Consider the following 56057-nt stretch of genomic DNA (forward strand, 5'->3'; position numbering starts at 1 on the left):
CATGTCGACAACGTCCTGCGCGCTGTCGGTCTTCGGCAGGCGCACGATGTCCGCGCCGCCGCGCACCACCGCCTGCAGGTCCGCCAGGCCGTAGGCGGAGTCGAGCGCATTGACGCGCACGATGGTTTCCACCTCCTGGTACAGCGGGTGCTGCAGCGCGTGGTACACCAGCCGGCGCGCCGCGTCTTTTTCACGCAGGATCACCGAGTCTTCCAGATCGAACATCAGCGCATCGGCCTGGTAGATAAAGGCGTTGCTGACCATCGCCGCATTGGCGCCGGGGACGAACAGCATGCTGCGGCGCAGCCGGGTTTTATTCAGCGTTTTCATCTTTCGCCTCCCACGGCAGTTGGCCACCCTCGCAGGCGCGCATCAGCGCGGTTTCCAGCCGGGCGCGCAGCACGCAGTCCAGCGCCCCCTTGTCGTCGACGATCACCTGCACCGGCTCCACCTCATAACGCTGCAGCACCTCCAGCAGGGTGTGGCGGATCGCCGCGCCGAACTGTTTTTCCACGCTGCTGGCGATCAACAGATCGTGCTGCGGCCCCTCGGCGGGCGCGATGCGCACCATGACATCGCTGGATTCCAGCGTGCCGGCCATTGCTTCTCGGATAATTTTCATCATTCACCTGATTGTGCGGACTCAAAAGGATGCGGGGCCGCCTTGGCCCGGCGCTGCGTTTGCAGATCCTGCAGGTAGTACAGGGTGTCCGGCGGCACCAGCGGCGCGGCGGCGTGGAAGTCCCCCGCCGCCAGCAGCTTGCGCACCCAGGAGGCGGAGATCGCCGTGCCCTGATATTGCAAACGCTCGATTTCCACCAGCGCGATCGGCGGGCTGGGCAGCGCCGGCGTTTCCAGCCAGTAGCGCATGTCGCGGTTGTATTTCGCGGTCACCGCGCAGAACGGCTCGTTGCCGACGAAGCGGTGGGTAATGCCCAGCGCAGGCGCCAGATACTGGCGGAAGATCTTCAGATCGATTTCGGTGTAACAGTCGTCGGCCACGCCCTGATCCTTGATGAAGTAACAGGGGAAGGTGGCGCGCGAGATCACGTACTGCGAGCCTTCGTGTACCGTAAGGTTGGGGATATCGGCGGTGCCGGCCAGCACCAGCCGGCGCCGGTCTTCATAGCTGAAGCGCGAGGTGTTTTCCTTCACTAAAAACAGGTGCAGCCAGTCGCAGCGTTTGGCCGCCTGACGCACCAGATACTGATGCCCGCGAGTGAAGGGGTTGGCGTTCATCACGATGCTGCCGATGGTGTCGCCCGGCCGGCGCTGGCTCGCCAGCTGGGCGGCGTAGCGCTTCAGGCGGCACGGGCTGTTTTCCATCAGCACCACGATGCCCGGCACGGTGGCGATCGGGTAGAAACCGCACTGGCGGAACAGCGGCTCGTTCTGCACCTTGGTGTAGATAAACAGCTGGGTGTGGTGGCGCTCGTAGGCCAGGTTCACCAGCTCGGTCGCCAGCGCCAGCGCCAACCCTTCGCCGCGCATCAGCGGACTGATGGCGACGCATTTGATAATATTGTCGGCGATGCCGCCGCAGGCGACCAATTTGTCGTGCTGGGTAACGGTAATAAATATTTCAACCGTGGTGTCGATATTCAGATCGTTACTGCGCAAGAAGGCGCTTATTTCCGAAATCGCTTTATGATCCGATCGCTTTATCCGATTAAATACGGCATCGCCTAACATAACACGCTCTCTGGGTTAACTGACAAACAACAAGTTAAATACAAAAAGGCATTTTAATTAACATCAACAAGGATAATTAAAACCTTAAAAACCATGGAGATAAACACCGTCTCGCGTTCGATAAATCAATGGTAAACAGAAAAAAAACGCCGATTATTGACCTATTTCACAAACCGATTCCGGTTAATAAGTTATTTAATGTTCTTTATTTGCTTAATTAATCTTATGGTGTTTATTATTGAGATAATCTTTATTTGGCGCCGCAATTTACTTACATTCATTTAGCATCTTGATTGCAATAGTAGGTTTCATTATGGAATGGCTGAACATCCTGATCGTTGAAGACGAAACGCCGCTGGCGGAAATGCACGCGGAGTTTATCCGCCAGAACGGCGGCTGCCGCCAGATTTGGCTGGCCGGCACCCTGGCGCAGGCGCGCGCCATGACCGAGCGCTTCAAGCCGGACCTGATCCTGCTGGACAACTTTCTGCCCGACGGCCAGGGCATCACCCTGCTGCGCGAACTGACGCTGAGCGGGTATCGCGGCGGCATCGTGTTCATCACCGCCGCCAGCGACATGGCCACCGTGGCCGAGGCGTTGCGTTACGGCGTGTTCGACTACCTGATCAAACCGCTGGCCTATGACCGGTTGAGCCAGACCCTGCAGCGCTTCAGCCAGCGCCGCGAAGCGCTGAAGGACAAAGCGCGCCTCAACCAGCGCCGCATCGACGAGATGTTCAACACCTACGCCCGCGGCGAACAGCAGGCGGCGCTGCCCGCCGGCATCGACGAGCTGACGCTGGGTAAGGTCCGCGCGCTGTTTGCCGAACCCGCCGCGCGCCACACCGCTGAAAGCGTTGCGCAAAAAATGGGGCTCAGCCGCACCACCGCGCGCCGTTACCTGGAGTTTTGCACCGCCGCACAGCAGCTGCGCGCCGAGATCATTTACGGCAAGGTCGGCCGCCCACAGCGGATCTACCGCGCCGGCGAACCGCATTAACGGTTATTTGATCGCCCTTGCAAGGTTGCGTGTAACCGCTTTACTTTTTATGCGCCGGTCAGCATCTTGGTGAGCATCACCTAGCCGACTGGACGATCGCCGATGCCCGCTGCGCCCCTTGCTTCCCTGACCGAGATCCTCGCCCGCCGTGACTGGCAAAACCCGGCCTGCACCCACTCCCGCCGACTGGACGCTCACCCGCCGTTCGCCAGCTGGCGCACGGTGGAAGACGCGCGCGACGATGCCCCCAGCGCCAGCCGCCGGTCGCTGAACGGCGAGTGGCGCTTCAGCTATTTCCCGCGCCCAGAGGCGGCGCCGGAAGGCTGGCTGCAGCAGGATCTGCCGGACGTCGCCCCGCTGGCGGTGCCGGGCAACTGGCAGCTCGCCGGCTACGATGCGCCGATTTACACCAACGTGCGCTACCCGTTCCCGGTCGATCCGCCGCGCGTGCCGGCAGACAACCCCACCGGCTGCTACTCGCGCACCTTCAGCGTCGATCCGGCCTGGCTGGCCGCCGGCCAGACGCGCGTCATCTTCGACGGCGTTAACTCGGCATTCTATTTGTGGTGCAACGGCCACTGGGTCGGCTATTCGCAGGACAGCCGCCTGCCGGCAGAGTTCGATCTCAGCCCGTGGCTGCAGCCGGGAGAAAACCGGCTGGCGGTGATGGTGCTGCGCTGGTGCGACGGCAGCTATCTGGAAGATCAGGACATGTGGCGCATGAGCGGCATCTTCCGCGACGTCAGCCTGCTGCACAAACCCGCCGCGCACCTGAGCGATGTGCACATCACCACACCGCTGCATGACCGCTTTACCCGCGGCGAACTGGTGGTGACGGCGCGCGCCAACCGGCCCGGCCCGCTGCAGGTGCAGGTTCAGCTGTGGCGCGATGGCGCTCGGGTGGCCGAACGCACCCAGCCGCTCGGCAGCGAGATCGTGGACGAGCGCGGCGCCTATGACGATCGGGTCACGCTGCGCCTGCCGGTGGAACGCCCGGCGCTGTGGAGCGCCGAAACGCCCGCGCTGTATCGCGCCACTGTCGCCCTGCTCTCGCCCGAGGGGGAGATTATCGAGGTGGAGGCCTATGACGTCGGCTTCCGCCAGGTAGAAATCAGCGGCGGGTTGCTGAAGCTCAACGGGCAGCCGCTGCTGATCCGCGGCGTTAACCGCCACGAGCATCATCCGCGCCACGGCCAGGTGATGGACGAGGCGACGATGCGCCACGACATCCTGCTGATGAAGCAGCACAACTTCAACGCGGTGCGCTGCTCGCATTACCCCAACCACCCGCTGTGGTACCGGCTGTGCGACCGTTACGGGCTGTACGTAGTGGACGAAGCCAATATCGAGACCCACGGCATGCAGCCGATGAACCGCTTGGCTGACGATCCGCTGTGGCTGCCGGCGATGAGCGAGCGCGTCACCCGCATGGTGCGGCGCGATCGCAACCACCCTTGCATCATTATCTGGTCGCTGGGCAACGAGTCCGGCCACGGCGTGAACCACGACGCGCTGTACCGCTGGGTGAAAAGCCAGGATCCGACCCGCCCGGTGCAATATGAAGGCGGCGGCGCCGACACCGCCGCTACCGACATCATCTGCCCGATGTATGCCCGAGTGGATCAGGATCAGCCGTTCCCGGCGGTGCCCAAATGGGCGCTCGGCAAGTGGATCGGCCTGCCGGAGGAACAGCGGCCGCTGATCCTGTGCGAATACGCCCATGCGATGGGCAACAGCTTCGGCGGCTTTGAGCGTTACTGGCGCGCGTTCCACCACTATCCGCGCCTGCAGGGCGGCTTTGTCTGGGACTGGGTCGATCAGGCGTTGATCAAACGCGACGAGCGCGGCGAAGAGTTCTGGGCCTACGGCGGCGACTTCGGCGACACCCCCAACGATCGCCAATTCTGCCTGAACGGGCTGGTGTTCGCGGATCGCACCCCTCACCCGGCGCTGTTCGAAGCGCAGCGGGCGCAGCAGCTGTTCCGCTTCGCCTTCGACGCCGCCTCGCTGACGCTGACCGTCACCAGCGATTACCTGTTCCGCCACACCGACAACGAGCAGCTCAACTGGCGGCTGGAGCTGGACGGCGTGGAGCGCGCCAGCGGCAGCTTCGATCTGGCGTTGCCGCCGCAGGGCAGCACTCGCTTCACCCTGCTCGATCGCCTGCCGATGCTGCATCAGCCCGGCGAGCTGTGGCTGAACGTGGAGGTGGTGCAACCGCAGGCCACCGACTGGTCCGAAGCGCACCACCGCTGCGCCTGGGATCAGTGGCGGGTGCCGCGCGCGCTGCATCCCGCCCCGCCGCCGCCGCAGGGCGTGCCGCCCACGCTGATTGAAGACGATCAGGGGCTGACGCTCACCCACGGCGACCAGCGCTGGCGCTTCGAGCGCAGCAGCGGCCACCTGACGCAGTGGTGGCAGAATGAGCAGCCGCAGCTGCTGACGCCGCTGCGCGACGGCTTTGCGCGCGCGCCGATCGATAACGACATCGGCGTCAGCGAGGCGGACCATATCGATCCCAACGCCTGGGTCGAACGCTGGAAGCTGGCGGGCCTGTACCGGCTGGAGGAACGCTGCACGCGGCTGCAGGCCGATGCGCTGCAAAACGGCGTGCAGGTGGTGAGCGAACACCAGTTCGGCGTGGACGGGCAAATTTTGCTGATCGGCCGCAAACAGTGGCTGTTCGATGCGCTGGGCGCGGTGAACGTGAGCGTGGAAGTCGAGGTGGCCGATACTCTGCCGCCGCCGGCGCGCATCGGCCTGCACTGCCAACTGGCGACGGTGCAGCCGCAGGCGGAATGGCTGGGCCTGGGCCCGCACGAGAACTACCCGGATCGCCGCCTGGCCGCGCAGCACGGGCGCTGGCGCCTGCCGCTGGCAGATCTGCACACGCCGTATATTTTCCCCGGCGAGAACGGCCTGCGCTGCGACACCCGCAGCCTGCGCTACGGCGGCTGGCGCATCGACGGCCGCTTCCACTTCTCGCTAAGCCGCTACGGCCTGCCACAGCTGATGGCCTGCAGCCACCAGCATCTGCTGCAGCCGGAAGCGGGCACCTGGCTGCATCTGGACGGCTTCCACATGGGAGTGGGTGGCGACGACTCCTGGAGCCCGAGCGTGCACCGGGATGACCTGCTCACCGCCGGCGTTTACCGCTATCAGCTGCGCCTGCAGCGGGCGCCCGAGGGCTAAATCTGCCAAAAAACTCAACGGGTTGCGTATTCTGTAAGCAAACAGTCACAGAATGTGTAATCCGCCTTTGACATGCCGACGGCGCCTCGCTATTATTCGCCCCGTTCAAACGATTCCTCTGTAGTTCAGTCGGTAGAACGGCGGACTGTTAATCCGTATGTCACTGGTTCGAGTCCAGTCAGAGGAGCCATATTTAGAGAAGCCCGCTCAGGGAAACCTGAGCGGGCTTTTTGCTGTTGGGCGGCTATGCTCGAGTATCCCCGACACTCTCTACCCGAAACCGGTCAGCCATCCGTTGAACGGGTAAGTTTCTCCCATTGTTCAATTTCCTGACCTAACGCCTCGAGCTTTTGCCGCACCAAACTTAATGCGTCACTGCCTAACAACAGATGCGTGGGTGGGTTCCGGCTCTCGATCACTGCCAGCATGGCGTGAGCCGCCTTCACGGGATCGCCGAGTTGCTTGCCGCTTTTTTCCTGACGCGCCTGACGAACAGGTTCAAATAACGCGTCATAGTCCGGGAGACGGCGAGGGCTGCGCACCATTGAACGCCCGGCCCAGTCCGTTCGAAACGAGCCCGGCGCCACGGCGGTCACGTGTAGGTTGAACGGGGCAAGCTCCTTGCTTAACGTTTCTGATATCCCTTCCAGTGCAAATTTGCTGCCGCAGTAATAGCTGATACCGGGCAAGGTAATGAAGCTGCCCATTGAGGTGATATTAATAATGTGGCCGCGACGGCGCTGACGCATGCCCGGCAGCACGGCTTTGATCATCGCCACCGCGCCAAACACATTGACGTCAAACTGGCGGCGCAGCTCTGCAAGCGGGGACTCTTCCAGAATGCCTTCGTGGCCGTAACCGGCATTGTTCACCAGCACATCTATCGGACCGACGGCGGACTCAATCTCTCCAACCACCTCATCAATACGCTCAACGTCCGTGACATCAAGCAGATAGCCAAAAGCCCGCTGCGTATCGAGCGCGCCGAAAGCCTGCAGCGCTTCGCTGTTGCGCACCGTCCCTACAACCCGATGCCCTACGGCGAGGGCTTCGCGCGCCAGCGCCTGGCCAAAGCCACTGCTGACGCCGGTGATTAAAATCGTTTTTGCAGATGCCATAAAAAGAACTCCCATGAACCATGAAGGTTGCATGGTATTCTCTGCTCTGCCGCATTTTTAGGCCGTATCTTCTCTTTTTCTTGCCTGATTTTATGAGGTGGTGGGATGTCCGACATGATTGCCCTGATGAATAGACTTGCGGTGCAAGAGGGATACAATCTCACTGCCCTACCTGATGTGCGAATTTTGCGTTCCGATCGCCCGCTTGCCAGAACGCCGGTGCTTTACGATCCGGGGATCGTGATTGTCTGCCAGGGCAGCAAACGCGGTTATTTCGGTCAACAAACCTATTTATATGATGAGCAGCACTACCTGGCGGTTTCGGTGCCGGTGCCGTTTGTGATGGAAACCGACGCGTCGGCAGCACATCCGCTGCTGGCGATTTATATGCATCTGGATTTTCAGCTTGCCGCTGAACTGATGTTGCAGATTGAACAGCATGGCGCCCCGCATCCTCCCGTCGCACCGCAAAGCATGATGTCGAGCCCCATGGACGGCGCGGTAAAAATGGCCGTTCTTCGCTTACTTGACGTCCTGGCTAACCCGCTTGAGGCGGCGATCCTCGGCCCGGCGCGGGTGCGTGAGCTTTATTTTCGCGTGCTGACAGGCGCACAAGGCAACGCAATGCGTGCCGCGCTGGCCTTGCAGGGCCAGTTTGGCAAAATCGGTAAAGCGTTGCAGCACATCCATGCCGCTTACGCGGAGCCGTTAACGCTGACGCAGCTGGCGATGAGGGCCGGCATGAGCGTGCCGACCTTTCATAGCCATTTCAAAGCGATAACGCAGATGCCGCCGATGCAGTATGTGAAATCGGTACGCCTGCACCAGGCACGGATGCTGATGGTGCGCCAACAAATCACCGCCGCCGCCGCGAGTTACGCCGTTGGCTATGAAAGCCCATCGCAATTTAATCGAGAATTCAAACGTCTGTTTGGCCTACCACCGGCAGAGGAGATAAAACGCATGCAGCGTCACTTCGCCATTCCGCCCGCGCAGCCTGCCTCGGTATTTGTTTCATCGCACTGAGGCTTATGTGGTCAGGCGAACGATAGTCCGCTATGAGCGAAGTGCAGACTTCGGCGTCAGCAAAATTACGTTCAGTGGACAAAGCTATATGATACAATTTTATCATGCTGAATCGGCGGATAATTCGGTAGAGTAGTACTAAGTATACGTTACGTTGCTATTAAGAATGAGACAGTAAATTGAAAACAAAACATTCAAAAATCCCCAAATCAATTTATAGGCCCATGCATGACGACGAGTTTGGCCTCTGGGGGGGCCTCTCTTTAAATGACTATGTTGAAGACCTGATGGCAAATCATCGGTACAGTCGTAAAAAAGCCCAGATAGAGGCGTCGAAATCATTTAAAGCAGCCTTGCCAGCGGGTATCAATACTCAAAATAACCATTTTAGAACTTATGAACATGACAGTCAGGCTGCTGGATATCTGTGGTTCAGCCTGGAAGATAACTCAGCCTTTTTGTCAGATATAATGCTTCTCCCAGAATTTCAGGGTAAGGGAATGGGTCGGGATTTTATCCGTGCATTCCTGAATGAGCTGACTCAACAGGGCGCATATGAGGTGGAACTCAGAGTGTCACCGGACAATCAAAGGGCTTTGAAATTATATAAAGAGTTTGGTTTTCGGATAACTGGTTTTGATATGAGTCTTTTGCTAGGATCCGACTGATCAGCAATCCGTTAATCATAATTTTCGGAGACAATCTCGGGTAATATCAACTACCGATAGGCAATCTACCACTATATATCTTCACATCATCAAAGTCCGTTTCTAGCACGCAACGGACAGGCTACGTGGTCATTGGGTCTGCTTTGAGCGAGTAACGGGCACTGAAAGGGCGATTATCGGGCTAACCGCGCATATCGAAGCCGGATTTTTGAAAATCTCTATAGACTTCTGGATTGTTGAAGGCTGGAAATTTGGCTTTATGGGCTGCTGACTTTATCGCTTCGCAATAGGCTGTATTGCCATTGCTGGTTGATACGTTTAAAGCCGTGCCATCCTGAGCAAATTCAATATGCAACCTGCATTTTTTCCCCTTCCAGTTTTGCGGCTCATCAAGTTCAGCATTTATTGCCGCCCTGATTGCCCTCGCTTGCACACCCCATTCATCCTGATCATCCCAACGTCCTGAACTGCAACTACCCGTTGCCGTGGTCTTATGACAGCCGGAAGGATGTAACGGTGCGCAACCCGCGGTAAGACTAGCCAAGATGGCCAGCATAACGATTTTCTTTACTGTTTCAGGCGAGCCCACTTTTTGCCCCTCAATCCATTTAAACTCAGCAATATAGGCCTATTCTTCCGTCATTCCTGGCACCTTTCAACCACTAATTATCTACATCAACTAGATGTTTCGAATGATCTTTCTGAATATGTAGAAGCGGGGAAGAGACTGCAATTTATTACCTAATAATTAGTACAAGCAGTTTATACGCCCTCTCATGACACAAAACCGACCGCCAGAGCCCCCACTCCAGCATTCCCCCCCATTCCACACTCCAGCAGCGCCAGAGAGAAATCGCCCTCCTGCGTTGCCGTCGGTGTGAACCCGCAAAGCGGCAGCCACCGCCATAACGCCGACGCTTGGCCCCACCAGCGAAACCCACTCTTTTATCTAAGAAGATTCCTAACCCAGCTGACGGAAATCCCTTCCTGACGCCAATACGCGGGTTAACCCGCAGATTTACAGCAATAATCCTGTAAAAACAATCGATAAGCGAATTGTTCGCACTCGGTTAGTTGCGTCTATCCTTTCGTATGGGCGCCTGCCGCCCATCGTTCGCTGCGGCTCGCGGCATGCGCGTTTCTGGCTGTACGGGTTTCGGTTTATTTCATCGCGCGCTTCCATTCATCATGTTGAATTTCACAGCAATCTCTCAGCAACAAGGAGTGTTTATATGGCTTACGTCATTACCGACCGAGAAAAACTGCAAGCGATTTGGGAGGCCGCCAAAGCCGGCGACTGGCCGGCCGTGTATGCCGCCTCCGTCGATGCGCTCACCGATCCCAACCATGCCAACCAACCTATTCAGGGCGTGGATATCGCGGTGTATACCTGGATCAAAGGCGCCTATGGCGTGAACTCGAATCAGGGGGCGTTTGCCCATTACATTCGCGACCAAACCAAGCTGCAGTATGAGCTGCGCACCGGGCATGTTCCCGATGACTGGGAAACGCGCATCCAGAATGCCTCCGACAACATCGCCAAAAACTTCGCCAAGACGCTGTTTGGCGTCGATCTGAGCAGCGATCCCAACGCGCCGCTACCGGATGCCCCGCCCACCAGCGCCAAAGTGCCGGACATTCACGAGGTCGGCCTGATCGACGCCGGCGCGGCGGCATCCGAGGTGTTCACCGATGCCTCCTCGACCGGCGCCCCCAACTATTCGCCCTGGGCCGGCACCACGCTGTTCTCCTATTTAGGCGACACCTCGTTCTTTACCGAATGGGTGGCCATCAACGATACCTCGCCTTTTAAGGTCGAAAGCGGCACCTATGATTTGATTGCGGCGGCGCAGGTCTCCATGCAGATGAAAAACCTCAGCTACGTGGTTGAAACACTGCTGGCGGGCGAAGTACCCACCTATTTGACCACCCTCGGTATTGGCCACGAGACCATCCGCCTCGCCGCCGAAGCGGCGCGTGATTTCTACACCGAATCCTACGGCAGCAGCGTGACCGGCGGCGGCAGTATCATTCCCGGCAAGCTGGATATCGGCTCGGCGATTTTCAACGACATTGCCGACGTGCTGTCCACGCCGAATCTGTACCGCGTCGGTACGCTGTATGACGACGATTTCACGCTGGCGTTCGGCAATATCGCCGTTAACACCGGCAGCGGCGACGACACCATCAGCGTGCCGCGCGGCTGGCAAAACAACGCCGGCAACTACGGCTGGACGGTCATCGACGGCGGCAGCGGCCATGATACGGTCGATTATTCCAGCCTGTCGCACGGGGTAAACCTGAAGTTTGACGCCCAGGGCAGCTATGGCGGGCGCGGGGTGGTCGAGAAAAACGGCATCGGGCTGTATGGCTTTAAGGACGGGCTGTACAACATCGAGGCGGTGAAGCTGACGGACTTTAAGGATAACGTCACCTTTAACGATCGGGTGCTGACGCCGGCCAACGGTCTGGAGGTCAACCTGGGCAAAGGCTCCAGCGAGATTCGCTTCGAGCACGGCTATACCACTGCGCCGGGTGGGAGCGCGCCGCAGGATTATCTCGGCGTGAACCTGAGCATGTTGTCCAACGATGTGCCCTTCCCCAACAGCCTGCTGAATATTCCCGTGAAGCAGACCCACAATATCTACATCGACGATAGCTTCGAGCTGGGCTTTTTACAGGCCTCTTCCCTGTCTATCGATAACCACCTGCTGGCTTTCGGCACAGAAGGCTCAAACAGCAGCTTCTCGCTGAACTATAACGCGCAAACCCATACGCAGGATCTGTCGATATTCATGCAGGGCGAAAGCGCGCTCAATCAGCACGTCGTCAATATCTACAATTGGGATCAAGGCGACTTCGGCATCACGTTGGAGCAGCCGGCCATTCAGCTCGTCGGCTTGCAAACCATTACGCCGCAAGAGCTCGCGGCCGCCTAAGCGAAGCCCGCCGGGTTTACCTGGCGGGCTGTTTCCCTTCAGCGCGACGGCTCAGGCCCCATCCCGCTCCGCAACCCGCGCCATCAACGCTCCCAGCAGCGCCAGATCGACCAGCAACGCCAGCGCGAAACAGCTTCCTCTCGCGCCCGGCGCGGCGTAGGTTTGAATCAGCAAAGCGGCAACCCCCACGGCCACGATGCTCACCACCGTCGCCAGCCTGCACGCCACGGCGAACGCCGCTCTCTCCCCCACCGCCGTGCGATAGGCCACGCCCTGCCCCAGGCCGCCGAGGGCGATGCCCGCCAGCAGGGCCGGCCAATCATGGCCGCCGAACAGCATCAGCAGCGTCAATAGCCACCCCGCCGCCGCCAGCAAAAAACCGTAGCGGAGCATAGCCAGCGCAGGCCGGTTCCGCAGCGGCTGCCAGCGGGCCAGTGCGGCGCCGCCGAGAAACGCCAGCGCCAATGCCGTTAGCAGCATCAGCGTTGCGCCGATGCCCAGCAGGCTTTCGGTCTTCAGCAGCAAGGCGCCCGCCGCCACCGGCACGCTGAACGCCAGGGCGCCGTTGTTGATATAGAGGCTCATCGTTAACTCCCGACATGTGGAAATGATGAAATAAATTCATTTCCCTGTTCACATGTCAGTAGCCTATCTCTTGTATAATCGGTCAGACAAACTCATAGTTTTCAGCCTTAGATGAGAATAAATCAGCCATGAGAAAACCCCGTTTGCCGCCGCTGGGCGCGCTGCGCGCCTTCCACGCCGTGGCCGGCTGCCGCAGCTTCAAACTGGCCGCCGAGGCTCTGGGCGTCAGCGCGACGGCGGTCAGCCATCAGATCAAGCTGCTGGAATCGGTGCTGGAATGCCGGGTATGCGAGCGCAGCGCGCAGGGCGTCAGCCTGACCGAGACCGGCGAGATCCTGTATGCCGGCACCCAGCGCGCCTTTGCCGCGCTGGAGCAGTCCGTCGCCCAAATCACCCGCGCCCAACAGCCGCCGGCGCTGACCGTCACCACCACCTCCAATTTTCTCACCCACTGGCTGGTGCCGCGCCTGGCGGATTTCAAGGCGGAGTTTCCCGCCATCGATCTGCGCCTGCACACCAGCGTCGAGCGGGTGGATCTCAGCCAGCGTACCGTGGACGTCGCCATTCGCTACCGTGAAACGCCGGAAAGCGATCTGCACTGCACCCTGCTGCATGAGGACCGCTTTATCGTGGTGGCCAGCCCGGCGCTGGCGCTGGAGCGCAGCGAGGATTTGCAGCGGGTAACGCTGTTCCACGTGGAACATCGGCAGGTGCCCGCCGACGCGCCGACCTGGGAAAACTGGCGGCGGCGCTACGGGCCGGAAGGGTTGAACGTGGAAGCCGGGTTGACCTTCAGCGACGAGACGCACGCGCTGCAGGCGGCGGTGGCGGGCCAGGGGGTGGTGATCGCCAGCCGGCTGCTGGCGCGCGATTTGTTGCAGCGCGGCGTGCTGGCCGCGCCGTTCGAGATGGCGTTACCCGGTGCCAACTATTATCTGGTGGCCACCGAAGAAACCGCGCAGCGCCCCGATATCATTGCGCTGCGCGAGTGGCTGTTGCGGCAAATGGCGGCGGGCTAACGGCTCTCGGGGGCGATTTCCCCCAGGCGGATCGCCACGCCGATCGCCTGCGCGGTGGTGGCAGCGCCAAGGCGTTGGCGAATGCGCCGCAGGTGGTTTTCCACCGTGCGTTCAGACAGGCCGAGCATCGCGGCGATATCCGCCTGCCGCCGGCCGATGGCGGTCCAGCTCAGCACCTCGCGCTCGCGCGCCGACAGCCGCCCCTCTCCCTCTCCGGCCGCCGGTTCGAACAGCCGCCGCGCCGCCAGAAAAGCCGACGTGCCCACCAGCGACAGCGCCAGCCGCACCGGCGGCGAGGCATCGATGCGCTCGCCCCCCAGGCTGACGGCGCCCTCCAAACCGGCTGGGCCAAATACCGGGATCTGCACACCGTGCAGGCCCGCACCGCGCGGCGTGCGCACAATCCGATAGCGCTCGCCCTGCTCCGCCCGGGTTTTGGTCCAGAAAAACGGCTCGCTGACCCGCAACATGTGCCGGGTCACCGGGCAGTGCCGCACGTAGGTCAGCGCATCGACGGCCTCGCCGTCGCCGATCCAGTCGCCCTCGACCCAATAGATATGCTCGATCCCCGCCTCCGCCGCGGCGGAAGCGGAAAACAGCACAAAGCGATCGAAGCCGAACGGCGCGGCGAAGGCGCGAACCCGCCCCTGAATGGCGGACAGGGTTCGCTCGTGGTCCATCGCCAGCGCCGTCTGGAAAGCGCGCTGCGCGATCTCGTCGCTCATCGCGCGGCGACGTCGGCCAACAGCGTCTCCGCCGCCAGCTTGCCGAGGTTGTTGGAGGCCAACGGGCTGTCGCCGGTCAGCAGGCGCCGATCTTTATGCACCTTGCCGGTGATGTCGGCGTTGACGATCTTGACGCCCCGCTCGCGCAGGCGTTCGCCCACCAGCCAGGGCATCGGGCCGGGGATGTAGCCGATGTCGATGTTGGCGCCGGTATCGAGCGAGTCCGGGAACACGCACATTTCATAGCCGCGATAGAGGAAATCCTCTTTGCTCTCACCGATGCCCGCCGCCAGCAAACCGGCCGGCCCGTGGCACAGCGAGATCACGTAGCGATCGTTGTCGTGCGCCCAGTGCAGGGTCTTTTTCACCTCTTCGCTGAACGGGATATCATTGAGCACGCCGTGGCCACCGGGGATGAAAACGCCGAGGTAGTTGCCACCATCCAGATCCTTCACCACCTCCGTCAGCTTTTTCGGCTGCTTGAGTTGGCTGCGGTACTTCTCGTAGGTGGCCTTGACCGCTTCATCTTCATGCGGGAACGCCCACATCTCCAGCTTCACCGGATCGCCGGACGGCGTGGCGATGTCGATCTCGAAACCGGCCAGATCCAGGTGGTACATCGGCAGCAGCATCTCGACCGGATGGTTGCCGGTGGAGAAGAACTTGCCGTTTTGCATCAGCAGGTAGCGCTCCTGCGAGGCGATCATCAGCACCTTCCACTTGCCGCCGCGATAGGCGTTCGGGTAGCTGGCGCCCGCGAAGTCGGTTTTGGACGAGGTGTACTGGCTGAGGGAGTAAGGCGATGGGAAGAACGCGTTGTCTTCCGCCACATCCGGGGTGGGATTACGATCGTTGGACACTGAATCAGTCATGATTATCTCCATATTCACCGTTACGTTGCCCTTTCAGCTTAAATAACCGCCGGCGGGGCCGCAATGAGGGATATCCCTCAAGCAATCTTTGCAGCCGAAACTCAGGCGAGATTGCGCAGAGCGATAATAAAGGTTTCTTCGCCGGCGCCCTGGTGTTCATAGTGGCACTTTCTTACCGGCACCCGAAAATAGCGCTCCAGGATATCTTCCCGCAGCACAGCGCTTTTAACGCCGAACAACGACTGCCGTTTTGTCATCAGTAAACACTTGTCGGAGATGCGTTCGGCGTAATTGAGGAAATGCGTATTCAGCACGATCGTCATCTGCCGCTCTTTGGCGAGGCGCCAGAGCATCTCAATCATTTTTGCCTGATTGTAAAAATCCAGGTTCGACTCCGGCTCATCAAGGATCATGACGTCAGGATCTGCCATCAGCGCCTTGGCGAAATAACACATCTGCAGTTCACCGCCGCTGATCTGATCGATGCTTTTCTGCGCCAACGGGCCGATTTCCAGGGATTGCAGCACCGCCTGCGCCCTGGCGAAATCGCGCTTTCCCGGCCGGGCGAACAGTCCGGCCTGACGAACGCAGCCGAAAGTGACAAACTCGAGTACGCCATAGGAAAAATGTGGCGCCTTCGCCTGCGGCACATAGGCCAGGCGCGCCTCTCGATTATCGACGCGGCCGATCTCGCACCAGCCGGCGCTGGGCCGACACAGGCCCGCGATATTTCTCAGCAGCGTCGTTTTGCCGGCGCCGTTCGGGCCCAGCACGCTGAGGATCTCGCCGCGCTTAAGCTCGAAGCTGACGTTGTCGAAAATGGGCTCCCGCCCTTTGAAACCAAAGGATAGTCGGCTAGCGGTGATCATATCGATTGCCCATAATAAAAAGCGTGGCGAAAAGCGGCGCACCGATCAGCGCCGTCAGGATGCCGATCGGGATTTCTGCGTAGGTGGCGCCTCTGGCAATATTGTCTATCACCAGCAAAAACAACGCCCCGCTCAGCGCCGAGACCGGGATCAGTCGGCCGTGGTTATACCCCAGCACGCTTCTCACCAGATGCGGGATCACCAAGCCGACCCATCCCACCACGCCGGCCAAGCTCACCGAGGCGGAAACCAGCAAGGAGGCGGCGATCAGCAGCAGGATCTTCAGCCGGGGCGGATTCAGGCCGGCAATGCGCGCCTCGTCATCCCCCAGCGAGAGAATGTTCATTTTCCACCTGAGCCGATAGATTGTCAGGTAACACGCCGCAAACAGCGGGATTAGCCAATAGACCTGCGCTTTCGCCACCGAAGCGAAGCTGCCCATCAGCCAGAAGACGATCGCCGGCAAGGTATCCTGCGGATCGGCGACATATTTTATGACCGAGACAAACGCGATAAACAACGACGCGATAATCATGCCGGACAGGATCGTCGTCAGCGCATCCTGCCGACGTTTCAGGCGGCAGATGCCGAGCACCAACAGCAAGCTCACCACGCCGAAAAGAAACGACAGCATGGCACTCAGAGCAAAAGGCAAACTCAATAAAATGCCCAGCGCAGCGCCAAAGGCGGAGGCGGAAGAGGTGCCCAGCACGTCCGGGCTGGCTAACGCGTTTTTCAGCACCGCCTGAAAGGTCGCGCCGGCGACCGCCAACCCGCCGCCCACCAGCATCACCGCCACCACCCGCGGCGCACGCAGGTTAAAAATCACCGAATAGCGGGTCGGGTTTTCCCCCGGCATGTTCCCCTGCCATAAAATCTGCATCACATCATGGGCCGACAAGGCGTATCGGCCGGCAAACAGTGATGCGACGGCGGCCACACACAAGGCCAAAAACAGCCCCATCAGGATCGCCACATATTTTCCTCTGCCTGGCATCCCCAAGCTCCCCCCATTAAATGAATGCTATTCAACCGTGGCACTAGCGCTGTGCCAGCACCTCATCCAGCAGCCGGTCCGGGATCGCATAGGAGAACATCGTCTGATAATAGCGGCGCGTCTCCTCCCGCAGCGTCTTGTCGCTAATGTCTTCAGGGGCATAGCGGTTGATCATAAACAGCGGCAGCAGCGACGTTTCCGCCGACAGGCCCCCCCAGTTATGAATGCCCACCGGCGTCGAGAAAACCTTGCCGTTTTTTACCGCCCTGAGCGTTTCCCAGGCCTGGCCGGGGATCCCCCCGTGCAGCAGCGCTTTGGCGCTGCCGAACACCACGAAAATCACATCCGGGTCCCAGGCCATGACCTGCTCCATCGAAACGTTGATGTACCTGCCGGCATCCCCTTTCACCGGCAAATCCCCGGCGACGTTGTCCATGCCGGCCATTTTCAGGTAAGTGTCGCCATAGGTATGCGGGCCACTCACCTTCAGCTGCCTGCCGTCACTTTCTTCGAGATACAACGCCCTGACGTGCTGCGCATGGATGGCTGCAGCATAGGGGCGGATCTGCTTCAGGGTGTTTTCCCAGGCGTCTTTGAATTTGTGCGTGCGCGGCAGGCCGAGCGTGTCGGCGAAAGTGTTCTCCCAATACACCTGGGTGGCCATCGGCTGGTATTTTGTCTTCCCGCCGGCATCCAGATCGACGGTCATCACGCCCGCCCTTTCCAGCCGATCGTCCTGGCTTTTGCCGTAGTAATAAATAATGTCGGGCCGTAGATTCATTAACGATTCCATGTTGACCCGGTAGTCCTTATTGATGAAGGCGGAGGTGATCCTGCCGATGTCAGGCTTCATGTCCTCCAATACATGCCTATCGGCATGCATGAACGCCCAGGGCCCCACGCCGACGACGTGCCGGTAGGCCGCCTCGTTAGCCAGGATCACGCCGAAGGGGCAGTTGCCGGTGATGACGATCCGCGGATAGCTGCCGGGCAGCGTTTGCGCCGCCACGCTTTGTGGCGGTTCGGCCGCCGCCGGCTGGCCGGCGGTGGCGCAAGGCGCCGTCGGCAAGGCGAATATTGCCAGCAGAGCGGTGGCGATCAATTTCACTGTGACGCACATGGTGCCTCCTGTGCGCACGCTCGGCGGCGTGCGTCGATGGGCTGCTTTAGGCCGACGCGGCGATGCCGGCGGCCATGATGGTGATCCCGGCCACAAACACGATTGCCGTGGTGGCGACCGCGCCGCCGCCGACCAACGCGGCGGTTTTTCCTGTGGAAAGGTCTTTTCGTTGCAGGAAAGAGAGCTGCGACAGAGAAATGATTTTTCCGCTGTCGGCAACCAAGTCTTTCGGTTCAACCTTCGCCACCGTCAACTCGCCGCCGCTGCCGTCCTTCAGACCATATTTCAACTGGTCGCCGACATAGACCGGCGGCTGCAGCAGGTAATATTGGCTATTGAGCCCCGTCTCTTTTTGTTGCAACGCCACATCGTGGTAGGTCGTGCAGCCGGCAAGGGAAAATGCCGCCATCCCGATAACCAACGACACTAATGGGATAAATCGCATGGGAAACCTCGTGCTTCTATTTGCTGGTTTTTAACGTAACGGCGGACTTGAAGCGCATATAGCTCACGACCAGAGAAAGGAACGAGAATGCCGCCCCCGCCATTAAACTGATATTCGTTGCTTGGGCGCCCCGCATATTGAAGAAAATCGCCACTAACGCCGAACCGACGATTTGCCCAATCAGCCGGGAACTGCCCAACAGGCCGCTGGCGATGCTGCTGTTTTCATGGGAGACCGACGTCATGATCAGCAGGTTGTTCGGTGATTGAAACAGGCCAAAACCGATGCCGCACAGCGCCACGCGCCATACGATCGCCCCATTCGACGGATCGCTGGGCAGATTGGCCATCAGCAGCATGCCAGCCAGCAGACAGGCAAGGCCCGAGAGGGCAACAAGATTGGGATCGTATTTCTTGGCCAAATCGCCGGAAATCAGCGAAGACGCCATGGTGGCCAGCGGCCAGGCGGTCAGCAACAGACCGATGTCCACCACGTTTCTTTGCAGGACATTGTGGAAATAGAAAGGCAGCGATACAAAAGCCAAAAGCTGGGTGCTGTAGGACAGCATCGACATCAGCAAAGACAATGACAGCGTCGGGTTATGCAGCATCGCGATCGGGATCAGCGCGGCGTTGGCCTTTCTTTTCTGATTGATATACAGCAACCCGGCCAGCCCGGCGAATACCGCAAAGCTCAGCGCCGCCGCCGGCAGATGGTGAGTGGTTATGCTCATGGTGCTAAGCGAGAAAGCGATGAACAGCACAAACACCAACAGGGCCCCCCCGCTGTCGAATCCAACGCTGCGCCGCTCGCGGGGGGCCAGGAAGATCAGGCTCAGCAACAGCGACAGGCAGGCGATGGGAACATTGATGGTAAACAGCCAGTTCCAGCTCGTTTGAGAAAGTATCGCCGAGGCGATGGAGGGCCCGGCGGCGGCGGAAACCGACACCACCATCACGTTTATGCCCAGGCCGCGCCCCAGCAGCCTTTCCGGGTATATCTCCTTGATCAGCGCCGCATTGACACTGAGCACCGCCGCCGCACCGAAGCCCTGTATCACCCGGAATGCCGTCAGCATCGACAGCGTCGCGGAAAGCGCGCAGCCCAAGGATGAAAAAGCGAACAGCACCACCCCGGCTATAAAGATCTTTTTATTGCCCACCGCGCGGCCCAGCGCCGCGAAGGGCATCAAAGAGGCAACGACGGCAAACTGGTAGGCATTAATAATCATGATGGAGGCCGATTCGGAAACGCCGAAATCTTTGGCGATCACCGGCAATGCCACATTGGCGATGGTACTGTCGAGCATGGCGATAACCGTGCTTAACGAGACGGCGAGAACGGCGAATATATTTAATGTCTCTTTTTCCTGGTGTTTAAAAGTCATGTTAACGCTCCAAAAACGTGAGTGGCTTCATGCCGGCGGCAAAGACCCCGTTTTTTATCCGTTTTAATAATTACGTTATAACATATCAATTAAAGAGGGGAATAAATCCCATTTGAAATATTAGATTAAATAGTGTTTCAAAATAAGAATTAACAAATACAAAACAAATAAATAGCAATACAAACATTCAATAAACAAAATAAATGCAGTATAAAAAACCAGTGAATTTAAGGAATGACATTAAAAGTAACAGCCGCTAACAGACAACACCGCCGACGCACGGAATTGTTATGTTATAACAAAAAACACCCTTTCCTTTTATGCTGGTTACCCTTATGGCTAAGACGGACCTTTTGAACACCCGGTTATCTCGCCGCAGAATGATGTTGGCAGGGCTGGCGGCCCTGGCGCTGAACGGCGCCGTTTCCCCGCTGGCTCACGCCCACGGGCTGCCGCGCCCCAAGCCTCACGGTGCGCGAAAAAGATTCCTGGTCATGTTGGATCCCGGTCATGGCGGCATCGACTCCGGTGCCATTGGCCACACCGGTTCGCTGGAAAAACATGTCGTTCTGGAGATCGCCAGAAATGTGCGTGCACAGCTCGATCGACACGGCATCGATGCCCGCCTGACGCGCGACAGCGACGTTTTTATTCCGCTTTACGATCGGGTGGAGATCGCGCACCGGCATGGCGCGGATCTTTTCATGTCCATCCACGCCGACGGTTTTACCTGCCCCAGCGCCTGCGGCGCTTCGGTCTTTGCGCTTTCCAATAAAGGCGCCAGCAGCGCGATGGCGAAATACTTATCGAACAGTGAAAACGCGGCGGACGATCTCGCCGGCCCTAACGTCATCAAGAAAGACCGCTATTTGCAGAAGATACTGTTTGACTTGGAGCAGACGGAAACGATCAAAGAAAGCCTGGCGCTGGGCTCGCACCTGATTCAACATATTGCGCCCATCCATCATCTGCATGCCAAAAATACCGAACAGGCGGCCTTCGTGGTCTTAAAGTCCCCGTATATTCCTTCCGTCTTGGTGGAAACCTCTTTCATCACCAACCCTGAGGAAGAAAGGCTGCTCGGCACCCCCGCCTTCCGAAATAAAATTGCCACGGCGATCGCTCAGGGGATCGTCAGCTACTTTAAACGCGAAACGCACGCTTAAGCTTCGCCGGGGCGGCAAGCTCACGGGCTTGCCGCGCACAGGGACGGTGCCATCATGATAAAACGCAATCCTCGTAATTTTTCGGCGGGCATGCTTTTCCCCCTGCTGGCCTTGTTGCCGCGCGGCGCCTTCGCCGTGTCGTTGACGGGATCGCAGCAAAACAGCCTGAATTTCTACGGCACGATTATCGCCAGACGCTACAGCGGCCACAACGAACGCAACGACGGCGACCGCAGCTACCTCTATTTCGGCCTGATAGGCAAAAAAAAGATCGCGCCGCGCTGGCAGGCCTACGCCCACTGGGAATATACCGTCAGCTTCGCCGACGCGACGCGCAACAGCACCCGGCTCGCCTATATCGGCGTGCAAAACGCCGCCCTGGGCAGCCTCGATATCGGCCGCAACTGGGGCGTGCTTTATGATGTGACCGCACTGACCGATCGCTCTCCGCTGTTTAGAGAGATGGCCTACAACTATATCGACAACTTTATGCGCGGCCGGGCGCATAACCTGCTCACTTACCGCCAACCTTTCAGCCTGTTTCAGCGGCGCGCCGCCCTCGCGCTGCAATACCAGTTCAAAGACGGCGACGAACGGCAAGCGCCGGGCAAACAAAACGGCAACGGATTCGGCGCCTCGTTCCGTTATGCGCTGACGCCGACGCTCAGCCTCATCGCCGCCGCCTCGGCGTCTCAAACCACGCAGCGGCAGCAACACGCCGCCGGTTATCGCCGGCGCATCGACACGCTGGCCGAAGGGGTTCTCTATGCGTCGAAAAAAATCTATCTTGCGGCCGTGTTCACCCAAAGCGACAACGCCATCAGCCCGCAACAAACCGCTAACCGCGGCTCGGCATCAAGTTATGAAGCGCTCGCCAAATATCGGCTGACGGACCATATCCAACCCAACATCGGCTACACCCGTTTGATACAGGCCCGAGCAGGCCGGAACACGGACTTATTGAACTATGAGGAGCTAGGGGTCACCTGGTTGCTCAACAGCAATATGCAGGTGTTCATTAACTATGAATTCAATAACCTTTCGCAGCACGCGGCCGGCGTCGATGCGTCGGACAAGCTCGATATGGGCATCAGCTATCATTGGTGATCCGCTCTCCCGCAGCCAATAAAAAGCCCCGCCCGGGAAGGGGCGAGGCTCGCGACGCGTTGAGTCTTTAGCTGTTCACGAACGCCAGCAGATCGGCGTTGACCTGGTCGGCGTGGGTGGTCGGGATGCCGTGCGGCGCGCCCTTATAGGTATGGAGCGTGCCGTTCTGCACCAACTTGGCCGACAGCACGCCGGAATCCTGATAAGGCACCACCTGATCGTCGTCGCCGTGGATCACCAGCACCGGAATGGCGATCTTCTTGAGATCTTCGGTGAAATCGGTCTGCGAGAAGGCGACGATACCGTCGTAGTGCGCCTTGGCGCCGCCCATCATGCCCTGGCGCCACCAGTTCCAGATAATCGCCTCAGACGGTTTGGCACCCGGGCGGTTATAGCCGTAGAACGGGCCGGCCGGCACGTCGTAATAGAACTGCGCCCGGTTGGCGGCCAGCTGCGCCTGGAAATCATCGAACACCGCTTTGGGGGTGCCCTGCGGATTGGCGTCGGTTTTTACCATCAGCGGCGGCACCGCGCTGATCAGCACCGCTTTGGACACCTTGTCCTCGCCGTGGCGCACGATATAGCGCACCACTTCGCCGCCGCCCGTCGAGTGGCCCACGTGCATCGCGCCCTGCACGCCGAGGTGTCTTACCACCGCGGCGACGTCATCGGCGTAGTGGTCCATGTCGTGCCCTTCCGACACCTGGCTGGAGCGGCCGTGGCCGCGGCGATCGTGCGCCACCACGCGGAATCCTTTGTTCACGAAGAACAGCATCTGGGCATCCCAGTCGTCGCTGGACAGCGGCCAGCCGTGGTGGAAGTAGATAACCTTGCCGTTTTTGGGGCCCCAATCCTTGTAGAAAATCTCGACGCCATCGCTGGTTGTTACGTAACCCATGTCGTTTCTCCCATTTACACTATGGTTAAAAAAGAAGGTTTATACTGCGCGCGGCGCCGGGATCTCTGGCTCCCTCATCCCGGTTGGCCGACGATCTTGCGTTGATCGTTTAACGAGTATAGGTTTAAAGCTCACTTTAAGGTCAAACACGATTCGGCAAACCGCATTCCCGCTTTCACTCGGCATCAGGAGAATTCAAGTGCAGGGAGATGACACCGTCACGACGATGGAGCAACGGCTTGCCGCCCAGCGCCATGCCTTCCTGCGCGACGGCGAACCGACGATCGCTCAGCGCAAAACCGCCCTGCGCCGCCTGCGGAGCGCCATTTTGGCCGAGCGCGGCGCGCTGACGGCGGCCGTCAGCGCAGACTTCGGCCACCGCTCGCCTTACGAAACCGAAATCCTGGAGATCCTGGTCACCGTGCAGGCGATTGATTATCTGCTGCGCCACCTGAAGCGCTTTATGCAGCCGGAACGCCGCCACGTCGCCCTGCCGTACCAGGCCGGGCGCGCCTATGTGCAATACCAACCTAAAGGCGTGATTGGCATCATGGCGCCGTGGAACTACCCGTTTTCGTTGACCTTCATCCCGCTGGCCACCGCCCTGGCCGCCGGCAACCGCGTGATGCTGAAACCTTCGGAACTCACGCCGCGCACCAGCCAACTCATCGAAACGATGCTGGCGGCGCTGTTTCCCGCCGATGAGGTCGCTGTGGTGACCGGCGGGCCGGACGTCGGGGCCGGGTTCAGCGCACTGGCGTTCGATCACCTGGTGTTCACCGGCAGCACGGCGATCGGCCGCCAGATCATGCAGGCGGCCGGTAAACATCTGGTGCCTTTGACGCTCGAGCTGGGCGGCAAAAGCCCCGCCGTTGTGGCGCCTGGCGCGCTCACCGCCAGAACCGTTAACAGCCTGGCGTTCGGCAAACTGTCGAACGCGGGCCAAACCTGCATCGCGCCCGATTACCTGTTGATCCATCAGGGCGATGTGGAAAGCTTCATCGCGCTCTACGACGCGGCGGTCAAAACGTTTTACCCCGACGGGCCGACGAGCCATGACTACGGCGCCATCATCAACGACAGGCACTACCACCGTTTGCAGAATCTGCTCGCCGACGCCCAGGCGCGGGGCGCGCGGATCGTGCCGGTGGGCCACCGCCCGGACTCGGCGGCGGAACGGCCGAAAACCCTCGCCCCCACGCTGATCGTTGGCGCCCCCGACGACAGCCGAATCATGCAAGAAGAGATCTTCGGGCCGCTGCTGCCGGTGCGTACCTACGCCGCCTTTGATGAAGCGATCGACGTTATCAACGCCGGGCCGCGCCCGCTGGCGCTGTACTACTTTGGCCCAGGCGGCCCCCTGCAGGACAGGCTGCTGGCGCGTACCACCTCCGGCAACGTCAGCATCAACGCCACCCTGCTGCATTTTGCCCAAGACGATCTGCCGTTCGGCGGCATTGGCCCCAGCGGCATGGGGGCCTATCACGGCATCGAAGGATTCCGGGCGTTGAGCCACGCCAAGGGCGTCTTTATCCAAAGCCGCTGGCACTTCACCGATCTGCTGCGCGCGCCGTTCGGCAAGCTGGCAGACGCGGTGCTCAAGGTGATGCTGCGGCGCCGATAAGGCGACGTGCCGGCTATCAATAACACAGCCATGAATCGCCGCAAGCTATCACAGTATTCAATCATTCCTATTTTATCTCTCCGCCGTCGCTGACTAAGCTTAGCCATGAGTCGCCCTGTGCCCGTTAGCGGCCGGGGCGATGTGATTCCATTGAGTTCAGTTATTTAGCGCAACACCCGACGCAAGCCTGACCCGCATGCCTTGTTAATCGCTCCACGCCCGGCAGCTGGAGCACCTTTACGGAAGCAGAGAGCGCATCATGACAACTGAAAGCAAATGCCCGTTTTCGGGCGGCAAGCAGCCCGCACCGCAAGACGGCCCCACCAATCAGGATTGGTGGCCTAATCAGCTCAGCCTGAAACCGCTGCATCAGCACTCCCCCCTGTCCGATCCGATGGACAAAGACTTCAACTACGCCGATGCCTTCAACAGCCTCGATCTGGCGGCGGTCAAACAGGATCTGCACGCCCTGATGACCGACTCGCAGGCATGGTGGCCGGCGGACTTCGGCCACTACGGTGGCCTGTTCATCCGCATGGCCTGGCACAGCGCCGGCACCTACCGCATCGGCGACGGCCGCGGCGGCGCGGGCGAAGGCCAGCAGCGCTTCGCCCCGCTCAACAGCTGGCCGGACAACGTCAGCCTCGACAAGGCGCGCCGCCTGCTGTGGCCAATCAAACAGAAATACGGCCGCAATATCTCTTGGGCCGACCTGATTATCCTGACCGGCAACGTGGCGCTGGAATCGATGGGCTTCAAAACCTTCGGCTACGCCGGCGGCCGCGCCGACACCTGGGAGCCGGACGACGTCTACTGGGGTTCGGAGAAGATCTGGCTGGAACTGAGCGGCGGGCCAAACAGCCGCTACTCGGGCGACCGCGACCTGGAAGACCCGCTGGCGGCGGTGCAGATGGGCCTGATCTACGTCAACCCGGAAGGCCCGGACGGCAACCCCGATCCGGTGGCCGCCGCGCGAGACATCCGTGAAACCTTCGCTCGCATGGCGATGAACGACGAAGAAACCGTGGCGTTGATCGCCGGCGGCCACACCTTCGGCAAGACCCACGGCGCCGGCCCGGCGTCTAACGTCGGCGCCGATCCGGAAGCGGCCGGGCTGGAGTCTCAGGGCCTCGGCTGGCACAGCACCTTCGGCACCGGCGTCGGCAAAGACGCCATCACCAGCGGCCTGGAAGTCACCTGGACCACCACCCCAACCCAGTGGAACCACGACTTCTTCCGCCACCTGTTCGAATACGAATGGGAGCTGAGCCAAAGCCCGGCCGGCGCGCATCAGTGGGTGGCGAAAGACATCGGTGAAACCATTCCCGACGCCTTCGATCCGAACAAGAAACGCCGCCCGACCATGCTGACCACCGATCTGTCGCTGCGCTTCGATCCGGCCTACGAGAAGATTTCGCGCCGCTTCTATGAGCACCCGGAAGAGCTGGCCGACGCCTTCGCCCGGGCCTGGTTCAAGCTGACCCACCGTGATATGGGGCCGCGTGCGCGCTACCTCGGCCCGGAAGTGCCGCAGGAAGAGCTGATTTGGCAGGATCCTATCCCGGCGGTCGATCATCCGCTGATCGACGAGCAGGATATCGCCGCGCTGAAAAACGCCGTGCTGGCTTCCGGCCTGCCGGTGTCGGCGCTAGTCTCCACCGCCTGGGCTTCCGCTTCGAGCTTCCGCGGTTCCGACAAACGCGGCGGCGCCAACGGCGCGCGCATTCGCCTGGCGCCACAAAAAGACTGGGCGGTCAACCAGCCTGCGCAGCTCGCCGCGACGCTGGCCAAGCTGGAGAGCATCCAACGCACCTTCAACGATGCGCAGACCGGCGGCAAGCGCGTCTCGCTGGCGGATTTAATCGTACTGGCCGGCGCCGCGGGCGTGGAACAGGCGGCGAAGAACGCCGGTTTGGCCCTGACGGTGCCGTTCGCGCCGGGCCGCATGGACGCTTCGCAGGAGCAGACCGACGTGGACTCTTTTGAAGCGATGGAGCCGCTCGCCGATGGATTCCGCAACTTCCTGAAGGGCAAATACCGCGTGCCGGCCGAAACGCTGCTGGTCGACAAGGCGCAGCTGCTGACCCTGACCGCGCCGGAAATGACGGTGCTGGTCGGCGGGCTGCGGGTGCTCGGTGCCAACGTCGGCGGCACGCAGCACGGCGTGTTCACCCAGCGGCCGCATGCGCTGACCAACGACTTCTTCGTCAACCTGCTCGACATGGGCACCACCTGGCACCCGGTCGCTGAAGACGGCCTATTCGAAGGGCGCGATCGCCGCAGCGGTGCGGTCAAGTGGACCGGCAGCCGCGTCGATCTGGTGTTCGGTTCACACGCGCAGCTGCGCGCGCTGGCCGAAGTCTACGGCAGCGCCGACGCGCAGGAGAAGTTCGCCCACGACTTCGTCGCCGCCTGGAACAAAGTGATGAACCTCGATCGTTTCGACCTGGCGTAACTAAGCGACAGCACAAAGCCCGCCACGGTAAACCTGGCGGGCTTTTTTATTTGAGGGTAAAAAACCGACGACACAACACATAAAAATGACTAACTGATTGATAAATTTTATAACCCCATGTTAGGTTAGGCGATTAGATGCATACAAAGACAATTTAAAAATATTAAAAATCAATGAAATAGGATTAATCATGGACGATATTAATGTTTACGGAGAAACAGGAATATTTATCATTAAAGAACAAATTTTCAGCAAGAATGGACTCCCGTCCATAGGACACTTCTCTCCTTCTGCTGTACAAATCCAGCGCTACGTCTACCAATTGCGTAAGGAACAAGAGGTTTTTTGGGAGGGGCGAAAGATCGACTATACACAGCTCGGCATTTGGGAAAAATTTAAAATACTGATGGGCAACGACTTGGTCAGTAGAGACAAACAAGGAGGCAACACCCTCTATTCTCTGGAGTTCGCCGGATTTGAAACAAGAGTAACACCTCTGGATGGAGCAAAAGCACCTCTCCCCGACTTTTTAGGGAAATCCTATAAGATTAACGTGCCCACACCATACATTTATGGCCAAGATCCTATCTCAGAGATGAAGCTCTATGGCAGGAAAGACGTCTCATTCATTATGAGCAACGGTGGACAATCAGCCCCTACTGCAATGGCAAAATACAACAAGACGACCAAGAATCTGATAATGATTCGTACTGAACTAGAAATGAAAAATTTGATGTTATCCTTGAGCAGCGCCAAGGAGCTGAAAAAATGAAGAAAACGATGCTGTTCATTAGTCTGATAGTCATTTATGGTTTTATTGGTTATTTTCTGCACCTCCCTATGGCAAAGCTCTACTTTTCCGGGAAAACATTGTTTGTTTCTGACGTTACAGCAACGGTTGTTACCCAGTTCAAGGCTGCCGGGATTTTCATTTTATGCGGCGTCATCATCCTGACGCAGATCGTACTGACAAAAAAATCAAAATCCCTTAGACGATATGCCGTTATCTATAGCATTTGGGTGGGTATCCACTTCGTCTACCTTCTCTTCATCTTGATGCTTAAGAGCAAGTTACTGGAACCTCTAAACAAAATCCCGATGGATGCAATTGCTCTTGAACAGTTTAACTTTGCTGGCCCAGCGCTTATTTCTCTGGCTCTAACCTGTTTGTCGCTATGGCTCGTCAACAAGTCAGGACAATCAGAACGCAATGTCTAAACAACCGAGAATCCTAAATAGTCTGCTCAACTGTTACAAAAAGACCTTCATCTACTCAGGTCGCGAAAGCCGTGGGCCTTACTCAATGCTGCTTTTGTGCCAGCACGTTTGGTTTCTGCTTTATCTCGCCGTTATCGCCAGCAAGATGAATGAGATTTCCATTTTCGCGCTTGCGGCGTTTTTGCTGCCTATGCTAGCGGCCAATGTGCGCCGTTTGCATGATGCGGGTTACTCCGGTGGTTGGTGCCTGACATGGTTCTGCTTCACACCCTATGTAATGCTGATCTTCGCGCTGTTCCTTCCCGCTAAGAACATCAATAACCCTTACGACGATCGCCCAAACCTGGCGTAAGCCCCCTCAACGGCCTGCTTCGGCGAGCCATGGCTGGCGCCGCGATATTCTCTTTACCCGCTTATTCGTATTTACTCAACAAGTCATATAAAAATTTGATGGGCGGCAATTCTTTTAATGCTGTATTTATATTTAGACGGCAATGAAGACCGTAAACTCAGCTGGCTAATGCGATATATCCCATCCAGGAGAACACCGTTATGGATTATCCTCGATTCACCTCAATATGCGCCAAGGCGGGCCTTATTCTCATCGCCGCCCCTTAGCGGCTGCGGGCCCGGCCGCCAAAGGCGCCCACCGTTTTTATGCCAATAAAAAAGAGGTTCTGCACCTGGGTGATATTTTCCTGGGCGCCAGACGCTCGCCCTTATTTAATGCTTCACCCCGCGCACTGCGCTTTTCTTTTTTATTTTTCAACCGACGGGAAAGGTCATAGGGAATCACACTTTACTCAGGAAAATAACCGCTACCTGGAGGTCATCATGCAACATATTATCGGTATTTCTTCTCGTCGGCTGAGGATATCGGCCCTTGCGCTGCTGCTCCCGGCGATGTCATGGGCGGCCGATACGGCGTCTCTCGCCGTAGGGCCGCAATATGACACCACCCATGTCTACGTCGAACGCGGCAAGATGGATGCCTTTGTCGACAGCATCCTGAAAACCTTCGGTGGCACCCGCACCGAACGCGTGCTGGTCAACGTCACGCCCACGCCGAGCGAAACCTACTCCCAGCTGATACTGACGCCGGCCGGCAGCTTCTCGGTGTTCGATTTCAAAACGCCGATCCCGCACCCGTTCGGCACCGAGCGCAACGGTTTTCTGGTCAGGGATATGGACGCCGCCATCCGCCAGGCCAGGGCCGCCGGCGCCGATGTGCAGGTTGCGCCTTTCGACGATCCGATCGGCCGCGACGCGGTGATCCAGTGGCCCGGCGGCGTTAACATGCAGCTCTATTGGCACACCAAGGCGCCTGACTACAAGCCGCTGCTGAGCGTGCCGGAAAACCGCCTGTATCTCTCCGCCTACCGCGTCGACGATTTCCTGAAAAGCTACCAGGCGTTCTCGCACGGCAAGGTCGTGAGCGACGAACAGGTCAGCGATACGGCGATCGGCCGCAGCGACAACGGCAAGATCCGCCAGATCGAACTGGACTCCCGCTTCGGCAAAACGCGCATTTTCGTCACCGACGGGCATCTGCCTTATCCGTTCGGCCATGAGCGCACCGGCTATGGCGTCGACGATCTGCCGGCCACGCTGGCCAAAGCGACGGCCAGCGGCGCGCAGGTGCTGTGGCGCTCGACGGCGGCGGAGCAGCGCGTCTCGGCGCTGGTGCTGTTCCCCGGCGGCTACATCGCCGAAATTCACCAGACGGCTAAATAAACCCAAGGCGCACTGCGGCGCGCTTTTTTCTTCGGATATCCATGATGAAACGCACGCTTCCCGCACTGTTGCTGTTCTCCACGCTCCCCGCCCTGGCGGCGGAGCCCGCCGCGTCTCCCTGGAAAAATATCCCCCTGGGCGATGCGGCCACCCTGTCTTTTGACGGTTCACTGCGCGAGCGCTATGAATGGACGGATCAACGGGACCTGAGCGGCGGACGCGACGACACCTTCATGCAGCGCCTGCTGATTGGCGCGCGCCTCGACTATGGCGACAACTTTGGCGCCTATGTTCAGTTGGGATCGTCACTGGCCACGCCGCGCGATCGCGGGCGCAAACCGACCGACGAAGATCATGCCTATCTCGGCCAAGGCTATGTGGACTTAAAACTGCCCACCGCCTACGGCCTCGGCACCCTGCGGGTCGGCCGCCAGGAGATTGCGCTGGGTTCGCTGCACCTGATGGGCACCCGCGACGGCCCCAACGTGCGCCGTTCTTTCGACGCCGTCCGCGCCAGCTGGGCCAAGGATAAAAACCGCCTCGACGCCTTTATCGGCCATCCCGTCACCCTTAAAACCGGCAGTTTCGACGACGATACCGACAACAGCCAAAAGGTGTGGGGGCTGTATGGCACCACGCCGCTGGCAGCGCTGGCGTCCTCGCTCGATCTCTACACCTTCGGCTTTGAGGATAGCGACGCCCACTACGCGCAGCTCAGCGGGCAAGAGCGGCGCTATACCGTCGGCGCGCGCATTTTCGGCGCGGCGCAGGGGTTCGACTGGGATAACGAGGCCGCCTGGCAGCTCGGCAGCGCAGAACAGCGCGACATTCGCGCCTGGTCGGCGTCGGCGCACGCCGGGTATACGGTGAGCGACTGGCGCTGGCAGCCGCGCTTTGGCGGCAAGATTGGCATCGCCAGCGGCGATAAAAACGGTCACGATGGGCAGCTCAATACCTTTAACGCCATGTACCCCAAGCTGCCCTACCTGACCGAGAACGGGCTGGTGGCGCCGGCTAACCTGATCGCCATCCATCCTTCGGTCACGATGACGCCGTGGCAAACCCTGTCCATCGATTTCAGCTGGGACGCGTTGTGGCGGCAACGCCGCGAGGATGCCTTCTACCTCGGACCGATGCGCCCGGTGAAAGGCAGCGCGCAGGGCTCGCGCTTTATCGGCAATCAGTACCAGGTCGAAACCACCTGGACGCCGAGAAGCGATCTTCAGTTCAAGGTGGCCTATGTCTACTTCGACGTCGGTCACAGCCTGCAGCAGCATGCCGGGCTGAAAAACATGAATTTCGTGCTGGCGCAGGGCACCTACAGTTTTTAAGTATCAGTCAAGTTAATTGGTGTACGCGGGTGCCCTTAATAATCCCGAACTCAATTAATGACGATCGTCGGCGTGTGGCCGCCTCTATGCGTTACGGCAATGGCGGTTACTCACCGCCATTCACAGATAAAAATCAAAGAAAAGCAAAAAGATAAATCTGTCACATAAACTTCGCGAGCCAATTACAGAGTAATATTAAATAAAGGTTTAATTCCACCTGGTTATTTAAGCACGCCTTTTACGCATATCTTATGTAAAAGATTCATATAAGAATAACTCATTAATAAAATAATTATGCCTATACTGCTTTCAGCCAACCACTGCGCACCATTAATTCCTCACCGTGATTAATGATAAGGACATATCCCGCTTGAGTGCGATATTCAAGCCAGACCAAGGAGGCAAGCTAATGATATCACCTTAATTATCCCTGATTTTCAAACCTGTGTACGAGCATATAGAGCGTTAGGTGCAATATTGTCAACGTCCAAAGGAGTTTGATATGTCATTAGCGACCGATAAGATTTCCGATTATTTAACCCGTTATGAAAGAGGCGATCACGCGGGGAGCAGTAAACCGTCATATACCACGCAAGAGGTTTCAGATCTGCTGCTGAGGAGCCATTATTCCGCCAATGGCAAAGGCGTGACCGACCATGCGGCTACCTTGACCTACTCTTTCCCCGTCTATACCGGCAGCGATAAGACGGGCGCCGCGCAGCTTACCGCCGCGCAGCAAGCCCAAACCAAGCTTTCATTGCAGTCCTGGTCGGACGTGGCCAATATCAACTTCACCGAGGTCAAAGGCACCGATGCCAAAAGCGCTGATATAAAGTTTGGTTTTTATAAGGCGGCCAGCGGAGGCAATTACACCTCCTATGAAAGTACGCAAAACGACCTTAAAAGCACCATCTGGATCAGCGGCAACAAAGGCTACGACGCTTCGAATCCGCAGACCAATAACTATGCCAGGGATACGCTCACCCATGAAATAGGGCATGCGCTCGGGCTCTCCCACCCCGGAAACTATGATGCCTCCAACGCGACTTACCCCACCTACACCAACTCAGCGAAATATTATGAGGACGACCATCAATATTCTTTGATGAGCTATTTTAGTGAACAAAACACCGGTACCGACTATAAAGGCGTATGGCCCTCGGGGCCGCAGCTGGATGATATTACCGCCATTCAGAAGCTGTACGGCGCGAATACCACCACGCGCACCGGCGATACCACCTATGGTTTCAACTCGAATACGGACAGAGACTTTTTGAGCGTTAAGGCGTCCACGGACAAAATCGTGGCGGCTATCTGGGATGCCGGCGGCAATGACACGCTGGATTTTTCAGGCTACAGCCAGGATCAGCGCATCAACATTAACGAAGGCTCATTCTCAGATGTGGGCGGATTGAAGGCGAATATCGCCATCGCCTACGGCGCGCAGATTGAAAATATCATCGGCGGCAGCGGCGCCGACATTTTAGTGGGCAACGCGCTGAACAATACGCTAAAAGGCGGTGCAGGCAACGACATCATTTACGGTGCCGGCGGCACCGATCAGCTCTGGGGCAATGCAGGCGCGGACACCTTTGTCTTCCGCGCAGCCGGCGACAGCCAAGCCGCCGCACCGGACTGGATCCGTGATTTCCAGACGGCGGTGGATAAAATCGATCTCTCGTGGATCAACCAGACGGCTAAGGCAGAAGGGAGCGAGTTGCACTTCGTGAATAGTTTAAGCGGCTCGTTGTATGAAGCGGCGCTGAATTATGACTCGCAGCAGAATGTCACCGATCTGGCGATCAATCTTTCCGGTCATAACCAGCCTGATTTCCTGGTTAAAATCGTTGGGCAGGTCGACGCTTCCGCCGATATTCTCGTCTAGCCAAGGCAAACCCGCAGTCCGGCGCGAACGCCGGACTGTTTATTTCTTTTCAGGCCTGCCGCTGGCGTTTTTTGCGCGGTTCCCATATCGCCAAAGCAGTAAATGGGTGTGGGGAGCAACGGAACAACAAACGCACTTAAGCAGTCAATTTAAATGACTATTAATCTATAAATTAATAAGTTATCACGTCATCGCCAGAAATCATCCGTTCTTCTTTCTTGTCTCAGTCATCACACAGCAAATGATAGTCATTATCATTTGATATCTATTCCTGATGCTCATAACCTACTGTTCATGCATACAGTTTTCGTAATTTTTAACCATCCTCGCCTTAAATGCGCAGCGTCGTTAACTGTCTGTAAAGCGTTACCATGTGCCATTTCCATGGCAGGAACTTATTAATAAACCGAGGAATTATCATGGCTGAACAAAAGAAAAATGCCCAGGTACAGAGTGGCGTCAACGACGACATCACCGAACTAAAGTCGCTGACTACACTGCGCAAACGGGTCGTCAGCGACGGTGAAATCGTCTCAAAATCTGCCAACGGCTTTCGACTGGCCAACGGCAACACCGGCGTGATGTTGCGTAACGATGGACAGAATTTTTATATGCTGACCACGGCATCGGGGCAGGCTCAAGATGGCCAGTGGAACACATTACGACCTTTCGGATTTAATCTCTCCTCCGGCAGAGCAGCACTGCTAAACGGCGTCGATATTGCAGGCGGGGCAATGATTTCACACAACGCGGGTATTTCCACCGCGACCACAGGGCCCACCCCGCTTATCAACGGGCAGGTCTATGATGCGGCCGCCGTACATACCAACTTCACCAGCGGTAACATCACTACGACCATGCTGATGGGGTCGCGCGTGGTCGCTGGCAAAGAAGATTATGGCCTGCTCTCTTACCGTGACTGGCAGGGGAACTGGAATGAACTTCAAGTCAGGGCCAATGCCGAGCTTTCGGTGGGGCAATTAACCAAGCGTAATCCCGATGGATGGATTTGGGCGTCAGGAAACCGGAGCGCTGACAATGATAAAAGTCGCATTACCAACGGGTTGCATCTGCAGGGGCGCGGGAACCTGTATGCAAACTTCTATCACCATGAATTTGTCGGCTCTCACCACTCTCTGGTATTGAACGTTGCCAACGGCGGGGCGCAAGGCTGGTACGAATTCCGCAATGGTGGCAACGCTTATGCCAACGGCACCTGGAACAGCAGCTCAGATGTCCGCATGAAAACCGATATCACAAAAATTGACGGCGCCCTGGACAAGCTGGCCCATATCGGCGGTTACACCTACCTCAAACAGGGGGTGCCAGAAGCCGGCGTGATTGCACAGGAAGTGGAAGAAATTCTCCCCCAATCCGTGACCCAGACCGAGCTGAAACTCAATGACGGCAGCGTGCTGAAAGACGCCCGCAGCATCAATATCAACGGCGTGGTCGCGTTGCTGGTTGAAGCGCTTAAAGAAGAACGCTCACTGCGCGAAACAGAGCGAGAGGCTTTTGAAAGACGACTGGTTGCCTTGGAAAAAGGCATTGAGCGCGCCTGATTAACAATATTGGGGTGGTTAGCACTGAATGCCTCTCAGCGCCTTTACAGGTGAGTACCACGCTTACAACACGATGACGGAAAGGAACTCAATGATGAATGGATTTAATTACGGTGATGGTAAAGGAAGGGAGCGTCAAGGCGGTGTCAATGCAGAAGCTGCTTCCCGGTTCGATAATGTCTGCGTTATTCGCAGCTCGGCAGCGTGTCGATTACATCGTTCTATTTGAAGAGGGATCGGATTATGACACGATATGAAAATACAACGCAGTATGAACGCGATGTAATGACTTCAATGGGATACAACTGGAATGGACATGGGTGGCAACGAGGGTTTGACTTATCAGATAGCAATATGGTTGTAGAAGCATGGGTTGGCGAGGGTTTACCTGATAGACAGAAGGAATTGAGTAATATTACCCATATCTGGGATCAAAAAATTTCCGATATTAATAAACCGATAAGTGCTTTTGATCCTGAAGATGATGATATCACGCCATTCAGTAATGAAGCAAAAGAGAGTTACCGTGAGGATTCAGATGCAGCCATTCAGTTTGCAGCTAATAAAGCAAATGAAATTGACAACCAAATTAAAGAAATTCAAAAGGATATTGACGCATTAAGCAAGAAAGCTGAAAGTAGTCAACTGACTGAGTTCGAGAAAGCAAACCTAAAAGTAATTATTAGCAAGTTAAAGGTAAGTAAAGAGCGCCTTACCATACTTCGAAATGAAGCTAATAAACGAAAAGTACATCAGGAATATTTAAAGCTGAATAATGAAGACTGGTTCTTCTCTAGAGAAAAGCCCACCTCCTGGGTTAGGGAGCAGCAATCATTAAACAGAAAGGAAATGGGTAAAAAACTGGAAGAAGAGAAGAGAATACAATCAGAAATTGACACAGCCAAACAAAATATTGAACATTTAGAAAGTGAACAGCGTGAGAAGGAAGAGGAGGTCCGCAAAGCTGAGGAAGCCCGTAAGGCAGAGGAAGCCCGTCGAGCTGAAGAAGCCCGCAAAGCTGAAGAAGCCCGCAAAGCCGAAGAGGCCCGCAAAGCTGAGGCTGTACGGAAAGCGCTGTTCGCCAAAGCCGGCGTACTGGACGCCCCGGTCTATACACCCGGCATGATAAAAGCGGCCAATGCCGCGATGGCCACGGCCGGGGTCATGGTGCTCAACCGCGCGGGCGGTATGGTACAATTATCGACATGGATCAACAGCGTGATGACCAGCGCCAGTGAGCTGGCCGGCTGGGTATCCGGTGGAGTGTGGCGCGGCGCCGTCGAAGTTTCCCGGGTTGCCACGCTCAGTGCGGTAGCTCCGGCAGTCGGCGCCTTCGTTGTCGGATTCTGGCCGGGGAAAGCCGGTGAAAGTCAGAGCGATATTGATAAATTGCTGGGTCGTGATTTGACACAGATGTTTACCGTTCCGGCCAGCCTGGTTGCCGCAGGGAAAACACCGATTCAGCCGGAAATGACCACGGTCGATTTGCCGGTGCGCGGGTTTATTCGCCGGGGGAATAACGGTCAGCAAGAGGTAATACTGGTCAAAACAGGAACGGGCGGCGTCTCCGCTACCGTACCGGTGTATCGGCCGGTTCGCGATGAAAAAACCGGTCTGGACCGGATCACCTTGCCGGCGGTGGCCGGTGCGCCGGGGCGAACCATTTTGATAAACCCGGGCGCTGCCCCGTCGGGGCCGTGGCATACCGGCAATCCTGCGCCTGCAGCGCCGGTAACGCCGGTGCATACCGGTACGGAGATAAAGCAGGCCGACAGTATCGTCACGACGACGTTCCCTGCAGATGACATGCCACTGCAGGATTTTATCTACTGGCAGCCTGATGCAACGGGGACCGGCGTTGAGCCTGTCTATGTCATGCTCAGTGGTATCTATGGCGAAACCAACGCTAAAGGGCAATACAGTGGTCGCGACTACAACACGGACAAGGCCGGTGGCCCGATTCAGAATCTGGACTGGAAAACCGCCACCATTGACCGTGCCGGCGTGGACAAGGTGAAGCTGCATACCCAGCGGTTTGCTGAATCTGATGCCAACAAGGTAATGATCAACCGCCTGGATAAAATCCTGAGGGGCGAAATGCAGCCCACCGATACCGACAAGCGTTTTTACACCCATGAAATCAGGGAGTTGGAACGATATAGGAATCTTGGGATTAAGGATGGCATAATCCCCGATAACCAAGGTGAGGTATGGAATAATACGCATACTGCCACCCTAGAAGACTATAAAATAAATGAACGAAATGAACCTTTGTATACTCCTGAAGCAATTAATGCAGCAGAAGAGCAAGCTAAGAGGGAAGAACTATGATTGATTTTAAGTCTATGATTGAAAAAGAAAGTGTATACGATGTAGTGTCTTTCTTCGCTGGTTCGACAAAAGGGATCGGTTATCCGCAGTTGGATAATTTCTTTGTTCGTTACCGATTTGATGTTGTTGGAAATGGAGAACTATTGAAAGTTTTTGAAGAGATGCGCAGTAATGGGATTGTCGAATGGGGAGAAAAAATGCTTGTTAAAAAAGGTCCAAACTGGAAAGAACCCGCATTCGTAACCGAGAAAAAATACGGTATTGAGTAATTACCAGTGCCTTCCATAAGTGCGTTTTAAGCAGCGTCCAACAAACGAGAGTTTGTTGGACGTTTTCGTTGATGGCTAATTCCACGCCAGATTGGTTTTCAGTCGAGCCCAGGGTCAGAAAACGACGGTTTTGGCTCCGTTGCTCCCCCCAAATCGCGCATACGAGCTCACACCGCTTCCAGCTCCGCCGCCAGGGTGGCGACCAGCTCCGCGGCCGGCATCGGCCGCGCCAGGCCCACGCCCTGCCCGGCCCACAGCGACATAAACTCCCCGCGCCCGGCCTTGGCCGCCGCCTGGCGAATATCGCCGGTGAGCGCATTCTGCACCGGATAAGGCAGGATCTGCGCCTCTTCCGCGCGCATCTGGCGCATGAAATCATTGACGATGCCGCGCGCCGGGCGGCCGCTGAAGGCGCGCGTCAGGCGCGTGCTGTCATCGCCGGCGTTGCGCAGCGCCGCCCGCCAGGCTTCGGCGATGCCCGACTCCGGGCTGCACAGGAACGCGGTGCCCAGCTGCGCCGCCTGCGCGCCCAGCAAGCGCGCCGCCGCGATACCGCGCCCGTTCATGATGCCGCCCGCGGCGATCACCGGGATCTTCACCGCCGCCGCCACCTGCGGCAGCAGGGCCATCAGGCCGACGCAGGATTGCTCGATGTCGCCGAGGAAGGTCGGGCGGTGGCCGCCCGCCTCCGAGCCCGAGACGCAAACGAAGTCGGCGCCCGCCTCTTCCCAGGCGCGGGCTTCCGCCACCGTGGTGGCGGTGCCGATCACCCGCGAGCCAGCCTTCTTGAACTGCGTGACCGTGGCGCGCGGCAGCACGCCGAAGGTGAAGCTGGCCACCGGCGGCGCCGCCTCCAGCAAGGCCGCGATCTGGTCGCGGTTGTTTTCGGCAAATTGGGTGGGGATCGGCGGCTCGCTCAGCCCCAGCGCTTCGCGGAATGGCCGCAGCAGGTGCTGGGCGCGCTTGAGCTCGGCAAGATCTGGGTGCTGCTCATCGAGCAGAAACAGGTTGATGTTGAACGGCGCGGCGGTCTGCGCGCGGATCTGCTGCACCCGTTCGAGGATCACCGCCGGTGAAAACAGCGCCGCCGCGCACGAGCCCAGCGCCCCGGCATTGCTCACCGCTACCGCCAACGCCGGCGGCGACGCGCCGTTCATCGGCCCCTGAACGATCGGATAGCGCAGCCCAAGTTCGCGGGCAAAAGCAGAAGGTGCCGTCATCAATGTGTCTCCCTGTGCTGACTACATTCGTCTTACAGCGGCCGCGCCGCCGAACCGACCAAAAGCATAGCACCTTCTGGCCGGTGAGCCGTGCAGTTAGTGCTTCACCTGATGCCGGTCGAGCGACAGGAAGTGATGCACCACCGGTTTCTCCGGCCCGATGTGAAAGCGCAGCGCTTCCTGCTGCAGATCGGCGTCGGCGTGCGACACCCGCTGGTGCTGCCGCAGGTGCTCCGCCCAGGACTCCACCAGGAACCACTCCATGATGCATTCCGGATCGCCGGTATGCTCGGTGATGCCCCAGGCGTAAGCGCCGTCGCGGCGACGCGCCCGCTCCAGCATCAGCAGCGTGCGCAAGAACTGCGGCCGATCCTGTTCGCGGATGCGGTACTCCACCTGAATCATCACCGGGCCGCGATCGTTCTCAACCGGCGTGTTGACCAACGGCTCCGGCCAATGGTTCGACGGCTGCAGATCGGCCTCGCCGGTCGGCAAGCGCAGGCGGTGGAACAGCAGCCCCGCCGCCAGCAGGCCGACGCCGCCGACCAGCAGCGTGGCGGCCACGCCCAGCTCCTGCGCCACCAGCCCCCACAGCAGGCTGCCCGCCGCCATCGCGCCGTTGAACACCATCAGGTAGATGGCCAGGCCGCGGCCGCGCACCCAGTTGGGCAGCACGCCCTGCGCTGCGCCGTTGAGCGTGGTCAGCGCGATAATCCAGCCGGCGCCCAGCACCAACAACAGCACCACCGCCAACCACTGCGGCGGCGCCAGCGACAGAGCCGCCATCACCACGGCGGTCAGCACCGCCGCCAGCAGCACCAGCCCGTCGGCATTCAGCCGCTGGCGCAGGCGCGGCAGCGAAATCGCGCCGAGGATCGCCCCGGCGCCTACCGCCCCCAGCAGAACGCCGTAAAAGCCGGCGCTGCCGCCCAGCATGCGGCGCGCCACCAGCGGCAGCAGCGCCCAGACCGAGCTGGAGAAAGCGAAGAACACCGCCGCCCGCAGCAGCACCACGTGCAGCTCGCGGCTGGAACGGGCATAGCGCAGGCCGGCGCGGAAGGCGCCGAAGAAATGTTCCGACAGGCCGCTGTCCTCGGCCTTCGGCCGCTTCCACCACAGCAGCGCCGCGATCACCAGCACATAGCTCATCACGTCCGCGCCGTAGGCCGCGCCGGCGCCGAAGCTGGCCAGCAGCAGGCCGCCGGCCGCCGGGCCGATGGAGCGGGCGATGTTGATGCCCAGCGAGTTCAGCGCCACGGCGTTTTTCAGCTCGGTGCGCGGCACCAGCTCCGGCACGATCGCCTGCCAGGTCGGCCCCATCAGCGCCGCGCCGATGCCGCCGACGAAGGTCAGCGCCAGCAGGTATTCCACCGTCAATGCGCCGGTTTGCGACAGCAGCAACAGGCTGCCGCTGACGCAGGCCAGCAAAATTTGCACGAAGATCAGAAAGCGCCGTCGATCGAGGATGTCCGACAGTACCCCGGCCGGGATCGCCAGCAGGAACACCGGCAGCGTGGCGGCGGTCTGCATCAGCGCCACCGCCGAGGGGTTGCTCGACAGATCGGTGATCAGCCACGAGCTGGCGACGTCGCGCATAAAGCTGCCGACGTTGCCGAGCACCGTGGCACCCCACAGCACCGCAAATAATGGGATTTTCAGCGGCGCGAAGCCGCCCGCCGCCGCCTTGTTTTCCGTCTGTTCAGCCATCCATTCGCTCCTTCAAATCGTTAAATGCCACCAGCAACAGCGCGCCGGCCAGCCCGAGGTGTTCAAAAAATCCATTCATCATCTGGCCGCGTTCCGCCCCGTCGAACTGCCAGAACGGATTGGCCATCAGCGTCGCCATCAGGGTAAAACCGGCCAGCGCCAACGCGCCGAGCCAGCGATAAAAGCCGCTCAGGATCAGCGCCGACGCCACCAGTTCCAGCAGCGTCACCAGCACGGCGAACAGCGCCGCCGGCTGCAGGCCGAAGTGAGTCATCTCGGCAACCGCGCCTTCGACGTTCAGCGCCTTGACCAACCCGCCCTGGATGTAGGCGGCGCAAATGGCGAGCAGCAGCAACCAGCGCACCGCGGGCGCATGCAGCCGCTGCGCGCAGCGGGCGGCGATAGCAGTCAGATTCATCGCGCCCCCTTAAAACGGCGAATTCTGGATAAAGGCCAGCAGATCGGCGTTGAAGCGATCGGGATCGACCTGCGCCAAGCCGTGAGCGCCGCCGGCGTAAACGTTCAGCTCCGCCTGTTGCATAAGCTTAGCGGCTTTCAGCGCCGAGGCGCCGATCGGCACGATCTGATCGGCGTCGCCGTGCACCAGCAGTGTCGGTCTGTCGATCGCCAGCAGATCGGCGGTGTAATCCACTTCGGAGAACGCGCTCACGCCGTCGTACTGCCCTTTCACGCCACCCTGCATGGCCATCAGCCAGAAGTGGTCGATCAGCCCCGCATTGCTCTCCACCTCGTCGCAGTGGAAGCCGTAGAACGGCACCGCCAGATCTTTGAAGAACTGCGAGCGGTTGCCCGCCACGCCGCTGCGAATGCCGTCGAAGGCCGCCATGGGTGCGCCTTCCGGGTTAGCCGGCGTTTGCAGCATCAGCGGCGGCACGGCGCCCACCAGCACCACCTTCGCCACCCGATCACTGCCGTGGCGGCCGATGTAGCGCGCCACTTCGCCGCCGCCGATGGCATGGCCGACCAGGATCAGATCGCGCAGATCCAGCGTTTCAATCAGCAGAGCCAGATCGTCGGCGTATTGGTTGATGTCGTTACCGTGCCAGGTCTGATCGGAACGGCCGTGGCCGCGGCGATCGTGGGCGATCACCCGGAACCCGCTCTGGCCGAAAAACAGCAGTTGGTTGTCCCAGGCGTCGGCGGACAGCGGCCAACCGTGGGAGAACAGGATCGGCTGGCCGCGGCCCCAATCCTTGTAGAAAATGCGCGCGCCATCGGGCGCGGTGAGGATGCTCATGACGTGTTCCCCGCTCGGTATTGAATTGGATTTTGTACCGGGTAACAGTACGGCAGGCGCAAAAGCAGTGATAACGGAATAATTTTCGCATGATCGCGAGTTTTTTTGCTGAAGAGGCCGGCGTCGCCACCGGCGCAAAACGTCAGATGTTTTCCAGATCGATGCCGCGCGTTTTCGGGCCGAACAGCCCGATCACCAGCATCACGATCAGCATGCTGGCGACGATAAACGCGATCACCCCCAGCGAGCCGCCGTACTGCAAGATAATGCCGATGATGATGCTGCTGAACACCGTCGACAGCCGGCTGAAGGAGTAGCAGAAACCGACGGCGCGGGCGCGGATGTGGGTCGGGAAGATCTCGGATTGATAGGAGTGGTAGCTGTAGGTCAGCCAGGCGTTGGACCAGGTGATGAAGAAGCCGCACAGGATCAGCCACAGCGGGTTGTTCTGCAGCGCGAACAGCGAGCCGAAGATCACCGTCACCAGGCAAGACAACACGATCTGCCACTTGTTCTCCATCTTGTCGGCATAGAAGCTGCACAGCAGCGAGCCCAGCGGGTAGGCCAGCGTGATGAAGAAAGCGTACAGCAGGCTGTGGGTGACCGAAGCGCCCTTGCCCGACAGCAGCGCCGGCAGCCAGTTGCCGAAGCCGAAGAAGCCGATGGCCTGAAAGAAATTCATCACCACCAGCATCAGCGTGCGATCGCGGTACTGCGGCGCCCAGATATCGCGAAAACGGCCGCGCAGCGGCGCCCCCTCGGCATCGTCAACCGGGCGCGACGGGAAATCCGTAGCCGCCACGCCGCAGCGCCGCTCCATGTCCCGCATCACCTGCCGGGCCTGCGCATAGCGCCGCTGCTGCACCAGCCAGCGCGGCGACTCCGGCAGCCCCTTGCGCACCAGCCAGATCACCAGCGAAGCCAGCGCGCCGGCGATCACCACGTAGCGCCAGCCGCTCAGGCCCCAAATCGTCTGCGGCACCAGCCACCAGGACATCAGCGCCACCGCCGGCACCGACAGGAACTGCACGAAGAACGCGAAGGCGAAAGCCCGGGTGCGCAAGTGTGCCGGCACCCATTCCGTCAGGTAGGTATCGATGGTCACCAGCTCAATGCCGAGCCCGACGCCCACCAGAAAGCGCAGAAAGATCACCCACTCCGCCTGCTGTTGAAACGCCAGCAGCAGCGAGAAGGCGCCATACCAGATCAGGGCGAACATGAAGGTGGCGCGGCGGCCGAAGCGATCGGCGTACGGGCTCAGCAGGCTGGCGCCGACGAACAGGCCAAGAAAGGTGGCGGAGGCGAAGGCCGCCTGGTCCGACACGCCGAAGACGCCCTGTGCGCCGGTGTGGAAAATGCCGTCGGCGATAAGGCCGGTGCTGATATAGCCGGTCTGGAACAGATCGTAGAGTTCGAAAAAGCCGCCCAGCGACAGCAGAATGATAAAGCGCCACAGACCGGCCGACGCGGGCAAGGCGTCGATTCTGGCCGCCAAATCCCGCGCATGGATCGGCGACGCCGCTACAGAGTCACTCACCGTTAACCTCGCATTAACATTTTTGATGACTTTCTATGCTAGCGAAGCGGCGTCGGAGTTAAATTTTTAATTAGCAGACTATGAAAAGAAGTTAAGCATAAAACGCTGCAGCAGCCTGTTTTATAGCAGGAAAATGCAACCTGGGATGCCGCAGCGGCATCCCGAATCGACAGCTTAACGGCTGGAGTGCTGCTGCAGCCGTTCGCTGCGGTAGACGCTCAGCAGGCACCAACCGAGAGCGATCAGCGCCAGCGGCGCGGCGACGAAACCGATGTTGCCCATGCCCAGATGCAGGCTCACCTGGTTGCCCAGCAGCGCCCCGCTGCCGATGCCGAAGTTGTACAGGCCGGAGAAGATCGCCATCGCCACGTCGGTGGCATCCGGCGCCAGGCTCAGTACTTTGGCCTGCATCGACAGGCCGATGGCCATGATCGCCATGCCCCAGAAGATGCACAGCACGGTCAGGTGGCTTTCGCTGCCGGCGGCCGGCAACAGCAGCAGCAGGCTCAAGGCCAGTAGCGCGATGGCGCCGATAAAGAAGCCGGAAGGGAAACGCTCGCTGTAGCGGCTGAACAGCAGGCTGCCGACGATGCCGGCGGCGCCGAACAGCAGCAGCATCAGCGTGGTGAAGTTCTCCGACAGCCCGGCCACGGTCTGGATAAACGGCTCGATGTAGCTGTAGGCGGTGAAGTGCGCCGTCACCACGATGACGGTCAGCATGTACAGCGCCAGCAGTGCCGGGCGTTTGAACAGCAGCGGCACACTGGCCAGCGAACCGGAGTGCTCGCTTTTCAGCACCGGCAGCAGGCGCCACAGCAGCACCAGCGCCAGGGTGGCGCACACCGCGATGCCGATAAAGGTCATGCGCCAGCCGAGCAGTTGCCCCACCACCCGCCCGAGCGGCAGCCCGAGCACCATAGCCAGCGCGGTGCCGCCCGCCAGCAGGCTCAGCGCCTGGGCTTTCTTGCCCGGCGGCGCCACGCGGATCGCCAGCGAGGCGGTGATCGACCAGAACACCGAGTGCGCCAGCGCCACGCCGGCGCGCGAGATGACCAACGTGGTGAAGTTCCAGGCCACGGCGGTCAGCACATGGCTGGCGATAAACAGCATGAACACGCCGATCAGCAGCTTGCGGCGTTCGATTTTGCTGGTCAGCAGCATGCACGCCAACGAGGCGGCGGCGACGATCCAGGCGTAGATGGTGATGATCAGGCCGACCTGTTCGGTTTGCATCGAGAAGCTGGCGGCGATGTCGCTCAGCAGCCCGACCGGAATAAATTCGGTGGTGTTGAAGATAAAGGCCGAGACGGCGAGGATAACCACGCGCAACCAGGCGGTTGAGCGCGAAACGGGAGCGTGTTCCATGGTAAACAAAATCCGGACAGGTGCGGGCAAGTCGCGATATTTTAACCAACCGGCCCGCTAAATGCGATACGCGTCACACTTTAATTGTGTGGTTTTTTTCGCCGCATTTCGACACATTCGCAGACACACGGTTGCACAAATGCTGTGCTAATCTATTGAAGCGTACCAATTTTTCCTGCCGCTCTTCCCCCCCGGCCGCCGCAGACGACGCGCCGCGCCGAAGAACCGCGCGCAGTGTCCATTTGGCGTTTTCTGAGGCGAGGTCATTATGTCCGCGATTTATGATTGGTCCGTGCTCGCATTGCGCAATGTTTACGATCGCCGCATTCAGGGCAAGCCGGTGCTCGACAGCGCCGCGCTGTTCCCCGACGCCGAACGTTTCATCGCCCAATGGCGGCAGATCCGCGAAGAGGCGCTGACCGTCGCCCACGATCTGCACAATATTCCCCGTTTTCACGAGATCATGATCCAGCAGGAATCGATCTCCGCCAACGACGCGCGCGACTGGCGCATGTTCATCATGAAGGCCTACGGCCAGCCGATCGCCCGCAACCTGGCACGCTGCCCGACGCTGGCAGCGCTGATCGCCTCGTCGCCGGACGTGCTGTCCGCCTCGCTCTCCTTCCTGGCGCCCGGTAAACAGGTGCCGCCCCACCGCGGGCCGTTCCGCGGCATTCTGCGCGGCTATCTGGTGCTGGACATGCCCAAACGCGCCGACGGGGTGCCGGCGGCGGTGCTGAAAGTGGACGGCCGCGAATACCGGCTGCACGAGGGGGAGTTCATGCTGTGGGACGATACCTTCGAACACGAGGTCTGGAACGACAGCGCGCAGGTGCGCACCGTGCTGCTGCTGGACATCCGCCGCCGCGACATGCCCGGCGGGCTGCGGCTGCTCTCCAGCGCCATCGTCGCCCTGGTGCGGCTGAACGTGCGCTGGATGCAGCGCCAGTTCTGAGTCCGGCGCTCGGGCGACTAACCGTCCTGAGAGGTTGGGCATTGCTGCGCCAGCCACTGCTCGGCGGTAGTGGTGGCTATGCCCTGGCGCACATTGAAGGTTTTCGCCTTATCCCAGGCCACGCCGTCGGGCCGGGCGAAAGCCAGCCGGTATTTGGCGCCGACGTCGCGCGGATGGTTCAGCACCGCCTCCTGCAGCCGCTCTTTGTCCAACAGGACTCTGTTGACCTCAACGCCCCAGTGCGCCTGCATGACATCGGCAAGCTCGCGGTAGGTCAGCGTGTCCCCGGCGATATAGACCACCTGGTTGCGAAACGCGGGCCGATGGAAAAAAATCGCGGCCGTCAGCCGGCCAATGTCCTCGGGGGTGGTCAGCGTCACCGCGTAACGCCAGTCGCCCAACGCGCACACCGTTTTGGTGGCCGCGTCCACCACGCCAAAACCCGGGTCAAACAGGTAGCTGGTGAAAATGCCCGTGGAAACAATCACCCACGCCGTCGCCTTCTGCGCACGCAGCAGGTGGCGCACTTCGAGCTGTTCATCCCACACCTGTTGTCCGCTGCCTGTGCCGACAACATCGTAGTCCACGCCGAACTGCCACGGGAAATAACGCGCCACGCCCGCCTGCAAAACGGCCTGGGTGATCTTTATCTGCGTGCCCGCCCCGCCGACAAAGCCGCTGCAGTTGATCACCGCGTCAAAGCCGCGCAGCAACGCGCTCAGCTCATCCACGCTGTTTTGCTGCAGGTCGCCTTCCACTGCGGCGATACCGAGCCGCGCCAGCGCATCCCGCCGCGCGCGATGCGGGCCGGTGACGGCGCGGGCGGCCTCAGGCCGGAGCAGTACGCTGATGTTTAAAGCGTGGTGTAACCGGGCCTGCCGGCTCATCGCGCGCAATACCGGCAGCCCCAGTTCACCGGCGCCGAGTATGAGCACGGTATTGATGGATGGATTTGTGGATTTCATTCTTGCCTCCTGTCTTGACACTGCGCCATCCTGACAGCTGACAAAAACGGGTTCAATTAGGTACACGCGTGATACCGGAGAGGAATATGACGAACGATCGGGAAGCGCTGCTGCAATTTTCGCAGGCGTTCTGTGAAGAATTGAGCAACGACGATGAAGGGTTGAAGCGTGAGGTCCTCGCACATGCGGGCAACCGTTGGTCGCTGGGGGTATTGCATATCCTGGGCACCCACGGGCCGCTGCGCCACGGCGAGATAGGCCGCCAATTAGCGGGCGTGACGCAGAGAATGCTGACGCGGACGCTGCGCCATCTCGAGCGGGACGGGTTGATATCGCGCTGCGATTATCAGGAAAAGCTGCCCCGCGTGGTTTACACCATCACCGACGCGGGGAAAGAGATGCTGCTCAACATGCTGCCGCTCTGGTCGTGGATTATCGCCTCCGCCGACGCCTTCAGGGCGGCCCGCTCACGCTACGATGATCAAGAACGAAGCGCCGCCGAGGGATGAACGCAGGCCTCCCTGCCCAAAGGGCGGCGCTCAGCCGCCGCCCAGATAGGCCTTTCTCACCGCCGGATCGTTCAACAGCGCCTGCCCGCTGCCGGTGAGGCGGATCTGGCCGTTGACCATCACATAGCCGCGATCGGACAGCTTCAGCGCATGGTTGGCGTTCTGCTCCACCAGAAACAGCGTCATGCCGCTGCGGGTCAGCTCGCGCAGCACGCCGAAGATCTGCCGCACCACGATCGGCGCCAGCCCCAGGCTCGGTTCGTCCAACAGCAGCAGCTTCGGCCGGCTCATCAGCGCGCGGGCGATCGCCAGCATCTGCTGCTCGCCGCCGGACAGGGTCATCGCCCGCTGGTTGCGCCGCTCCTTGAGGCGCGGAAACAGCTCGAACATGCGCGGCAAATCTTCTTCCAGGTAGCGATTACCGACGGTGATGGTGCCCATCAGCAGGTTCTCCTCCACGCTCATGTCCGGAAAGATGCGCCGCCCTTCCGGCGCCTGCGCGATGCCGCCGGCCGCCACGTAGTGCGTGGAGCGGCGGCTGATGTCCTCGCCGCCAAACAGGATCTGCCCGCCGGCGATGCGCGGCTGGCCGAAGATTGACATCAACAGCGTGGACTTGCCCGCGCCGTTGGCGCCGATCAGCGCCACCGTCTCCCCGGCATTGACCTGCAGCGACACCTGGCGCAGCGCCTGGATCGGCCCGTAAAACACGTCCACTTCGCGAAATTCCAGCATCGCTTCGCTCATCCCGCCAGCTCCTCTTCGTCCGCGCCCAGGTAGGCGGCGATCACCGCCTCGTTGTGCTGGATCTCCTGCGGCGTGCCGCGGGCGATCACGTCGCCGTGATCGAGCACGATCACCCGATCGGAGATCTCCATCACCATGCCCATGTCATGCTCGATCAGCAGCACCGTGATGCCGTGATGCTGGCGCAGAAAACGGATGATGCGGCTCAGTGTGGCCGTTTCCACCGGGTTCAGCCCGGCGGCCGGCTCGTCGAGGCAGATCATCTCCGGCGCGGTGCACATGGCGCGCGCGATCTCCAGCCGCCGCTGCTGGCCGTAGGACATCTCCCCCGCCAGCCGGTTGGCGCAGTCCACCAGATCCACCACCTCCAGCCAGTAGAAGGCGTGATCCAGCGCGGCGCTCTCCGCCCGGCGGTAGCCCGGCGTATTCAGCACCCCGGCGATCAGGTTGCGGTTGCTCTGCATGTGCTGCGCCACCAGCAGGTTCTCCACCACCGACATTTCGCGGAACAGGCGGATATTCTGGAAGGTGCGCGCCAGCCCGGCGCGGTTGACCAGGTGGGTACCGCCGAACATCTTGTAATAGAGACGCGAGCCGAGCCGCTTCGGGCGTATCCAGTCGCCGGCGCGGAACTTCTGCCCCAGCACCTGGATCACGTCGGTCGGCCGCTTGTGGGTATTGAGCAGGATCGCACCGCCGCTGGCGCGGTAAAAACCGGTCAGGCAGTTGAACACCGTGGTCTTGCCGGCGCCGTTGGGGCCAATCAGGGCGGTGATGGAGCCGCGTTCCACCTCCAGATTGACGTCGTTCAGCGCCTTGATGCCGCCAAAGCGCATCATCAGGTGCTCCACCCGCAAAATGGCGTCGCTCATGGCGCCACCCCCTTGCGTTCGGCGAAGCTGGTGCGGCTGATGCGCACCAGCCCGCGCGGCCGCCAGATCATCATCGCCACCATCAGCACGCCGAACAGCAGCACCCGGTATTCCGCGAAGCTGCGCAGCAGCTCCGGCGCCACCGTCAGCACGAAGGCCGCCAGCACCACGCCGAGGGTAGATCCCATGCCGCCCAGCACCACAATTGCCAGGATCAGCGCGGACTCGAAGAAGGTGAACGAGGTCGGATTAACGAAGCCCTGATAGGTGGCGAAAAACACCCCCGCCAGCCCGGCGGTGGAGGCGCCCAGCATAAACGCCGACAGCTTCACCAGCACGTGATTGAGCCCGAGAGATCGGCAGGCTATCTCATCTTCGCGCAGCGCCTCCCAGGCGCGGCCGATCGGCATGCGCGTCAGCCGGTGCTTGATGTACAGCACCAGCAGCACCACCAAAAACAGCACCGCATAGATGAAAATAAACTTGAGGTTGGGGTTGTAATCGATGCCGAGAAACTCGTGGATCGGCACCCCGCCGTCTTTGGCGCGGCGGCCGAACTCCAGGCCGAACACCGTCGGCGCCGGCACCGAGACGCCGTTCGGCCCGCCGGTGAGCGACATCCAGTTGTTCAGCACCAGCCGGATGATCTCCCCAAACCCCAGCGTGACGATCGCCAGGTAGTCGCCGTGCATGCGCAGCACCGGAAAGCCCAGCAGCGCGCCGGCCAGCGCCGCCATCAGCGCCCCCAGCGGCAGCATCGCCCAAAATCCCAGCCCGAGGTACTGATAGCCCAGCGCCAGCCCGTAGGCGCCGATGGCGTAAAACGCCACGTACCCCAGATCGAGCAGCCCCGCCAGGCCGACCACGATATTCAGCCCCAGGCCGAGCAGCACGTAGATCAGGCCGAGGATCGCCACCGTCAGCAGGTATTTGGTGGCGACGAACGGGAACAGCAGCGCGATCGCCGCCATCAGCGGCAGGATCCAGCGCAGGTTGGATTTATAGCCCAGCGGCCGCACGTAAACGCCGTCGTTGCCACCGTCGAAGCGCGCCAGCACCCTGCGCCCCGGCGCGGTTTGCAGGAACAGGCTCAGCAGCAGCCGCCCAACCATCACCGCGACGATAATCCACACCAGCCGGTGCGGCTCGACGTTGAAGCTGTAGCCGTTCAGCACGATGCCGACGATCGGCCCGAACACGATCAGGGCGATCAGCCCGGCCAAGACGGCGTCCAGCAGGCTGCGTTTAACGTCCAGCCCGCCGTTGATCACAGATTGCGACATGGCGTTCTCCTTAAACCTTGGCGATCAGCGGCCGGCCAAGCAGGCCCTGCGGACGGAAGATCAGGATCGCCACCAGCAACCCGAAGGAGAACACGTCCTTGTAATCCGAGTTCACCATGCCGGCGAACTGCGCCTCCGCCACCCCGAGCAGCAGCCCGCCCAGCATGGCGCCCGGCAGCGAGCCGATGCCGCCCAGCACCGCGGCGGTGAAGGCCTTGATGCCGATGATAAAGCCGACGTAAAAATCGAAGGTGCCGTAGTTCATGGTGATCAGCACCCCGGCCAGCCCGGCCATGGCGGCGCCGATCACGAACACCAGCGAGATCACCCGATCGGTATTGATGCCGAGAATCGAGGCCATTTTGCGATCCTGCTGGGTGGCGCGGCAGATGCGCCCCAGCCGGGTGCGCTGAATGATGTAGGTGAGGATCGCCATGCCGAGCAGCGACGCCACCAGAATGAACACCTTGGTGTAAGTGATCTGCACCACGCCGCCGTCGAACTCCAGGCGGAACACGCCGCTCAGCAGCGTCGGGATGCCCTGCTGGCGCGGCCCTTGGCTTATCTGCGCGTAGTTTTGCAGGATTAACGACATGCCGATGGCGGAGATCAGCGGCGCCAGGCGGGTGGAGTTGCGCAGCGGCTTGTAGGCGATGCGCTCGATCACCCAGCCGTACACCCCGGTGATGACGATGGTGAACACCAGCGTGCCGAGGATCAGCAGCGGGAACGAGTGCAGCCCGAAGAACGACAGCAGCGCCAAACCGATGGCGCACAGGTAGGCGGAGATCATATACACCTCGCCATGGGCGAAGTTGATCATGCCGATGATGCCGTAAACCATGGTGTAGCCGATGGCGATCAGGCCATACACCGCGCCAAGGGTCAGGCCGTTGATCAGCTGTTGCAGAAAGAATACATCCATAATGAGCAGTCTCGCCTGGTAAGGCCGCCAACGCAGTCCGACGCGGCCCAAAGGTCATCGCGGAACGGGCTCGCCAGGGCGGCGAGCCCGTCAGTCATAGGGTTACAGCTTCAAGGTTCGGCCGTTTACAGCTGATGATATTTGCCCTTGTCATCCCATTGGTAGACCACGTAGTCCGAGACCTTCAGGTCGCCCTTCTGGTCCCAGGCTTTTTTGCCCATCACGGTGTCGACGTCGTGCGACTTCAGCCATTCGGCGGCCTTGGCGCTGTCTTTGCCGCCGGTGGCGTTGAAGGCGGCAGCGATCGCCTGGATCGAGGCGTAGGAATAGAGGGTGTACCCTTCCGGCTCAAAGCCGCTGGCGCGGAACTTGGCGATCACCGCCTTGCCCTCCGGGATCTGACGCGGATCGTTGCCGAAGGTCATCAGTACGCCGTTGGTGTACTGCGGCCCGCCGGCGGCGGTCATTAGCTCTTCGGTCACCACGCAGTCGCCGGAGAAGAATTTGGCGGTCACGCCCTGCTCGCGCATCTGGCGCACCAGCGGCCCGGCTTCCGGATGGCAGCCGCCGAAGTAGACCACGTCCGGCTTGACCGAGGCGATCTTGGTCACCAGCGCGTTGAAGTCTTTCTCACCGCGCGACAACCCTTCATACAACACCTCTTTGACTCCGCGCTTGTTCATCGCCGCCTTCGCCGCGTCCGCCAACCCCTGGCCGTAGGTGTCTTTATCGTGGATCACCGCGATGCGTTTGGCCTTCAGGGTATCCAGCATGTAGTTGGTGGCGATCACGCCCTGCTGATCGTCGCGCCCGCACATGCGGAACATGGTCTTCATGCCGCGCTCGGTGACCTGCGGGTTGGTGGAGCCGGGGGTGATGGCGATGATGCCGGCCTCGTCATACACCTCGGAGGCGGGCATGGTGGAAGAGGAGCAGAAGTGGCCGACCACCGCCGAGACCTTGTCCTGATCCACCAGCCGGTTGGCGACCGCGACCGCCTGTTTCGGTTCGCAGGCGTCATCCCCCTGCACCAGCTTGATTTTTTCCCCTTTGATGCCGCCGGCGGCGTTGATGTCCGCCGCCGCCAGTGAAGCCCCGCGCCAATACTGATCGCCATAGGTGGCGTTCGGCCCGGAGAACGGCCCGGCGACGCCGATGACGATATCGGCCTGCGCGGAAAACGCCGTACCTAAACAACCGATGAGCAAAGCAGCGAGCGGACTTTTTATCAATTTCGATGACATTGTTATCTTCCTCAGCACTGTTTTAATACCCTAGATAATTGGCGTTGCATCCAGGCGGCAAGAGCATGAGCCCCGAGAGCTGACTCAAGGTCAGTGACCGGGGTAAATGCTCGCAGCCAACACCGAGGCAGCGTCAAGTATGACGGGTATAGCGGAACGCCCGGGGGCGCGGAACTTTCACTTTATGTGTAGACGGGGAAAATAATTTTCTTGAGAGCGCAGTCGCATTCCCCAAAAATGGGTAAGCAAAAATCCAGCCATTGTGACGACGAATACATATTCTTTGCTTATTCATCCTACATATCAGTTGCGGCGCGGCGTGTGGCGGGGATAACGGGGTCAGGGCCGTACGGCTAGCGTGAGAGGGGGCATGAGAGGGAGAGTGGCCCTGCACCATCGCCGTGCAAGGGCTTGTGCAAGCGATATGACAACGAGACAGGCGGGAAAAATCAGCGCCTGCCGGCGAAAGATGCCGAAAAACAGCGCAAGGTGCTCATTCCCTCAGCAAACGCACTTTTTTGCAGTTTAGCGCTTTGACAAACCCCAGGCGCCCCGCTATTATTCGCCCCGTTCACACGATTCCTCTGTAGTTCAGTCGGTAGAACGGCGGACTGTTAATCCGTATGTCACTGGTTCGAGTCCAGTCAGAGGAGCCATATTTAGAGAAGCCCGCTCAGGGAAACCCGAGCGGGCTTTTTGCATTTCAGCCGCCGTCAAAAGCTGCGTTTCGCCACCAGATAGGCGCCCGCCACCAGCAGCAAGGCGCCGAACAGCGCCGGCAGATTCTCGCGCAGCGCCGCCGGGCCGGCGCGGTAGACGTCCACCAGCAGCCCCATGCACAGCTGGCTGGCGACCAGGATCGAGATGGTGGCCACCGCACCCAGTTTTTGGTAGCCCAGGATACCGGCAAACACGAACAGCGATCCTAGCAGCCCCGGCAGCAGCATCCACCACCTGGCGGCGCCGGTCACTTCCGCCACCGCGTCGAGGCCGTTTTTGGCCAGCAGCAACCCCACCAACAGCAGCAAACCGACGCTGGAGTTGATCACCAGCGTGATAAGGATGGTCGAGACGCTTTCGGTAATGCGCACCATCAGCAGATTCTGCACCACCAGCCCCATTCCCGCCGCGATCAGCAGCAATAGCATATTCATCGCCCTGTCTCCCGGGATCAGCGCGCCGGCGGTGCCGCCCGCTCGTCGAGCGTCAGCTGCAGGAAAGTCAGATCCAGCCATTGGCCAAATTTGGCGCCCACCTGCTCCATGCGCCCCACCTCGCGGAACCCGAGCGCCAGGTGCAGCTGAATGGAGGCCTGATTGCCGGATTCGATGCCGGCCACCATCACGTGCTTGCCGATCTCCCGCGCCCGTGCGATCAGGGCGATCAACAGCGCTTTGCCAATCCCTTCACCGCGATGCGCCTGATGGACATACACCGAGTGTTCTACGGTATGGCGATAGCCGTCCCAGGCGCGCCAGTCGCCGAACGACGCGTAGCCGATCGCCTCGTCCGCGCCGTTCACCGCCACCAGCACCGGGTAGCCCGCCGCCTGCCGTTCGCCGATCCACGCCGCGCGGTTGGCCGCATCCACCGTTTGTTCATTCCAGATGGCGGTGCTGTTCAACACCGCGTCGTTATAGATGGCGGCAATCGCCGCGCTATCGTTGAGCGTCGCATTTCGTATAATCATGGTTTACCCCGGCCAATTGTCCATTATAATACTACGATATGAATATTAAATTAGACAATCTAAATCAGCTGATCGGCGCACGCATTCGCATTGAACGCGAGGCGCGCCGCTGGTCGCTGTCCGATCTGGCCGAGCAGGCGGGCGTTTCACGGGCGATGGTTCATAAGATCGAGCGCGGCGAGAGCAGCCCGACAGCGATGCTGCTGGCCAGGCTGGCGGGAGCGTTCGGCCTCAGCATGTCCAAGCTCATCGCCCGGGCGGAAACGCAGGAAGGCCGGCTGCTACGCCGGGAAGATCAACCGGTCTGGGTCGATCCGGAGAGCGGCTACGTGCGGCGCCACGTTTCGCCGCGCACCGATCTGCCGCTCGATCTGGTGCGTATCGAACTGCCGGCCGGCGCGACGATCCCGATGCCGGCTTCGGTGTATGCCTTCAAGCGCCAGCTGATCTGGGTCTTATCCGGTGAGTTGGTCTTTGTGGAAGGTGACGCGCGCCATGACATGGCCGAGGGAGACTGCCTGGAGCTCGGCCCGCCGGCGGAGTGCCGCTTTGAAAACCAGAGCGACCAACCGTGCGTGTATATGGTGGCGGTGCTGAGCGCCGCCTGACGCTCCGCGCGCTAGCCCTGCGTCGGCCGGTTATAGCCGGCGCGGAAAAACTTCTCCGCCAGCCGGCTGTCGCCGCCGGAAAAGAACTCGCTCATCGGCTCACTGCCGAGGCCATAGGCGCGGCTCAGCTGCCCGGCCTCGAACGCCGCCCGGTTTTCGTCGCCGCAGCGCTGCGCCAAATGGTGCGCATAGCCGAGCACAAAGCCGCGCTTGTAGTCGGAGCAAAAGCGCGACAGCTCCGTCTCCGGCTTCAGGTTCTCCGCCTTTAACCCCGCCAACAGCCCTTTGCCAAAATGGTCACCCACGGTTTCCTCCTCATCACGCCATCGCTATATAACAAAATATACAGCGAATAAGCGAACGAGAACATACTCCCTAAGTTTTACTCGCCGCATAAAAAAGGCCCGCCAAGCGGGCCTGAGGGAAAGCGGGCAATCACAGCGTGAAATTCAGCCCTTCGCTGACGGTCTTGCCCAGCGGCAGACGGCCCGACGGCGCCTCTTTTTCCTGCAGGAAATCCGGCAGGCGGGCCTTGTCGCCCGGTTTGCCGATCGCCACCATGGCGTGCACCGCATAGTCGTCCGGCAGCTGCAGCGCCGCCTTAATCTTGTCGTGGTGAATGCCGCTCATGCAGTGGGTCAACCAGCCTTTCAGGTGCGCCTGATGCGCCAGGCTGGCCCAGGCGGCGCCGGTGTCGAACGCGTGGGTCGGGTTGTCCACCAGCCGTTCGCCGTTCAGGCTGGTGGTTTTGGAGACGATCACCACCAGCGCCGAAGCATGCTGCGCCCAGCCGCGGTTGAAGTCGATCAGGAATTCCAGGTAGTTCTCCCAGCTGTCGGAACCGTGCTTGCTATAGGCAAAGCGCCACGGCTGAATGTTGTAGGCCGATGGCGACCAGCGCGCCGCTTCAAAAAAGCTCAGCAGCGTTTGATCGTCGATGGCGTCGTTGGCCATCGCGCGCGGCGACCAGCGCTCGATAAATTGCGCATCAATCGGGTAATCGGAGGTTCTTGGCTGGCTCATGATAGGTTCTCGCAGTGAAGTAAAAACAAAAGTTCGCTGATATTCCCACAGCTTAGGACGATAAAACTTTTATTTCGTGCCATTGCCCTGCGGCAGCTCCTGCTGCAGCCAGGCGAGAAATGCCCTGACCGGCGGATGCCGCTCGCGCCCCGGCGCGCACAGCACGCTGTAGGCGGCGCCCGGTACGCGCACCTCCGGCCGGTACGCCACCAGCAGACCGTTGTCCACCATATCGGACACCATCACCGAACTGGCAAGCACCAGCCCCTGCCCGGCCACCGCCGCCTGCAGGGCGTAATGCTCCTCGTGATAGCTGCGCATCGCCGCATGGCGCTGCCACCAGTCCACGCCGGCGGCCCGGCACCAGTCGCGCCAGCCGCTGTCGTACAGCGCCGAATCCCCCCACTTGACGGTGATCAGCACCGGATTTTCCGGCTCGGCGGCGGCCAGCCCTGGTGCGGCGTAGACGCCAAAGCTTTCCTCCAACCGCGCCGTCTGATGCAGCGCGGGATACTGCGTGCGGCTGTAACGCACCGCCACGTCCACGCTGGCGTCCTGCTGCAGATCGATCACCTCGGCGCAGGCCTCCAGGCGCACCAGATAGTGCGGGTACGCCTGGTAGAAACGCCCCAGGCGCGGCACCAGCCACAGCGCCGCGAAAGAGTGCGTGACCGAGACGCACAGCGATCCGGTGCTGGGCTGCGGCCGCAGGCCCTCGAGCGTGGCGGTGACGTCCAGCAGCGCGCCGTGCACCCCGGCAAACAGCGTTTCGCCTTTCGGCGTCAGCCGCACGCCGCGCGGCACCCGCTCGAACAGCGCAAACCCCAACTGTTGCTCCAGCGCTTTGATCTGGTGCGAAATCGCCGTCGGCGTCACCGCCAGCTCAGCCGCCGCCAGCTTGAAGCTGCGCAGGCG

General features: G+C 59.9%; 53 protein-coding genes and 2 tRNA genes (1 of these 55 running past the window's edge). 24 read left to right on the top strand and 31 right to left on the bottom strand.

The window, feature by feature from the left end; all coding sequences use genetic code 11:
• The 3 genes from ACUTSC_RS23245 to citC all read right to left on the bottom strand — a co-directional run.
• Positions 1–330 (bottom strand): aldolase/citrate lyase family protein (locus ACUTSC_RS23245; RefSeq protein ID WP_240659396.1); only part of this gene is annotated, 330 nt, incomplete at its 3' end.
• Complete coding sequence (gene citD / locus ACUTSC_RS23250; protein WP_019452464.1) at positions 314–622, bottom strand: citrate lyase acyl carrier protein; 309 nt, start codon at positions 620–622, stop codon at positions 314–316. The genes ACUTSC_RS23245 and citD, both read right to left, overlap by 17 nt.
• Complete coding sequence (citC, locus tag ACUTSC_RS23255; RefSeq protein WP_445653561.1) at positions 622–1692, bottom strand: [citrate (pro-3S)-lyase] ligase; 1071 nt, start codon at positions 1690–1692, stop codon at positions 622–624. Before citC ends, citD begins: the two co-directional genes overlap by 1 nt.
• 313 nt (positions 1693–2005) lie before the next feature.
• Here citC and dpiA point away from each other — a divergent pair, with 313 nt between their 5' ends.
• The 3 genes from dpiA to ACUTSC_RS23270 all read left to right on the top strand — a co-directional run bounded on the left by dpiA (position 2006) and on the right by ACUTSC_RS23270 (position 6074).
• Positions 2006–2692, top strand: a complete 687-nt coding sequence (dpiA, locus tag ACUTSC_RS23260; protein ID WP_021505854.1) for a two-component response regulator DpiA — start codon at positions 2006–2008, stop codon at positions 2690–2692.
• Between the two features lie 102 nt (positions 2693–2794).
• On the top strand, positions 2795–5884 hold the full coding sequence (locus tag ACUTSC_RS23265; protein WP_445653562.1) for a beta-galactosidase: 3090 nt from the start codon (positions 2795–2797) through the stop codon (positions 5882–5884).
• Between the two features lie 114 nt (positions 5885–5998).
• A tRNA-Asn gene (locus ACUTSC_RS23270) sits at positions 5999–6074 on the top strand.
• Positions 6075–6168: 94 nt separating this feature from the next.
• On the opposite strand, the gene ACUTSC_RS23275 is transcribed toward ACUTSC_RS23270, so the two are convergent.
• Positions 6169–7002 carry an oxidoreductase gene (locus ACUTSC_RS23275; RefSeq protein WP_445653574.1) on the bottom strand — a complete coding sequence of 278 codons (834 nt, stop codon included), beginning with the start codon at positions 7000–7002 and terminating at the stop codon, positions 6169–6171.
• A 105-nt stretch (positions 7003–7107) separates the two neighbouring features.
• Between ACUTSC_RS23275 and ACUTSC_RS23280 the strand changes: the two genes are divergently transcribed.
• Both ACUTSC_RS23280 and ACUTSC_RS23285 read left to right on the top strand, forming a co-directional pair.
• A complete protein-coding gene (locus tag ACUTSC_RS23280) occupies positions 7108–8028 on the top strand; it encodes an AraC family transcriptional regulator (protein WP_197773880.1) in 921 nt (306 codons plus the stop codon).
• 179 nt (positions 8029–8207) lie between these two features.
• Positions 8208–8696 (top strand): GNAT family N-acetyltransferase, encoded by a 489-nt coding sequence (locus tag ACUTSC_RS23285; protein ID WP_445653563.1) that lies wholly within the window; start codon positions 8208–8210, stop codon positions 8694–8696.
• Between the two features lie 181 nt (positions 8697–8877).
• On the opposite strand, the gene ACUTSC_RS23290 is transcribed toward ACUTSC_RS23285, so the two are convergent.
• A complete protein-coding gene (locus tag ACUTSC_RS23290; RefSeq protein WP_071883825.1) occupies positions 8878–9252 on the bottom strand; it encodes a cell envelope integrity TolA C-terminal domain-containing protein in 375 nt (124 codons plus the stop codon).
• 676 nt (positions 9253–9928) lie between these two features.
• Between ACUTSC_RS23290 and ACUTSC_RS23295 the strand changes: the two genes are divergently transcribed.
• A complete protein-coding gene (locus ACUTSC_RS23295) occupies positions 9929–11635 on the top strand; it encodes a hemolysin (RefSeq protein ID WP_445653564.1) in 1707 nt (568 codons plus the stop codon).
• A 51-nt stretch (positions 11636–11686) separates the two neighbouring features.
• Here ACUTSC_RS23295 and ACUTSC_RS23300 read toward each other — a convergent pair whose 3' ends face one another.
• Positions 11687–12220 carry a hypothetical protein gene (locus ACUTSC_RS23300; RefSeq protein WP_445653565.1) on the bottom strand — a complete coding sequence of 178 codons (534 nt, stop codon included), beginning with the start codon at positions 12218–12220 and terminating at the stop codon, positions 11687–11689.
• Between the two features lie 128 nt (positions 12221–12348).
• On the opposite strand from ACUTSC_RS23300, the gene ACUTSC_RS23305 reads away from it, so the two are divergent.
• On the top strand, positions 12349–13239 hold the full coding sequence (locus ACUTSC_RS23305; RefSeq protein ID WP_197768058.1) for a LysR substrate-binding domain-containing protein: 891 nt from the start codon (positions 12349–12351) through the stop codon (positions 13237–13239).
• Here the strand turns inward: ACUTSC_RS23305 and ACUTSC_RS23310 are convergent.
• The 7 genes from ACUTSC_RS23310 to ACUTSC_RS23340 form a co-directional block, all read right to left on the bottom strand.
• Positions 13236–13964: a PA1136 family autoinducer-binding transcriptional regulator gene (locus tag ACUTSC_RS23310; protein WP_197768059.1), complete on the bottom strand. Its 729-nt coding sequence runs from the start codon at positions 13962–13964 to the stop codon at positions 13236–13238. The genes ACUTSC_RS23305 and ACUTSC_RS23310 overlap by 4 nt on opposite strands.
• On the bottom strand, positions 13961–14836 hold the full coding sequence (hchA, locus tag ACUTSC_RS23315) for a glyoxalase III HchA (protein ID WP_197768060.1): 876 nt from the start codon (positions 14834–14836) through the stop codon (positions 13961–13963). The genes ACUTSC_RS23310 and hchA overlap by 4 nt, the downstream gene beginning before the upstream one ends.
• A 101-nt stretch (positions 14837–14937) precedes the next feature.
• Positions 14938–15705, bottom strand: coding sequence for an ABC transporter ATP-binding protein (locus ACUTSC_RS23320; protein WP_063989291.1), 768 nt, complete (start codon positions 15703–15705; stop codon positions 14938–14940).
• On the bottom strand, positions 15692–16702 hold the full coding sequence (locus ACUTSC_RS23325; RefSeq protein ID WP_142110197.1) for a FecCD family ABC transporter permease: 1011 nt from the start codon (positions 16700–16702) through the stop codon (positions 15692–15694). Before ACUTSC_RS23325 ends, ACUTSC_RS23320 begins: the two co-directional genes overlap by 14 nt.
• Before the next feature lie 43 nt (positions 16703–16745).
• On the bottom strand, positions 16746–17822 hold the full coding sequence (locus tag ACUTSC_RS23330; protein WP_443002540.1) for an ABC transporter substrate-binding protein: 1077 nt from the start codon (positions 17820–17822) through the stop codon (positions 16746–16748).
• Positions 17823–17868: 46 nt separating this feature from the next.
• Positions 17869–18267 (bottom strand): hypothetical protein, encoded by a 399-nt coding sequence (locus tag ACUTSC_RS23335; protein ID WP_443006839.1) that lies wholly within the window; start codon positions 18265–18267, stop codon positions 17869–17871.
• A 16-nt stretch (positions 18268–18283) separates the two neighbouring features.
• Complete coding sequence (locus tag ACUTSC_RS23340) at positions 18284–19654, bottom strand: MFS transporter (RefSeq protein WP_197768061.1); 1371 nt, start codon at positions 19652–19654, stop codon at positions 18284–18286.
• 335 nt (positions 19655–19989) lie between these two features.
• On the opposite strand from ACUTSC_RS23340, the gene amiA reads away from it, so the two are divergent.
• Positions 19990–20820 carry an N-acetylmuramoyl-L-alanine amidase AmiA gene (gene amiA, locus ACUTSC_RS23345; protein WP_149571236.1) on the top strand — a complete coding sequence of 277 codons (831 nt, stop codon included), beginning with the start codon at positions 19990–19992 and terminating at the stop codon, positions 20818–20820.
• 54 nt (positions 20821–20874) lie between these two features.
• Positions 20875–21927: a porin gene (locus ACUTSC_RS23350; RefSeq protein ID WP_445653566.1), complete on the top strand. Its 1053-nt coding sequence runs from the start codon at positions 20875–20877 to the stop codon at positions 21925–21927.
• Positions 21928–21994: 67 nt separating this feature from the next.
• Here the strand turns inward: ACUTSC_RS23350 and ACUTSC_RS23355 are convergent, their stop codons facing one another.
• Positions 21995–22825, bottom strand: a complete 831-nt coding sequence (locus ACUTSC_RS23355; protein WP_197768063.1) for an alpha/beta fold hydrolase — start codon at positions 22823–22825, stop codon at positions 21995–21997.
• 199 nt (positions 22826–23024) lie between these two features.
• Here ACUTSC_RS23355 and ACUTSC_RS23360 point away from each other — a divergent pair, with 199 nt between their 5' ends.
• The 11 genes from ACUTSC_RS23360 (at position 23025) to ACUTSC_RS23410 (ending at position 37234) form a co-directional block, all read left to right on the top strand.
• On the top strand, positions 23025–24449 hold the full coding sequence (locus ACUTSC_RS23360) for a coniferyl aldehyde dehydrogenase (protein WP_443006811.1): 1425 nt from the start codon (positions 23025–23027) through the stop codon (positions 24447–24449).
• 259 nt (positions 24450–24708) lie between these two features.
• Entirely contained in the window at positions 24709–26904 is a 2196-nt protein-coding gene (gene katG / locus ACUTSC_RS23365; RefSeq protein ID WP_197768064.1) for a catalase/peroxidase HPI, read from the top strand.
• Between the two features lie 190 nt (positions 26905–27094).
• Positions 27095–27676: a hypothetical protein gene (locus tag ACUTSC_RS23370; protein ID WP_060457051.1), complete on the top strand. Its 582-nt coding sequence runs from the start codon at positions 27095–27097 to the stop codon at positions 27674–27676.
• On the top strand, positions 27673–28122 hold the full coding sequence (locus ACUTSC_RS23375; protein ID WP_197768065.1) for a hypothetical protein: 450 nt from the start codon (positions 27673–27675) through the stop codon (positions 28120–28122). Before ACUTSC_RS23370 ends, ACUTSC_RS23375 begins: the two co-directional genes overlap by 4 nt.
• Complete coding sequence (locus ACUTSC_RS23380; RefSeq protein WP_197768066.1) at positions 28115–28474, top strand: DUF805 domain-containing protein; 360 nt, start codon at positions 28115–28117, stop codon at positions 28472–28474. Before ACUTSC_RS23375 ends, ACUTSC_RS23380 begins: the two co-directional genes overlap by 8 nt.
• 482 nt (positions 28475–28956) lie before the next feature.
• Positions 28957–29856, top strand: coding sequence for a glyoxalase (locus ACUTSC_RS23385; protein ID WP_443002544.1), 900 nt, complete (start codon positions 28957–28959; stop codon positions 29854–29856).
• Positions 29857–29900: 44 nt separating this feature from the next.
• Positions 29901–31187, top strand: coding sequence for an alginate export family protein (locus tag ACUTSC_RS23390; RefSeq protein WP_445653567.1), 1287 nt, complete (start codon positions 29901–29903; stop codon positions 31185–31187).
• Between the two features lie 502 nt (positions 31188–31689).
• A complete protein-coding gene (locus ACUTSC_RS23395) occupies positions 31690–33072 on the top strand; it encodes a serralysin family metalloprotease (RefSeq protein WP_197773886.1) in 1383 nt (460 codons plus the stop codon).
• 419 nt (positions 33073–33491) lie between these two features.
• Positions 33492–34634 carry a phage tail fiber protein gene (locus tag ACUTSC_RS23400; RefSeq protein ID WP_197768069.1) on the top strand — a complete coding sequence of 381 codons (1143 nt, stop codon included), beginning with the start codon at positions 33492–33494 and terminating at the stop codon, positions 34632–34634.
• A 243-nt stretch (positions 34635–34877) separates the two neighbouring features.
• Positions 34878–36965 carry an S-type pyocin domain-containing protein gene (locus ACUTSC_RS23405; RefSeq protein ID WP_443006812.1) on the top strand — a complete coding sequence of 696 codons (2088 nt, stop codon included), beginning with the start codon at positions 34878–34880 and terminating at the stop codon, positions 36963–36965.
• Positions 36962–37234, top strand: coding sequence for a hypothetical protein (locus ACUTSC_RS23410; protein WP_047730281.1), 273 nt, complete (start codon positions 36962–36964; stop codon positions 37232–37234). Before ACUTSC_RS23405 ends, ACUTSC_RS23410 begins: the two co-directional genes overlap by 4 nt.
• A gap of 167 nt (positions 37235–37401) precedes the next feature.
• Here ACUTSC_RS23410 and ACUTSC_RS23415 read toward each other — a convergent pair whose 3' ends face one another.
• The 6 genes from ACUTSC_RS23415 to ACUTSC_RS23440 form a co-directional block, all read right to left on the bottom strand.
• Positions 37402–38454, bottom strand: coding sequence for a nitronate monooxygenase (locus tag ACUTSC_RS23415; RefSeq protein WP_197768071.1), 1053 nt, complete (start codon positions 38452–38454; stop codon positions 37402–37404).
• 96 nt (positions 38455–38550) lie between these two features.
• Positions 38551–40161 carry an MFS transporter gene (locus tag ACUTSC_RS23420; protein WP_445653568.1) on the bottom strand — a complete coding sequence of 537 codons (1611 nt, stop codon included), beginning with the start codon at positions 40159–40161 and terminating at the stop codon, positions 38551–38553.
• Positions 40154–40579 carry a DoxX family membrane protein gene (locus tag ACUTSC_RS23425; RefSeq protein ID WP_197768073.1) on the bottom strand — a complete coding sequence of 142 codons (426 nt, stop codon included), beginning with the start codon at positions 40577–40579 and terminating at the stop codon, positions 40154–40156. Before ACUTSC_RS23425 ends, ACUTSC_RS23420 begins: the two co-directional genes overlap by 8 nt.
• 9 nt (positions 40580–40588) lie before the next feature.
• Positions 40589–41419 (bottom strand): alpha/beta fold hydrolase, encoded by an 831-nt coding sequence (locus tag ACUTSC_RS23430; protein ID WP_060420336.1) that lies wholly within the window; start codon positions 41417–41419, stop codon positions 40589–40591.
• 142 nt (positions 41420–41561) lie between these two features.
• A complete protein-coding gene (locus ACUTSC_RS23435; protein WP_170852885.1) occupies positions 41562–42956 on the bottom strand; it encodes an MFS transporter in 1395 nt (464 codons plus the stop codon).
• 174 nt (positions 42957–43130) lie between these two features.
• Positions 43131–44321, bottom strand: a complete 1191-nt coding sequence (locus ACUTSC_RS23440; RefSeq protein WP_197768075.1) for a sugar transporter — start codon at positions 44319–44321, stop codon at positions 43131–43133.
• Positions 44322–44589: 268 nt separating this feature from the next.
• Between ACUTSC_RS23440 and ACUTSC_RS23445 the strand changes: the two genes are divergently transcribed.
• Positions 44590–45276 carry an aspartyl/asparaginyl beta-hydroxylase domain-containing protein gene (locus ACUTSC_RS23445; RefSeq protein ID WP_197768076.1) on the top strand — a complete coding sequence of 229 codons (687 nt, stop codon included), beginning with the start codon at positions 44590–44592 and terminating at the stop codon, positions 45274–45276.
• A 17-nt stretch (positions 45277–45293) separates the two neighbouring features.
• Here ACUTSC_RS23445 and ACUTSC_RS23450 read toward each other — a convergent pair whose 3' ends face one another.
• A complete protein-coding gene (locus ACUTSC_RS23450) occupies positions 45294–46241 on the bottom strand; it encodes an NmrA family NAD(P)-binding protein (protein WP_197768077.1) in 948 nt (315 codons plus the stop codon).
• An 86-nt stretch (positions 46242–46327) separates the two neighbouring features.
• Here ACUTSC_RS23450 and ACUTSC_RS23455 point away from each other — a divergent pair, with 86 nt between their 5' ends.
• Positions 46328–46750 carry a winged helix-turn-helix transcriptional regulator gene (locus ACUTSC_RS23455; protein WP_164040454.1) on the top strand — a complete coding sequence of 141 codons (423 nt, stop codon included), beginning with the start codon at positions 46328–46330 and terminating at the stop codon, positions 46748–46750.
• Positions 46751–46780: 30 nt separating this feature from the next.
• Here ACUTSC_RS23455 and ACUTSC_RS23460 read toward each other — a convergent pair whose 3' ends face one another.
• The 5 genes from ACUTSC_RS23460 to ACUTSC_RS23480 form a co-directional block, all read right to left on the bottom strand.
• Positions 46781–47497, bottom strand: coding sequence for an ABC transporter ATP-binding protein (locus ACUTSC_RS23460; RefSeq protein ID WP_197768078.1), 717 nt, complete (start codon positions 47495–47497; stop codon positions 46781–46783).
• The gene (locus tag ACUTSC_RS23465) at positions 47494–48369 is read right to left on the bottom strand and encodes an ABC transporter ATP-binding protein (protein WP_033635209.1); all 876 of its coding nucleotides are present in this window, start codon (positions 48367–48369) and stop codon (positions 47494–47496) included. Before ACUTSC_RS23465 ends, ACUTSC_RS23460 begins: the two co-directional genes overlap by 4 nt.
• Positions 48366–49652 (bottom strand): high-affinity branched-chain amino acid ABC transporter permease LivM, encoded by a 1287-nt coding sequence (gene livM / locus ACUTSC_RS23470; RefSeq protein WP_197768079.1) that lies wholly within the window; start codon positions 49650–49652, stop codon positions 48366–48368. Before livM ends, ACUTSC_RS23465 begins: the two co-directional genes overlap by 4 nt.
• Before the next feature lie 10 nt (positions 49653–49662).
• A complete protein-coding gene (locus ACUTSC_RS23475; RefSeq protein ID WP_004928592.1) occupies positions 49663–50577 on the bottom strand; it encodes an ABC transporter permease subunit in 915 nt (304 codons plus the stop codon).
• 125 nt (positions 50578–50702) lie between these two features.
• On the bottom strand, positions 50703–51821 hold the full coding sequence (locus ACUTSC_RS23480) for a branched-chain amino acid ABC transporter substrate-binding protein (protein WP_443006813.1): 1119 nt from the start codon (positions 51819–51821) through the stop codon (positions 50703–50705).
• A gap of 580 nt (positions 51822–52401) precedes the next feature.
• Here ACUTSC_RS23480 and ACUTSC_RS23485 point away from each other — a divergent pair.
• Positions 52402–52477 (top strand) — tRNA-Asn (locus tag ACUTSC_RS23485).
• Between the two features lie 57 nt (positions 52478–52534).
• Here ACUTSC_RS23485 and ACUTSC_RS23490 read toward each other — a convergent pair.
• Complete coding sequence (locus ACUTSC_RS23490) at positions 52535–52975, bottom strand: DMT family transporter (protein ID WP_197772797.1); 441 nt, start codon at positions 52973–52975, stop codon at positions 52535–52537.
• A gap of 17 nt (positions 52976–52992) precedes the next feature.
• A complete protein-coding gene (locus tag ACUTSC_RS23495; RefSeq protein ID WP_055313291.1) occupies positions 52993–53511 on the bottom strand; it encodes a GNAT family N-acetyltransferase in 519 nt (172 codons plus the stop codon).
• A gap of 38 nt (positions 53512–53549) precedes the next feature.
• On the opposite strand from ACUTSC_RS23495, the gene ACUTSC_RS23500 reads away from it, so the two are divergent.
• Positions 53550–54119, top strand: a complete 570-nt coding sequence (locus ACUTSC_RS23500; RefSeq protein WP_445653569.1) for a helix-turn-helix domain-containing protein — start codon at positions 53550–53552, stop codon at positions 54117–54119.
• Between the two features lie 11 nt (positions 54120–54130).
• Here the strand turns inward: ACUTSC_RS23500 and ACUTSC_RS23505 are convergent, their stop codons facing one another.
• The 3 genes from ACUTSC_RS23505 to ACUTSC_RS23515 form a co-directional block, all read right to left on the bottom strand.
• The gene (locus ACUTSC_RS23505) at positions 54131–54424 is read right to left on the bottom strand and encodes a DUF2623 family protein (RefSeq protein WP_038878018.1); all 294 of its coding nucleotides are present in this window, start codon (positions 54422–54424) and stop codon (positions 54131–54133) included.
• Positions 54425–54554: 130 nt separating this feature from the next.
• Positions 54555–55142: a nitroreductase family protein gene (locus ACUTSC_RS23510; RefSeq protein ID WP_033635168.1), complete on the bottom strand. Its 588-nt coding sequence runs from the start codon at positions 55140–55142 to the stop codon at positions 54555–54557.
• A gap of 69 nt (positions 55143–55211) precedes the next feature.
• A protein-coding gene (locus ACUTSC_RS23515; protein ID WP_197772796.1) for a LysR substrate-binding domain-containing protein crosses the window boundary here: on the bottom strand, positions 55212–56057 show its 3' portion. It continues 51 nt past the right edge of the window; 846 of the gene's 897 nt are visible here — the last part of the coding sequence; its start codon lies off the right edge, out of view; it ends in the stop codon at positions 55212–55214.

This window comes from Serratia sp. TSA_105.2, from assembly GCF_052692115.1.

Excerpts from the sequence above, each read along its gene's own strand:
- ACUTSC_RS23415 (WP_197768071.1), bottom strand. The coding sequence starts at position 38,454 with ATGACGGCACCTTCTGCTTTTGCCCGCGAACTTGGGCTGCGCTATCCG.
- ACUTSC_RS23370 (WP_060457051.1), top strand. The coding sequence starts at position 27,095 with ATGGACGATATTAATGTTTACGGAGAAACAGGAATATTTATCATTAAA.
- ACUTSC_RS23290 (WP_071883825.1), bottom strand. The coding sequence starts at position 9,252 with ATGCTGGCCATCTTGGCTAGTCTTACCGCGGGTTGCGCACCGTTACAT.
- citC (WP_445653561.1), bottom strand. The coding sequence starts at position 1,692 with ATGTTAGGCGATGCCGTATTTAATCGGATAAAGCGATCGGATCATAAA.
- ACUTSC_RS23395 (WP_197773886.1), top strand. The coding sequence starts at position 31,690 with ATGTCATTAGCGACCGATAAGATTTCCGATTATTTAACCCGTTATGAA.
- ACUTSC_RS23275 (WP_445653574.1), bottom strand. The coding sequence starts at position 7,002 with ATGGCATCTGCAAAAACGATTTTAATCACCGGCGTCAGCAGTGGCTTT.
- ACUTSC_RS23325 (WP_142110197.1), bottom strand. The coding sequence starts at position 16,702 with ATGCCAGGCAGAGGAAAATATGTGGCGATCCTGATGGGGCTGTTTTTG.
- ACUTSC_RS23410 (WP_047730281.1), top strand. The coding sequence starts at position 36,962 with ATGATTGATTTTAAGTCTATGATTGAAAAAGAAAGTGTATACGATGTA.
- ACUTSC_RS23430 (WP_060420336.1), bottom strand. The coding sequence starts at position 41,419 with ATGAGCATCCTCACCGCGCCCGATGGCGCGCGCATTTTCTACAAGGAT.
- ACUTSC_RS23510 (WP_033635168.1), bottom strand. The coding sequence starts at position 55,142 with ATGAGCCAGCCAAGAACCTCCGATTACCCGATTGATGCGCAATTTATC.
- ACUTSC_RS23280 (WP_197773880.1), top strand. The coding sequence starts at position 7,108 with ATGTCCGACATGATTGCCCTGATGAATAGACTTGCGGTGCAAGAGGGA.
- ACUTSC_RS23495 (WP_055313291.1), bottom strand. The coding sequence starts at position 53,511 with ATGATTATACGAAATGCGACGCTCAACGATAGCGCGGCGATTGCCGCC.
- ACUTSC_RS23405 (WP_443006812.1), top strand. The coding sequence starts at position 34,878 with ATGACACGATATGAAAATACAACGCAGTATGAACGCGATGTAATGACT.
- ACUTSC_RS23385 (WP_443002544.1), top strand. The coding sequence starts at position 28,957 with ATGCAACATATTATCGGTATTTCTTCTCGTCGGCTGAGGATATCGGCC.
- ACUTSC_RS23375 (WP_197768065.1), top strand. The coding sequence starts at position 27,673 with ATGAAGAAAACGATGCTGTTCATTAGTCTGATAGTCATTTATGGTTTT.
- ACUTSC_RS23475 (WP_004928592.1), bottom strand. The coding sequence starts at position 50,577 with ATGGATGTATTCTTTCTGCAACAGCTGATCAACGGCCTGACCCTTGGC.
- dpiA (WP_021505854.1), top strand. The coding sequence starts at position 2,006 with ATGGAATGGCTGAACATCCTGATCGTTGAAGACGAAACGCCGCTGGCG.
- ACUTSC_RS23465 (WP_033635209.1), bottom strand. The coding sequence starts at position 48,369 with ATGAGCGACGCCATTTTGCGGGTGGAGCACCTGATGATGCGCTTTGGC.
- hchA (WP_197768060.1), bottom strand. The coding sequence starts at position 14,836 with ATGACTGATTCAGTGTCCAACGATCGTAATCCCACCCCGGATGTGGCG.
- ACUTSC_RS23455 (WP_164040454.1), top strand. The coding sequence starts at position 46,328 with ATGACGAACGATCGGGAAGCGCTGCTGCAATTTTCGCAGGCGTTCTGT.
- ACUTSC_RS23340 (WP_197768061.1), bottom strand. The coding sequence starts at position 19,654 with ATGACTTTTAAACACCAGGAAAAAGAGACATTAAATATATTCGCCGTT.
- ACUTSC_RS23320 (WP_063989291.1), bottom strand. The coding sequence starts at position 15,705 with ATGATCACCGCTAGCCGACTATCCTTTGGTTTCAAAGGGCGGGAGCCC.
- ACUTSC_RS23390 (WP_445653567.1), top strand. The coding sequence starts at position 29,901 with ATGAAACGCACGCTTCCCGCACTGTTGCTGTTCTCCACGCTCCCCGCC.
- ACUTSC_RS23355 (WP_197768063.1), bottom strand. The coding sequence starts at position 22,825 with ATGGGTTACGTAACAACCAGCGATGGCGTCGAGATTTTCTACAAGGAT.
- livM (WP_197768079.1), bottom strand. The coding sequence starts at position 49,652 with ATGTCGCAATCTGTGATCAACGGCGGGCTGGACGTTAAACGCAGCCTG.
- citD (WP_019452464.1), bottom strand. The coding sequence starts at position 622 with ATGAAAATTATCCGAGAAGCAATGGCCGGCACGCTGGAATCCAGCGAT.
- ACUTSC_RS23335 (WP_443006839.1), bottom strand. The coding sequence starts at position 18,267 with ATGCGATTTATCCCATTAGTGTCGTTGGTTATCGGGATGGCGGCATTT.
- ACUTSC_RS23305 (WP_197768058.1), top strand. The coding sequence starts at position 12,349 with ATGAGAAAACCCCGTTTGCCGCCGCTGGGCGCGCTGCGCGCCTTCCAC.
- ACUTSC_RS23420 (WP_445653568.1), bottom strand. The coding sequence starts at position 40,161 with ATGGCTGAACAGACGGAAAACAAGGCGGCGGCGGGCGGCTTCGCGCCG.
- ACUTSC_RS23330 (WP_443002540.1), bottom strand. The coding sequence starts at position 17,822 with ATGTGCGTCACAGTGAAATTGATCGCCACCGCTCTGCTGGCAATATTC.
- ACUTSC_RS23450 (WP_197768077.1), bottom strand. The coding sequence starts at position 46,241 with ATGAAATCCACAAATCCATCCATCAATACCGTGCTCATACTCGGCGCC.
- ACUTSC_RS23310 (WP_197768059.1), bottom strand. The coding sequence starts at position 13,964 with ATGAGCGACGAGATCGCGCAGCGCGCTTTCCAGACGGCGCTGGCGATG.
- ACUTSC_RS23350 (WP_445653566.1), top strand. The coding sequence starts at position 20,875 with ATGATAAAACGCAATCCTCGTAATTTTTCGGCGGGCATGCTTTTCCCC.
- ACUTSC_RS23445 (WP_197768076.1), top strand. The coding sequence starts at position 44,590 with ATGTCCGCGATTTATGATTGGTCCGTGCTCGCATTGCGCAATGTTTAC.
- ACUTSC_RS23380 (WP_197768066.1), top strand. The coding sequence starts at position 28,115 with ATGTCTAAACAACCGAGAATCCTAAATAGTCTGCTCAACTGTTACAAA.
- ACUTSC_RS23440 (WP_197768075.1), bottom strand. The coding sequence starts at position 44,321 with ATGGAACACGCTCCCGTTTCGCGCTCAACCGCCTGGTTGCGCGTGGTT.
- ACUTSC_RS23490 (WP_197772797.1), bottom strand. The coding sequence starts at position 52,975 with ATGAATATGCTATTGCTGCTGATCGCGGCGGGAATGGGGCTGGTGGTG.
- ACUTSC_RS23400 (WP_197768069.1), top strand. The coding sequence starts at position 33,492 with ATGGCTGAACAAAAGAAAAATGCCCAGGTACAGAGTGGCGTCAACGAC.
- ACUTSC_RS23265 (WP_445653562.1), top strand. The coding sequence starts at position 2,795 with ATGCCCGCTGCGCCCCTTGCTTCCCTGACCGAGATCCTCGCCCGCCGT.
- ACUTSC_RS23300 (WP_445653565.1), bottom strand. The coding sequence starts at position 12,220 with ATGAGCCTCTATATCAACAACGGCGCCCTGGCGTTCAGCGTGCCGGTG.
- ACUTSC_RS23480 (WP_443006813.1), bottom strand. The coding sequence starts at position 51,821 with ATGTCATCGAAATTGATAAAAAGTCCGCTCGCTGCTTTGCTCATCGGT.
- ACUTSC_RS23460 (WP_197768078.1), bottom strand. The coding sequence starts at position 47,497 with ATGAGCGAAGCGATGCTGGAATTTCGCGAAGTGGACGTGTTTTACGGG.
- ACUTSC_RS23295 (WP_445653564.1), top strand. The coding sequence starts at position 9,929 with ATGGCTTACGTCATTACCGACCGAGAAAAACTGCAAGCGATTTGGGAG.
- amiA (WP_149571236.1), top strand. The coding sequence starts at position 19,990 with ATGGCTAAGACGGACCTTTTGAACACCCGGTTATCTCGCCGCAGAATG.
- katG (WP_197768064.1), top strand. The coding sequence starts at position 24,709 with ATGACAACTGAAAGCAAATGCCCGTTTTCGGGCGGCAAGCAGCCCGCA.
- ACUTSC_RS23500 (WP_445653569.1), top strand. The coding sequence starts at position 53,550 with ATGAATATTAAATTAGACAATCTAAATCAGCTGATCGGCGCACGCATT.
- ACUTSC_RS23425 (WP_197768073.1), bottom strand. The coding sequence starts at position 40,579 with ATGAATCTGACTGCTATCGCCGCCCGCTGCGCGCAGCGGCTGCATGCG.